This is a genomic window from Luteibacter sp. CQ10, from assembly GCF_040900725.1.
GTDB lineage: Bacteria > Pseudomonadota > Gammaproteobacteria > Xanthomonadales > Rhodanobacteraceae > Luteibacter.
The window spans coordinates 1-56,073 of the sequence record NZ_JAEUYM010000007.1 but is presented as its reverse complement, the minus strand read 5'-3'; the positions used below and the strand labels follow the sequence as shown (position 1 = coordinate 56,073).

The 56,073-nt window shown below is 66.3% G+C and carries 50 protein-coding genes, 1 tRNA gene and 1 pseudogene (1 of these 52 only partly in view); 20 read left to right on the top strand and 32 right to left on the bottom strand.

Annotated elements, in window-relative coordinates:
• On the bottom strand, window positions 1-689 hold the 5' portion of the coding sequence (locus JNG39_RS20380) for a methylated-DNA--[protein]-cysteine S-methyltransferase (RefSeq protein ID WP_368313789.1). Its footprint begins 187 nt before the window's first position; 689 of the gene's 876 nt are visible here — the first part of the coding sequence; it begins with the start codon at window positions 687-689; its stop codon lies off the left edge, out of view.
• A gap of 71 nt (window positions 690-760) precedes the next feature.
• Window positions 761-1,030, bottom strand: coding sequence for a hypothetical protein (locus JNG39_RS20375; protein WP_368313788.1), 270 nt, complete (start codon window positions 1,028-1,030; stop codon window positions 761-763).
• A 76-nt stretch (window positions 1,031-1,106) separates the two neighbouring features.
• On the opposite strand from JNG39_RS20375, the gene JNG39_RS20370 reads away from it, so the two are divergent.
• Window positions 1,107-1,445, top strand: coding sequence for a Rieske (2Fe-2S) protein (locus tag JNG39_RS20370; RefSeq protein ID WP_368313787.1), 339 nt, complete (start codon window positions 1,107-1,109; stop codon window positions 1,443-1,445).
• A 129-nt stretch (window positions 1,446-1,574) separates the two neighbouring features.
• On the opposite strand, the gene JNG39_RS20365 is transcribed toward JNG39_RS20370, so the two are convergent.
• The 5 genes from JNG39_RS20365 to JNG39_RS20345 form a co-directional block, all read right to left on the bottom strand.
• Entirely contained in the window at window positions 1,575-3,392 is a 1,818-nt protein-coding gene (locus tag JNG39_RS20365) for an SLC13 family permease (protein ID WP_368313855.1), read from the bottom strand.
• 154 nt (window positions 3,393-3,546) lie between these two features.
• Window positions 3,547-4,260: a tRNA (guanosine(46)-N7)-methyltransferase TrmB gene (gene trmB, locus JNG39_RS20360; RefSeq protein ID WP_368313786.1), complete on the bottom strand. Its 714-nt coding sequence runs from the start codon at window positions 4,258-4,260 to the stop codon at window positions 3,547-3,549.
• Between the two features lie 5 nt (window positions 4,261-4,265).
• Window positions 4,266-5,066, bottom strand: coding sequence for a thiazole synthase (locus JNG39_RS20355; RefSeq protein WP_368313785.1), 801 nt, complete (start codon window positions 5,064-5,066; stop codon window positions 4,266-4,268).
• Between the two features lie 12 nt (window positions 5,067-5,078).
• Complete coding sequence (thiS, locus tag JNG39_RS20350; protein WP_166950840.1) at window positions 5,079-5,279, bottom strand: sulfur carrier protein ThiS; 201 nt, start codon at window positions 5,277-5,279, stop codon at window positions 5,079-5,081.
• Between the two features lie 97 nt (window positions 5,280-5,376).
• Window positions 5,377-5,832 carry a hypothetical protein gene (locus JNG39_RS20345; RefSeq protein ID WP_368313784.1) on the bottom strand — a complete coding sequence of 152 codons (456 nt, stop codon included), beginning with the start codon at window positions 5,830-5,832 and terminating at the stop codon, window positions 5,377-5,379.
• Between the two features lie 237 nt (window positions 5,833-6,069).
• Here JNG39_RS20345 and JNG39_RS20340 point away from each other — a divergent pair.
• Window positions 6,070-6,143 (top strand) — tRNA-Gly (locus JNG39_RS20340).
• Between the two features lie 131 nt (window positions 6,144-6,274).
• Here the strand turns inward: JNG39_RS20340 and JNG39_RS20335 are convergent.
• From JNG39_RS20335 to JNG39_RS20315, 5 genes are all read right to left on the bottom strand, one after another.
• On the bottom strand, window positions 6,275-8,071 hold the full coding sequence (locus tag JNG39_RS20335) for an XVIPCD domain-containing protein (protein WP_368313783.1): 1,797 nt from the start codon (window positions 8,069-8,071) through the stop codon (window positions 6,275-6,277).
• Window positions 8,072-8,085: 14 nt separating this feature from the next.
• Complete coding sequence (locus JNG39_RS20330) at window positions 8,086-8,592, bottom strand: hypothetical protein (RefSeq protein WP_368313782.1); 507 nt, start codon at window positions 8,590-8,592, stop codon at window positions 8,086-8,088.
• A 400-nt stretch (window positions 8,593-8,992) separates the two neighbouring features.
• Window positions 8,993-10,450, bottom strand: a complete 1,458-nt coding sequence (locus tag JNG39_RS20325) for a hypothetical protein (protein WP_368313781.1) — start codon at window positions 10,448-10,450, stop codon at window positions 8,993-8,995.
• A 4-nt stretch (window positions 10,451-10,454) separates the two neighbouring features.
• Entirely contained in the window at window positions 10,455-10,757 is a 303-nt protein-coding gene (locus JNG39_RS20320) for a hypothetical protein (RefSeq protein ID WP_368313780.1), read from the bottom strand.
• Window positions 10,758-11,222: 465 nt separating this feature from the next.
• The gene (locus tag JNG39_RS20315) at window positions 11,223-11,654 is read right to left on the bottom strand and encodes a winged helix-turn-helix transcriptional regulator (protein ID WP_368313779.1); all 432 of its coding nucleotides are present in this window, start codon (window positions 11,652-11,654) and stop codon (window positions 11,223-11,225) included.
• 96 nt (window positions 11,655-11,750) lie between these two features.
• On the opposite strand from JNG39_RS20315, the gene JNG39_RS20310 reads away from it, so the two are divergent.
• On the top strand, window positions 11,751-12,692 hold the full coding sequence (locus JNG39_RS20310; protein ID WP_368313778.1) for an aromatic alcohol reductase: 942 nt from the start codon (window positions 11,751-11,753) through the stop codon (window positions 12,690-12,692).
• Window positions 12,693-12,856: 164 nt separating this feature from the next.
• On the opposite strand, the gene JNG39_RS20305 is transcribed toward JNG39_RS20310, so the two are convergent.
• From JNG39_RS20305 to JNG39_RS20295, 3 genes are all read right to left on the bottom strand, one after another.
• A complete protein-coding gene (locus JNG39_RS20305) occupies window positions 12,857-13,249 on the bottom strand; it encodes a hypothetical protein (RefSeq protein ID WP_368313777.1) in 393 nt (130 codons plus the stop codon).
• A gap of 365 nt (window positions 13,250-13,614) precedes the next feature.
• On the bottom strand, window positions 13,615-14,289 hold the full coding sequence (locus JNG39_RS20300) for a cysteine hydrolase (protein WP_368313776.1): 675 nt from the start codon (window positions 14,287-14,289) through the stop codon (window positions 13,615-13,617).
• 31 nt (window positions 14,290-14,320) lie between these two features.
• Complete coding sequence (locus tag JNG39_RS20295) at window positions 14,321-15,073, bottom strand: SDR family oxidoreductase (RefSeq protein WP_368313775.1); 753 nt, start codon at window positions 15,071-15,073, stop codon at window positions 14,321-14,323.
• Between the two features lie 123 nt (window positions 15,074-15,196).
• Between JNG39_RS20295 and JNG39_RS20290 the strand changes: the two genes are divergently transcribed.
• Entirely contained in the window at window positions 15,197-16,096 is a 900-nt protein-coding gene (locus JNG39_RS20290; RefSeq protein WP_368313774.1) for a LysR family transcriptional regulator, read from the top strand.
• Window positions 16,097-16,369: 273 nt separating this feature from the next.
• Here JNG39_RS20290 and JNG39_RS20285 read toward each other — a convergent pair.
• Together JNG39_RS20285 and JNG39_RS20280 are read right to left on the bottom strand one after the other, a co-directional pair.
• Window positions 16,370-16,507, bottom strand: a pseudogene (locus JNG39_RS20285) (zinc-binding alcohol dehydrogenase family protein); the annotation flags it as partial.
• Between the two features lie 82 nt (window positions 16,508-16,589).
• On the bottom strand, window positions 16,590-17,795 hold the full coding sequence (locus tag JNG39_RS20280) for a DUF418 domain-containing protein (protein WP_368313773.1): 1,206 nt from the start codon (window positions 17,793-17,795) through the stop codon (window positions 16,590-16,592).
• 272 nt (window positions 17,796-18,067) lie between these two features.
• Here JNG39_RS20280 and JNG39_RS20275 point away from each other — a divergent pair, with 272 nt between their 5' ends.
• Entirely contained in the window at window positions 18,068-18,496 is a 429-nt protein-coding gene (locus JNG39_RS20275; protein WP_368313772.1) for a MarR family winged helix-turn-helix transcriptional regulator, read from the top strand.
• Here JNG39_RS20275 and JNG39_RS20270 read toward each other — a convergent pair.
• A complete protein-coding gene (locus tag JNG39_RS20270; RefSeq protein ID WP_368313771.1) occupies window positions 18,493-18,906 on the bottom strand; it encodes an ester cyclase in 414 nt (137 codons plus the stop codon). The genes JNG39_RS20275 and JNG39_RS20270 overlap by 4 nt on opposite strands.
• Before the next feature lie 199 nt (window positions 18,907-19,105).
• Here JNG39_RS20270 and JNG39_RS20265 point away from each other — a divergent pair, with 199 nt between their 5' ends.
• The 3 genes from JNG39_RS20265 (at window position 19,106) to JNG39_RS20255 (ending at window position 23,661) form a co-directional block, all read left to right on the top strand.
• Window positions 19,106-19,855 (top strand): EAL domain-containing protein, encoded by a 750-nt coding sequence (locus tag JNG39_RS20265; RefSeq protein WP_368313770.1) that lies wholly within the window; start codon window positions 19,106-19,108, stop codon window positions 19,853-19,855.
• A gap of 478 nt (window positions 19,856-20,333) precedes the next feature.
• Window positions 20,334-23,204, top strand: coding sequence for a TonB-dependent receptor (locus tag JNG39_RS20260; RefSeq protein ID WP_368313769.1), 2,871 nt, complete (start codon window positions 20,334-20,336; stop codon window positions 23,202-23,204).
• Between the two features lie 118 nt (window positions 23,205-23,322).
• The gene (locus tag JNG39_RS20255) at window positions 23,323-23,661 is read left to right on the top strand and encodes a hypothetical protein (protein WP_368313768.1); all 339 of its coding nucleotides are present in this window, start codon (window positions 23,323-23,325) and stop codon (window positions 23,659-23,661) included.
• 61 nt (window positions 23,662-23,722) lie between these two features.
• Here JNG39_RS20255 and JNG39_RS20250 read toward each other — a convergent pair whose 3' ends face one another.
• The gene (locus tag JNG39_RS20250; RefSeq protein WP_368313767.1) at window positions 23,723-26,974 is read right to left on the bottom strand and encodes a protease pro-enzyme activation domain-containing protein; all 3,252 of its coding nucleotides are present in this window, start codon (window positions 26,972-26,974) and stop codon (window positions 23,723-23,725) included.
• A 219-nt stretch (window positions 26,975-27,193) separates the two neighbouring features.
• On the opposite strand from JNG39_RS20250, the gene JNG39_RS20245 reads away from it, so the two are divergent.
• Window positions 27,194-28,618: a sensor histidine kinase gene (locus JNG39_RS20245; RefSeq protein WP_368313766.1), complete on the top strand. Its 1,425-nt coding sequence runs from the start codon at window positions 27,194-27,196 to the stop codon at window positions 28,616-28,618.
• Here the strand turns inward: JNG39_RS20245 and JNG39_RS20240 are convergent.
• From JNG39_RS20240 to JNG39_RS20225, 4 genes are all read right to left on the bottom strand, one after another.
• Window positions 28,600-29,313, bottom strand: coding sequence for a response regulator transcription factor (locus JNG39_RS20240; RefSeq protein WP_368313765.1), 714 nt, complete (start codon window positions 29,311-29,313; stop codon window positions 28,600-28,602). The genes JNG39_RS20245 and JNG39_RS20240 overlap by 19 nt on opposite strands.
• 122 nt (window positions 29,314-29,435) lie before the next feature.
• Window positions 29,436-30,842: a helix-turn-helix domain-containing protein gene (locus tag JNG39_RS20235; protein ID WP_368313764.1), complete on the bottom strand. Its 1,407-nt coding sequence runs from the start codon at window positions 30,840-30,842 to the stop codon at window positions 29,436-29,438.
• Window positions 30,843-30,891: 49 nt separating this feature from the next.
• Window positions 30,892-31,746: a lysostaphin resistance A-like protein gene (locus tag JNG39_RS20230; protein ID WP_368313763.1), complete on the bottom strand. Its 855-nt coding sequence runs from the start codon at window positions 31,744-31,746 to the stop codon at window positions 30,892-30,894.
• Between the two features lie 67 nt (window positions 31,747-31,813).
• Window positions 31,814-32,368, bottom strand: a complete 555-nt coding sequence (locus JNG39_RS20225; RefSeq protein WP_368313762.1) for a hypothetical protein — start codon at window positions 32,366-32,368, stop codon at window positions 31,814-31,816.
• A gap of 119 nt (window positions 32,369-32,487) precedes the next feature.
• On the opposite strand from JNG39_RS20225, the gene JNG39_RS20220 reads away from it, so the two are divergent.
• Window positions 32,488-33,072 carry a TetR/AcrR family transcriptional regulator gene (locus tag JNG39_RS20220; protein WP_368313761.1) on the top strand — a complete coding sequence of 195 codons (585 nt, stop codon included), beginning with the start codon at window positions 32,488-32,490 and terminating at the stop codon, window positions 33,070-33,072.
• On the opposite strand, the gene JNG39_RS20215 is transcribed toward JNG39_RS20220, so the two are convergent.
• Window positions 33,064-33,750 (bottom strand): ankyrin repeat domain-containing protein, encoded by a 687-nt coding sequence (locus JNG39_RS20215; RefSeq protein ID WP_368313760.1) that lies wholly within the window; start codon window positions 33,748-33,750, stop codon window positions 33,064-33,066. The genes JNG39_RS20220 and JNG39_RS20215 overlap by 9 nt on opposite strands.
• Window positions 33,751-33,790: 40 nt before the next feature.
• Window positions 33,791-35,296 carry a catalase gene (locus tag JNG39_RS20210; protein ID WP_368313854.1) on the bottom strand — a complete coding sequence of 502 codons (1,506 nt, stop codon included), beginning with the start codon at window positions 35,294-35,296 and terminating at the stop codon, window positions 33,791-33,793.
• Between the two features lie 214 nt (window positions 35,297-35,510).
• Here JNG39_RS20210 and JNG39_RS20205 point away from each other — a divergent pair, with 214 nt between their 5' ends.
• A complete protein-coding gene (locus tag JNG39_RS20205) occupies window positions 35,511-36,464 on the top strand; it encodes a D-2-hydroxyacid dehydrogenase family protein (RefSeq protein WP_368313759.1) in 954 nt (317 codons plus the stop codon).
• Between the two features lie 179 nt (window positions 36,465-36,643).
• On the opposite strand, the gene katG is transcribed toward JNG39_RS20205, so the two are convergent.
• From katG to JNG39_RS20190, 3 genes are all read right to left on the bottom strand, one after another.
• A complete protein-coding gene (gene katG, locus JNG39_RS20200) occupies window positions 36,644-38,950 on the bottom strand; it encodes a catalase/peroxidase HPI (RefSeq protein WP_368313758.1) in 2,307 nt (768 codons plus the stop codon).
• A 192-nt stretch (window positions 38,951-39,142) separates the two neighbouring features.
• Window positions 39,143-39,637 (bottom strand): YkgB family protein, encoded by a 495-nt coding sequence (locus tag JNG39_RS20195; RefSeq protein WP_368313757.1) that lies wholly within the window; start codon window positions 39,635-39,637, stop codon window positions 39,143-39,145.
• Window positions 39,638-39,667: 30 nt separating this feature from the next.
• Window positions 39,668-40,207 carry a carboxymuconolactone decarboxylase family protein gene (locus JNG39_RS20190; protein ID WP_368313756.1) on the bottom strand — a complete coding sequence of 180 codons (540 nt, stop codon included), beginning with the start codon at window positions 40,205-40,207 and terminating at the stop codon, window positions 39,668-39,670.
• Window positions 40,208-40,317: 110 nt separating this feature from the next.
• Here JNG39_RS20190 and JNG39_RS20185 point away from each other — a divergent pair, with 110 nt between their 5' ends.
• On the top strand, window positions 40,318-41,271 hold the full coding sequence (locus tag JNG39_RS20185; RefSeq protein ID WP_368313755.1) for a cupin domain-containing protein: 954 nt from the start codon (window positions 40,318-40,320) through the stop codon (window positions 41,269-41,271).
• 54 nt (window positions 41,272-41,325) lie between these two features.
• On the opposite strand, the gene JNG39_RS20180 is transcribed toward JNG39_RS20185, so the two are convergent.
• Window positions 41,326-42,888, bottom strand: coding sequence for an SGNH/GDSL hydrolase family protein (locus JNG39_RS20180; RefSeq protein ID WP_368313754.1), 1,563 nt, complete (start codon window positions 42,886-42,888; stop codon window positions 41,326-41,328).
• A gap of 201 nt (window positions 42,889-43,089) precedes the next feature.
• Between JNG39_RS20180 and JNG39_RS20175 the strand changes: the two genes are divergently transcribed.
• The 8 genes from JNG39_RS20175 (at window position 43,090) to JNG39_RS20140 (ending at window position 53,147) form a co-directional block, all read left to right on the top strand.
• Entirely contained in the window at window positions 43,090-44,397 is a 1,308-nt protein-coding gene (locus JNG39_RS20175) for an MFS transporter (RefSeq protein ID WP_368313753.1), read from the top strand.
• 120 nt (window positions 44,398-44,517) lie between these two features.
• A complete protein-coding gene (locus tag JNG39_RS20170) occupies window positions 44,518-44,967 on the top strand; it encodes an ATP-dependent zinc protease (protein WP_368313752.1) in 450 nt (149 codons plus the stop codon).
• Window positions 44,964-45,899 (top strand): 30S ribosomal protein S6--L-glutamate ligase, encoded by a 936-nt coding sequence (gene rimK / locus JNG39_RS20165; protein ID WP_368313751.1) that lies wholly within the window; start codon window positions 44,964-44,966, stop codon window positions 45,897-45,899. The genes JNG39_RS20170 and rimK overlap by 4 nt, the downstream gene beginning before the upstream one ends.
• Window positions 45,900-46,095: 196 nt before the next feature.
• The gene (locus tag JNG39_RS20160; protein WP_144917062.1) at window positions 46,096-46,782 is read left to right on the top strand and encodes a response regulator transcription factor; all 687 of its coding nucleotides are present in this window, start codon (window positions 46,096-46,098) and stop codon (window positions 46,780-46,782) included.
• Entirely contained in the window at window positions 46,766-48,049 is a 1,284-nt protein-coding gene (locus tag JNG39_RS20155; protein WP_368313750.1) for a sensor histidine kinase, read from the top strand. Before JNG39_RS20160 ends, JNG39_RS20155 begins: the two co-directional genes overlap by 17 nt.
• 298 nt (window positions 48,050-48,347) lie before the next feature.
• Window positions 48,348-50,651 (top strand): TonB-dependent receptor, encoded by a 2,304-nt coding sequence (locus JNG39_RS20150; protein WP_368313853.1) that lies wholly within the window; start codon window positions 48,348-48,350, stop codon window positions 50,649-50,651.
• The gene (locus JNG39_RS20145) at window positions 50,651-52,258 is read left to right on the top strand and encodes an esterase-like activity of phytase family protein (RefSeq protein ID WP_368313749.1); all 1,608 of its coding nucleotides are present in this window, start codon (window positions 50,651-50,653) and stop codon (window positions 52,256-52,258) included. Before JNG39_RS20150 ends, JNG39_RS20145 begins: the two co-directional genes overlap by 1 nt.
• 13 nt (window positions 52,259-52,271) lie before the next feature.
• Window positions 52,272-53,147 (top strand): hypothetical protein, encoded by an 876-nt coding sequence (locus tag JNG39_RS20140; RefSeq protein ID WP_368313748.1) that lies wholly within the window; start codon window positions 52,272-52,274, stop codon window positions 53,145-53,147.
• 103 nt (window positions 53,148-53,250) lie between these two features.
• Here JNG39_RS20140 and JNG39_RS20135 read toward each other — a convergent pair whose 3' ends face one another.
• The 3 genes from JNG39_RS20135 to metF all read right to left on the bottom strand — a co-directional run bounded on the left by JNG39_RS20135 (window position 53,251) and on the right by metF (window position 55,655).
• Window positions 53,251-54,168: a branched-chain amino acid transaminase gene (locus JNG39_RS20135; protein ID WP_368313747.1), complete on the bottom strand. Its 918-nt coding sequence runs from the start codon at window positions 54,166-54,168 to the stop codon at window positions 53,251-53,253.
• 99 nt (window positions 54,169-54,267) lie between these two features.
• Window positions 54,268-54,750 carry a DUF4124 domain-containing protein gene (locus JNG39_RS20130; RefSeq protein WP_368313746.1) on the bottom strand — a complete coding sequence of 161 codons (483 nt, stop codon included), beginning with the start codon at window positions 54,748-54,750 and terminating at the stop codon, window positions 54,268-54,270.
• 77 nt (window positions 54,751-54,827) lie between these two features.
• Window positions 54,828-55,655, bottom strand: coding sequence for a methylenetetrahydrofolate reductase [NAD(P)H] (metF, locus tag JNG39_RS20125; protein WP_368313745.1), 828 nt, complete (start codon window positions 55,653-55,655; stop codon window positions 54,828-54,830).
• Window positions 55,656-56,073 lie beyond the last annotated feature (418 nt).

Sequence of the window (56,073 nt, the reverse complement as noted above, 5' to 3'; positions counted from 1 at the left end):
GCGGCCAGTTCGCCATAGCTGAGCGTCTCGCCGCGCGGAATGCGGGTAAGGGCGTCCCACACCCGCCACTGGAAGGCGGTGGCCGCCACGTCGAGCGGCGGCATGTCGGGCGCGTCGCCGCCTGCCCAGCCCAGCTCGTGCGCCACGCGCGCGATCACGGCATCGAGCCATTCCTCGCGTCCCGCATCGACCCGTTCGCGCTCGGCCAGCGGAAACTCGGCGACGAGTCGATCCTCCAGTTCGGCGTCGTCCCGGCCCAGGGTCACCGAGCAGATCCCGCGTGCCGTGGTGGCGACGAGCAGGCGGCCCAGCGGGGTATCGGTGGTGGTGTAGCGGATGGACGCCCCTGCGCCCCCGGCGCGATAGCTCGCCGGCGTCATGCCCAGGCGGCGGTCGCTTTCCTCGTACACGCGGCTGCCCGACCCGAAACCGGCTTCGTAGACCGCGTCGGTGACCGCCGCGCCGCCGCGCAGGGCGTCACGCAACTGGCCGAAGCGATGGACGCGGGCGTACTCAGCGGGGCTCACGCCATAGCGCCGACGGAAAGCGCGCTGCAGGTGGGTGGGGCTCAGGCCCGCGATGTCGGCGAGGCTGGCGAGATCGCGCGGCCCGTCGGTCCGGTCCAGGGCGGCACGGACACGTTCCAGGGCGTCGTCGGCGTCGGGGCGCATGGCGAGGGCGGGGGTCATGAGCGGCCTCCTTGGGTTGGGAGGCCAGTGTCCGACGGCGGCCACCGGGCCGCCATCCGCTTCTTGCGCCGTCAGTGGTGAACCGGGCGGCCGGTCCGGATCACGGTGAACTCACCTTCCAGCACGTCTGGCCGGTGCGGCGCGGCCGTTGCCGCGCGCGGCGCGCGGGCCAGCTTCCACTGGCGCACCACGAGGAACGCGATGCTACCCGCGGCGAGCACGCCCAACACGACCACCCCGAACACCAGCAGCACGCCGAGCAGGGCCAGGCCGGCCAGGACGGAGAGGGCGCGCATCAGCGGGTTGCGCGAGCGGCGGAGGGGTGGGAAGACGAAGGTCATGGGTTAAAAATCCGTATGGCACAATGACATGCGTGCCCCCATACCTTGGGGCATCCCCTCCCCACAGACAAGTGCCATGACGCCTACCGCCCTCTCCTCCCTGTGCCGCCTCGACGACATCCCCGACGGCAACGCCATCGACGTGGAAGCGGTCGTCGCCGGCGAGACGGAATCCCTGCTGGTCTATCGCAAGGGCGGCGAGGCGCGGGCCTACCTCAACGTGTGTCCCCACGCGGGCCGCCGGCTCGATTACGCGCCCGGCAAGTTCCTCGTGCGCAACGGCAACATCATCTGCGCCGCCCATGGGGCCACCTTCACGGCCGACGACGGGCTGTGCCAGACAGGGCCGTGCAAGGGGCAGAGCCTGCGGGACGTTCCGGTGGTGGTGATCGACGGCACCGTCCACCTGGTATGAGAAAATTCGCCGCCACGCTCCGCGGGGTTCGCCGATACGATCGGCTCCCACCCCTTCGGTAGCGACCTCTCCTACCGACGGGATGGGAGCCGATCGTATCGGCGAAGGGCGCGCGACGGCGTCCGTCGGTCACCGATACATCAGGTTGATCGTCACCAGCGTGATCACCAGCACCAGCACCGTCAACGGCAACCCCACCCGCAGGAAATCCTTCGCCCGGTAGCCACCGGGACCGGCCACCATCATCAGGGCCGGATGTCCCGAAGGAAGCAAGAACGTGTTCGACGACGATACCGCCACGATCAGCGCATAAGCCGACGGGTTGCCGCCCGTACTTACCGCCACGCTGATCGCGATGGGCACCATCATCACGGTGGCGCCGACGTTGGACATCACCTGCGAGAACAGTAGCGTGAGTACGGCGATGGAGAGCTGCAGCGTCCATTGCGGCGCATGGCCGAGGATGGCGAGTACTTCCTGGGCGATCCACGAGGCCGTGCCGGTGGAGTCCATCGACCAGCCCAGCGGGATGAGGCAGGCGGTGACGAAGATGGTCTTCCAGTTGATCGCCTTGTAGGCCTCGTCCATGTTGAGCACGCCGGTGAGCAGCATGCCCACCGCGCCGGTCATCATCGCCACGGAAAGATCGAGGTGGGTGAACAGGGCCAGGCACTTGGCCAGCACGAAGAAGCCCACTGCCTGCCAGATCTTGCCGGGACGCTGTTCTTCCTTGGGAATGTCGGTGACCACGACGATGTCGCGGTCTTCCTCGGCCAGCATCAGGTCGCGCCACTTGCTGTGCAGCACCAGCGTGTCGCCGGCGCGCAGCGTGATCGCGCGCACGTCCTCCCGGAAGACGTCGTCGCCGCGATTCACGGCCAGCACCGAGATGCCGAAGCGCTTGCGCAGGCGCAGCTCGCCCACCGTCTGCTTGATGAAGCGCGAGCTGGGCGGCACCACCGCCTCGGAAATACCCGCACGCGTGGTGTTGAACTGCTCGCCCAGCTCGCGCATGCGCATCGACACGCGGCAGAGCTGGTTGTTGGCGAAGGTGTTGATGGCGTCGCGCGGGGCCAGCACGCCCAGCACGGTACCCACCCAGATCATCTGGTCGGACGGCGGCGCCACGCGGCTTTCGTTGCCGGTCTTCATGGCCAGGATCAGCGGCGCGCCGTGCAGTTGTTCCACTTCACCGATGCTCATGCCCACCAGCGGGCTCTCGGCGGTGACGGTGAGCTCGGCGGTCTCGCCCGCGATGCCGTAGGTGTCGGCGAAGTAGCTCTCGGTGCGGCCGGGGGTGACCTTCAGGCGGTCGTCGTCGCGCTCGGGCAGCAGCTTGCGGGTGAATGCCCAGAAGAAGCCCACGCCCACCACCGCCAGGACCAGGCCCACCGGCGTGACGCTGAAGAGCCCGAACTTGGGAATGGTGTGCGCGCCCGGCGGCAGGTTGCTGTTGGCGCTGGCGATGAGGTCGTTGAGCACGATCAGCGGCGAGTTCGCGATGAGCGTGGTGTTGGTCGCCGTGAGGATGCAGAAGGCCATCGGCAGCAGCAGGCGCGACAGCGGCACGCCGGTGCGTGCCGACAGGCGGCTGGTGACCGGGATCATCAGCGCGGCCAGGGCCTGGCTGGGGATCACGGCGCTGAACAGGCTGGTGACGCTGTTCACCACCACGCCCAGGCGCGATTCCATGCCGCGCGCCATGCGCATCACGAACGAGGCGGTGAGGTTGAGCACGCCGGCGCGGTCCAGGCCGGCGCCCATGATCATGATGGCGATGATCGCGATGACGGCGTTGCCGGCGAAGCCGTTGAACACCTGGTCGCCGGGAATGAGCCCGGTGAGGCCGATGGTGACCACCACCAGGAGGGCGACGAGATCGGCCCGGATCCACTCCAGAACGAGCATGAGCATGGTGAAGCCCACCAGGCCCAGCACGAGGATCATTTCAGGAGTGAGCGTCAGCACTAGCCGGCTATCCGATCCGGTCGGTTGAACGGGCGGTGGCGGAAAGTTCGCCACGCAGCGGTTAATGCGGGACGAGTATACGCGTCGGGGGTGGCTCGGGGCTGAAGGCGCGGGCCTTCAGCCGCGGAAGGCATCACACTTGCGTGGTGCCGTGCCACTCGTAGAGGAAATCCCACACGCCGTGACCCAGGCGCATGCCGCGGCGTTCGAAGTGGGTTTCCACGCGCCATGCGGGGCGTTCGGCCGATTGGCCCGGCCCCACGCGATTGCGCCAGCCGGGGGCGGCTTCCATGGTCTCGCGCATGTGCTCGGCGTAGGCCTCCCAGTCGGTGGCCAGGTGAAGCAGGCCGCCCGGCGCCATGCGCGAGGCGAGCAGCGCCACGAAGGCCGGCTGCACGAGGCGGCGCTTGTTGTGGCGCTTCTTGTGCCAGGGATCGGGAAACCAGATGCGCACCTCGGCGAGGCTGCCGGGGGCGATCTCGTGTTCGAGCACTTCCACGGCATCGTGCTTGTAGATACGCACGTTGGTCGCGTCGCGAGCGGCCAGCGCGTTCATCAGGCGCCCCACGCCGGGGCCGTGCACTTCCACGCCGACGTAGTCGCGGGCGAGGTCGTTTTCCGAGGCCCAGGCCAGCGCCTCGCCGTTGCCGAAGCCGATTTCCAGCACGCGCGGCGCGGCGCGGCCGAAAGTGGCGTCGAGGTCGCGCACCTGGCCCGTGTAGTCGAGGCCGAATCGTGCCCAGTGGTCGTCGAACGCGCGCTGCTGGGCGGGTGTCATGCGGCCCTCGCGCAACACGAAGCTGCGGATGCGGCGCTGGAACGGGGTGGTTTCGTCGTCGTGCGTCATGCGGCTCAACCGACCAGGCCGTCCACGGGGCTCGAGGCCGAGGCGAAGCGCTTGCGCGGGATGCGGCCGGCGCGGAATGCCGCGCGGCCCGCCTCCACGGCGAGCTTCATCGCGTGGGCCATGAGCACGGGGTCTTTCGCGCCGGCGATGGCGGTGTTCATCAGCACGCCGTCGCAGCCCAGTTCCATCGCGATCGAGGCGTCCGACGCCGTGCCCACGCCGGCGTCGACGATGACCGGCACCTTGGCGTTCTCGACGATCTCGAGCAGGTTGTAGCGGTTCTGGATGCCCAGGCCCGAGCCGATCGGCGCGGCCAGCGGCATGATCGCGGCGCAGCCGACGTCTTCCAGGCGGCGGGCGAGGATGGGGTCGTCGGAGGTGTAGACCATCACATCAAAGCCGTCGGCCACGAGTTTTTCGGCCGCGACGAGGGTCTGCACCACGTCGGGGTAGAGCGTGCGCTCATCGCCCAGCACCTCGAGCTTCACGAGGTTGTGGCCGTCCAGCAGTTCGCGGGCGAGGCGGCAGGTGCGCACCGCGTCGTCGGCGGTGTAGCAGCCGGCGGTGTTGGGCAGCAGGGTGAAGCGGCTCGGCGGCAGGGCGTCGAGCAAATTGGGCTGGCTCGCATCCTGGCCGATGTTCACGCGGCGGATGGCGAGGGTGACGATCTGCGCGCCCGCCGCCTCGGTGGCGCGGCGGGTCTCGTCGAAATCCTTGTACTTGCCAGTGCCGGTGAGCAGGCGAGAGTGGAACGTGCGGCCGGCGACGGTCAGCAGGTCGTCGCCGGCGGGGGAGAAGTGGTTCATGCGAAGGATTCCTTAGCCGCCGCCGATGGCGTGGACGATTTCCACCTTGTCGCCGTCGGCGAGCAGGTGCGTCGCGTGCTCGCTGCGCGGCACGATGTCGAGGTTCACCTCCACCGCGACCCGCTTGCCGGCGTAACCGGCCGATTCGAGCAGGGACGTGACGGATGTGCCGGGCGCGCACTCGCGCGCTTCGCCGTTGAGGGTGATGTGCATCCGCCGATTGTAGCCGCCGACCGTCGCTCCTGCGTACGCAGGAGCCCAGCGCGGTGCATCCGGTTTCCGCAATGCGCCTCCTACGGCTCCAGGCCCCTCAACGCCCCCACCGGCCACTACCGCCCGGCGCGCCGACGACTGGCGGAGCCACGGGCCGGGGGTTCCCGCCACCGTGCCATCCGCCACCGTGGTCGTGCCGATCCGGTGCACGAGGCGGGGGTGCCACACCCATCTTCACGCCACCGGCGGGCGGCCCGAAACGCGTGCCGTCATTGAGCCGCACGGTCGTGGCGGTGCCCTGGGGCGGCGGCGGGCGGCCGTGGTCATGGTCCGGCCGACCATGATCGTGACCGCGATTACCCCACCCATACCCTGGCGGGTAGCCGCCGTAATAACCGCCGTAGTAGCCCGAATCCACCGGCACGTCGTTCGCCACCGGCTGCGGTGGCGGGGCCGCCCGGTCGTCGATGTAGAAGTGCGACGGCTGGGGCAGCGTCGCCGTACTGACCGTCTCGCGCCGCACCGGCACCGACGGACCCGAGATATAACTCACACCCGGCTTGGGCATATCCGCCGTGGACACGCTGCGCGATTGCGCGGCCGCAAGGCCCGAAATCCCTAACCCGACGACGATGGAAAGCGACAGCACCCTGCGCATGAGGCAGCCCTCGAGGAATCCCGGCCCGATTATGCGCCGGCCCCCGACAGGGAGGGTGAGCGTTGGCGGCCACGTTCAGTCCCCCGCCACCTTTCGCCCGCTGCCGGTGTCGTATTACCATCGACGCCCGACGCGGGTGTAGCTCAATGGTAGAGCTGTAGCTTCCCAAGCTACTGACGAGGGTTCGATTCCCTTCACCCGCTCCACTCAGTGCCACCAGCGCGCTAAGTGCCTTCTCTGCAACGTATTCCTTGGCTTCTTCAGCGGACCTGAGCGACCTCCCACGAGGTACGTCTAAGGTATCGAAGGGACGCCCGCGCCCCTTGATGTGACGGTGCTACATCCCATGACCGCCATGGCTCATGACTGGACCTTGGGATTGGGCCTGTTGCTGCGTCACTTGCTGGCTCTGTACCTGCTGTTGGGCCTGTGCCTGCTCGAACTGCTGCATGGCCTGCGGCCACTTGGCGCCGCTTTGCTCCATCGGCGTCATCGCTTCCGCCGTGGGAACACTCGTTCGCAGGTCAAACAAATGGTCCGTGCGCCCTGGCGGTGTCTGCACCGACCAAAGCCGCTGTCCATCGGTAGAGAGCGCCACCTGGTCGATCCGTTGCAAGCCGTCCGCACGGGCTTGCACGGCGGCGGCCGAGGCGAGCTGGTCGGTGTGCGCATCGGGCGTGCGGCCCAAGCTCTGGTCCAGCGCCACAACCTGACCGCGGGCTTGCTGAAACAGAGCGTGGTCTGGGTGCGCCGGGTCGTCCAGCCGCTGAGGCGCCACGGGCACATGCTGGTATTGGCGTGGTCCATCCGCGGTGTGGTCGAACGCGTGTGGTGTGGCCGGCTGGGTGCTGCTGTCCAAATACGGAATGGATTGCTTGGACGGCGCAAGATTGAGCCCGGCCTTTTCCATCATGTCTTCGTAGAGCCCAGCGTGGGCCATGTTGAGCTGAATCTGCGGTGCGGCCCCCTTGCCATGCGTGGCCGCACGTTCTTCCGCGCCAATGGTCGCGATAGCCCAGCCCGCGTAGTAGTTGGGGTAGTCCTCGACCCCGTTATGGCCCAGCGCCATGGCGTTTCGCGTGTCGCCAGGCAGCATGTGCGCCGCAGTCGGCCGGTCAAAATAGTTGTGACCCATTGCGGCAACATTCGCCGGCGTGTGGGGCATGCTGAAGTCGGGATTGAGCTGCACATTGCCATGAGGCGCAAAATTGCCATTCCGCCGCTCAATGAAATCTGCGGCGCGGCTGGGAGCGGCCGCGTCTAGGCTCGCAAGAGTCGCCTGGCCTCTATCGTGTTGCACGCGGCTTTGTAGCGCATTCCACCCGGCAATCTGCGCGCTGGCCTCGTCATTGCGTCCCGATTGGATATGCCGTTCGACCAAGGCGGTGTAATCGTGCACAGGTCCAGGCGTGGCTGCCAAGCTGCGCACATCGTTGACGAAGGTGGCCCGCGCTTGCGCGGCGGCCTGTGCGTTGAAGCCATGCTGGACCTCGTGCCCGATGACAAAGGTCAAATCGTGTTTGTCGTAGGTGCCGGTGGTGTGCGGGCCACGCGTGGTCAGTGACTCGCTGACGAGGTTCATGGCATGGCCCGGCGCGTTGAAGCTGCCCCCAACACCGGCGCCTGGCGAGGTGAACTCAAATGATTCGAGAATGCGGTGTGAGGTGTCCTGCGGGTCGGCAGTAGTAGCCGCGCGCTGTATTTCGCTGGCCAAAACCGGCGAGCCGTTGAGCGTGCCTTGCAAGTTGTTGAGCATATCCGCGGTGACGAGGTGCATCGCGCCCGCACTATCCACGTAACTCTTGGTCCCAAAATCAACCACCATCGCCTGCACACGCAACACGGCGTGCAAGTCTGCACTGGGCGGTGTACCCGCAGACCCGAATGCCGAGGAGGGCAGGGCGACGATGCGCGACGCAGCGTCGTAGTTACCGATGGGCGCGTTGGGCGTGCCTGGAGGCGTGGGTGCAAATCCGTGCAGCGCTCCGGAGGCGGCGACGCCGTCCAGACGCTGAGTCAAGTCTGGGTCCGAAGAGAGCGCAGCTTGCAACGCGCTCACGTCGGCGGGCGTGACGCCGGGTTGGTGTGCGAACTGCTGTACCGCGGCGTCGAGGGCAGGGTGGGGCGTGGCCATGGTCAATCCTTCGGTCAGTGGCCGCCCGTGGCGAGCAGGGACAGGACGCACTGGGCCGAGCCACTGGTGGCGATATCCCGGGGCGTCAGGGTCAAGACGATGTCGTGCTTGGCGAACTCGATGGCCAACACGCTGCCGATTTCCGAAGGCACCGCCCGTTCAACCCACCCGTGCGCCGTCAGGTCGGCGCGCAGCTGGTCTAGTGGCAGGGCGCACGCCGGGGCCGGGTCGGCGGCCCGGTCGTCGTTGTAGAACCAAAAGCCAAAGACACGCCCTTGGGAAGCTCGTGCGTCGGCTTGCTGGACGCCATAGGTCCAGCCTCCGCCGAGGCTTCCGCTGCGATATGCCGTCCACTCCTCCCCGTTGCTCAGGTCAGGCGTCAGGGTCACCCCCATGCGTTGTCCGACCTGGGCGGCTGAAAAATCGCTCGACGATTGAACCTCGGACAGAAAGCGAAGCACACGGTCGGCGGCATCGCGGGCGCCCGCCAGCACGGCCGGGCTTGAGGCGGCAGAAGTCATTGGGTTGTCCAGGCTGGGGGTTGCGTTCGTCGAAGGGTGTGGGCGTGGCGACGGTGTCTGGCGGGCCGGGGCGGTACAGGCCACCAGAATGGTGGCTAGCACGCTGGCTAGGGCAGCAGCGGGGCGCATCATCGGGGCATCATCCGTGGCTCCTTGGGATTGGTCGCTTACGGCCGACCGTACCATCTTAGCGAACTGTCAGCACGTATTCGTACGGCATGGTGAACGCCTTCACTACATGCCTTTGGTGAAGGTCAATTTTTCGTGGCGAAACCACTGCAGGGGTTGGGGCTGGTTCGCCGAATTTCTCTACTTTTGAATGGCTCGAAAGGCAGGGATCGGTCAATGTCCTGAAGCAGATCAATCGGACTGCCACAAGTGCGATGGGCATCCTTCGTTGTCACGCAAATTGGGAATCCACGCTTGCCGACGCCGCATGCGTCGCCAACACTTGGTCGATGCCACACATGGCGAAAATGCGTTGCCATACGTCGATGCTTGCCGGTTTGAAGGTGTCGTACAGCGTTTCGCGGCAGAGGAGTCGGATCGACTGGGCGAACTGTACCTGTTTTTTCCAACGCGCCACAGAGAGACGCCATGCTTGGCCGCTGACCAAGAGCGACGAAACAGCCTTGCGAAGGCGAACCATGTCAACGCCGTGGGTTTCGAGGGAGGTGCGTTGAGACATCACACGCACGCGCTTGCTGTGCACTGATGGGTCTTGATTGAGGACAGTTACCTCGCGTAGCGCCGCAATTGCCAGGATGAGCCACGCCACGGTCTTAGTCGCCATCAAGTCGTCCGCCAAATTATCGTTGACGGTATCGCCAGTAAATTCATGCAAGCGACAACTGGCGACGATGGCTTCGGCCTGCGCGTCGATCGTCGATGCCAAGCCTACGCCGAGCTTGCGCCTGGAGCCAGTGAGCACATGTCGAAGGGCATGATTCGCCATCGCGAGATGATCAATACCTGCCGGACTCTGAAACTGGCGGATGAGTTCGCCGATCGATGCGTGACCACTCTCAGCGAGCACTTGCAGTAGATCGCCTTGAAGGCCGGCGCTTTCGTTCGTCAGAAGATCTATGCCAAGCTCGACCCACAGGAAGCGGTTGAGTGCGATGTGAAGCAGCAAGCGTGAGAACAACGACCCGTTGCGCTCATCAGCATGCGATTCAAGGTGGCGCCACGGCAATGCAGCGATAGATGCCTGTATGCGTCGCTGTCGGTCGGTAGCACTCACTGCTGCGAGATACTTCCTGGTGTAAAGCCAATGCTTCAGCACCACCACGCCTTGGGTTTCGTTGACCGTGCGATAGATGTCGTCTTGACACACCCGCAGCGCGTACCAACCCGCCGGGCCCATGGCAGGCACGAGCTCAGTTACGCCATCTGCCCACTCAACTTCAGATGTATTGGTCAGATGCAATAACCAAGGGTATTTATCCCGATCCGACCGTGGAATGCAGTCATGAACGGTCTTCACGAGCAGGTTGTGCGCGGCCATCGGTCCATCTGGCTCGTCCATGGTCGCCCGGTTTGGGAGGCGGGAGACCAATCGTTGAGCCTCGGCGGCGCCGCCGCCGCGCATCTCCGGTGGAAACGTCGCTTGTGAGCTGCTGAGCCACTTCGGGTTGTGCGTCGACATAAGGCAGTGCACCTTGCCGAAGAGTCGAAGCTCCTCCGCAGTTGCGTCGACTGGCGCCCCCTCTGGCAAGGAGAGGATCTCCCGGATGGTCGATCGTACGGTGCCATCGCAGGGAAGCTCAATCGAACGAGATGAGCGAGAGCCGCCCTGTGCAAGGCGAATGGCCTTGTCCAGAGCGGCTTCCTGGCTCCTGTAATCGTGGGCGGGCATCGCCTCAACCCGGCACGAGGGTCGAGGCAACGAGGCCGCGACGCTTTGCGGAGAGACGCTCACGGGCCATCTGAGGGACGCGCTCGCCCGCTTCGGTGCTGCGCAGCGAGATGACGATCGCACCGGCGAGAATGAGGCCCTCGCTCAGGGTCTCGACGCGGCCCGCATCGACATAGGCTTTCGCAACCTCGGTCACGACCTCGACTTCGTCGTTCTCGGTCAATGCGCGGGCCAGGTGCCACGCCTGTTGGCCCTGGCGCACGGTGATTTTGGTTTCATGGAGGTACGGCAACGTGGGTTTGCTCATTGGAATGCCCCTGGATTGATCGACCTTGAAATGGGTCGAGTTGGTGACCCCGTGGATGGGGTGACTCCACTGTGCCCCCGAGGCCACCAGCCCGGTAGCCTCCAAAACCCCGCGAAATGATTCGGTTCAGCAAATGTGACCGAGATGCCGAGTCAGCGCCGTTAATCCAATATATTCAGAGACATAGCGTATTTATCGATGGGCAATGGCCGCTCCGACCTGGGCCGATCGCGGGAGCGCCCGTGCTCCGATAGGCAAGTGCCTTTCCAGAACTGAGGCCTCTCATGGTGGCCTTTCAGAAGTTGCGTTCTTGGTATCGTGCTGCCCAACCCCTTGTCGGGCCTCATAACCGAGTCAACCAAGGGGGCAGCAGAGGAGCCTAGGTGTTCACCCGCTCCACTCAGCGCCGCGGCCGCGCTAAATGCCCTTGTGCTTCGATTAGCGAAGCCGGCGCGTGATCCGTCTCTAGTCCGCGGACATTTGCCACGACGGCCCGTTGCCGTCCCGGCCGTCGAAGGCGCGTCTCGCTTCGCGGATGGCCTCGACGTTCTCGACCACCCAGGTCCAGATGGGCGACATTCGGATCCGTAGTCCCATGCCCATCGGCGTCAGCTCGTACTCCACACGGGGCGATATCTCACCAAAGTCGCGCCGGACGACCAGACCGTCCCGCTCCATGGCGCGCAGCGTCTTGGTCAGCATGCGCTGGGTCACGCCGGTCATCTGCCGTCGCAGTTCCGCATGGCGCATCGTGCCGTTCACGCCGAGAGCGTGAAGGATGTCCAGGGCCCAGCGGCTGCCCGCGTGGGCAAGCACCTCACGCCTGATGCCGTCCTCGTCTTGCCCCAGCGCCTGGCAAACGATTTCCGCGTGATAGAGGGTGTCGTCGTCGGTCATGTCCCTCTCCTGGTATCACGCGTGTGCCTTCTTACGGGGGATGGCAAATCGTGGAAGCATTTGCGCATCTTACAAGCATAGATCTTCGTCATCCCCATGACCGTCATCAAACAACTTCCATCCCAGTCCATTCTCGTTCTCGGCGCCGGTGAGTTGGGCCTGCCGGTATTGCGCAACCTCGTGAAGGTGGCCAAGCGTGCCCCGGGGTCGAGCATCAGCGTCCTGCTCAGGGATTCGACCATCCACACCACCGACCCTGTAAAGAAAAAGGACATCGACGAACTGCGAGGCCTTGGCGTGCAGATGGTCGCCGCCGACCTGGTCAACGATTCGATCGATGAGCTGGCGGCCGTGTTCGCGCGGTTCGATACCGTCATCGGATGCGCCGGCATGGTTGCAGGGCGGGAAACCCCCATGAAACTGGCCAGGGCGGCGCTGAATTCCGGCGTGAAACGCTATTTCCCGTGGCAGTTCGGCGTGGACTACGAGGCGATTGGCCGGGGCAGTCCGCAGGACCTGTTCGACGCCCAACTCGACGTGCGCGAGTTGCTGCGTTCCCAGGACAAAACCGAATGGGTCATCATTTCAACGGGCATGTTCACCCCTTTCCTCTTCGAACCCGTGTTCGAGGTGGTCGATTTCGAGCATGACACGGTCAATGCGCTCGGCAGCCTTGAGACCAGTGTGACCCTCACCACCCCCGACGACATCGGTGTGCTCACGGCGGACATCGTCTTTTTCGAGCCCCGCTTCCGAAACGACGTCGTCTACCTCTCCGGTGACACGATCACCTACGGGGAAGTGGCCGGCATCCTGGAACGCGTGCTGGGCCGTCCATTCAAGCAAAATATTTGGACAGTGCCCTACCTCCTGGACGAGCTGAAGACGGATCCCACCCACCACATCAAGCAATACCGTGCGGTGTTCGCCCAGGGGCGCGGGGTGTCCTGGCCCAAGGCCGTGACGTTCAACGCGCAGCACTCCATTCCTGTCACCACTGCGGAAGCATGGGCGTGCGAACACCTCGCGGGTAAATGAGTTCCGGCGGCGGGCCTGTCCGGTCGCGTATGGGACCTCGCCTTGGAAGCGAAAGTCATGCGCCGTCCAGGCTGTATTGGGACGCTTTGCTAAGTGGCGAAGGTATCGCTTCGGATATCGCTGCCCGCAAGCCGATGAAGTCGCTCAATCGACTGACCAGCCGATCAATGCGTTTGCGTCAGCCTGGAGCGCAACGCCTTTGCCAAAGCCTTTCCCAGATAAAAGCGATCGCTACGGCAGATATTGAAGCCCGTGACCGTTAACGGTGACATCCCCCGATAGGTGACGGAGAGGTCTTGTTTGCACTTCTCTGTGCCGTCGAAGCGGACGGCGGCCTGGCCACTTCCTCCACCGATCAGGAGTCCACCGAGGTCAAGGGCATGCCAGCGATGCGTCCCTGCGGCGGTGGCCTCGATGGACGTCACTGTCCGATCCGAGTCATTGATGAAGGTCACGAAGTGCGTTGCCGCCTGTGCGGAACGGGTGAGTAGCACGCCCAGAAACATGACGGTCAGTGAGCATGTGAGGCGGCGGCGTGTGCCGTGGTGCTGGTCCATTGGGCATCTCACCATGTGGCGTCACGCTCGCGCGTGACGAGTTCGCCCGACAACCCGGCTCCGTTGAACAGGAATCGTCGGCGGCAGACCTGCACGCTATGGGGTTTGGCTGGCGATACTCAGGCGCAAGGCTGGCCTCCCGACGACGATTCATGTCGGGTTTCATGCGCATGAAGCTCTGAGCACTAGAGCCGGCAGTCCCGCGCAGTCGTCCTCGCATGAAGATCGAGGCGCACCGCGACCCGCGCGGCCGTGGCTCGGGCCTGAGCTCCGGCCAGCCCACCGGCCGGTACTGAGCTCGCACCGCCGTGCTCCGATTCGACGATGTCGGCGGCGAGAAGAAGGCTCCTCGCCGCCACGCCGGATCAATTCTTTTCTGCGATGAACTGCCGGGTCGTCACGGCCCGTCCATAGAACGGCACGATGTCGGCCAGGAACGAGACCTGTTGCTGCCTGGAAAACGCCGCGGAGGCATCGTAAATCACGTTGGTGTTGTAGCCCAGGTCATGGCCCTGGCGAAGCGTGGACTCCACGCACAGATGCAGGGCATACCCCATCAGGTAAATGTCCTCGATGTGGTTGTTGCGCAGATAGCTGTCGAGCGACGTGCCGGCGAAGGCACTGCTTCCCGTGCGCTCGCGAATCACGTACTCGTCGGGCATGGGCTCGAATCCGTGAAAGATATTCGCCTGCTCGCCGAGGAACGACCTGTACTTCGGCATGGCCGCACGAAGACCATATTTGGCCTGTCCCAGCACCTTGTAGGAAGGCTCGAGCGTCATGGTCACGTAGATGACTTCCATGTGCCGACGACGCGCTTCGGCCAGCACGCTCTTGGCGTTGGTCACGGAACGGTCGAACTGCTCGCGGTCCTTGAACTGGCCATTGATGCCACCGGTCGGAGCCATCCAGTCGTTCTGGAACTCGATGAGGATGAGGGCGGATTTCCTGGGCGAGACCGTCTCGGCCTGGGCCGTGCCTGCCAGGGAAGCCACCAGAAGCAACGCGGCGGCGGCCGCGCGATAAAGAAACGAAGTCATGCGAAAGATGCCTGGGAAGAAGGGAAGGGGCTCAGCCGTTCAACGTGCGACCGCCGTCGACGGTCAGCTCCGAGCCGATCGTCCAGCACGATTCGTCCGACGCGAGATACACCACCGCTTTGGCTACCTCCTCGGGCGTGCCGAACCGGCCGGCCGGGATGGTGGCCAGGATGTCCTGGTTGACCTGCGCGCGATACGCGTCCGGAATGCCGAGCTTGTCGTAAAGCGGTGTTTCGACCGGGCCCGGGCTCACGGCGTTGACGCGAATCCCGCGATCCAGCAGTTCGCTCGAGAGCGTCTTGGCCATGTTGAGGAAAGCGGCCTTGGTAGCCGCGTAGACGGACGAGCGTGCCGCGCCCACATGGGCGTTGATGGATGTGTTGAGCACCACGGAAGCCGGGTTGGTAAATACCGGCAGCAAGGCCTGCATCAGGAAGTACGGTCCCTTGACGTTGACGGCGAAGGAGCGGTCGAACATGTCCTCCGTCCAGTCTTCCATCGGCACCCACACGGACACGCCGGCGTTGAGGAACGCGATATCGAGCTGGCCGAAATGGTCCTGGACCGTGCGCGCGAGCGCCTGCTGGGCGGACACGCTCGCCGAATCGGCGCCCACCACCAGGACCTCGCCGCCCAGGACGGTGCGTGCTTCGGCCAGGGTGGCGGGATTGACGCCCGTGACGATCACGCGGGCGCCTTCGGCGAGGAATTGCTTCGCGGTTTCGAGGCCGATACCGCTCGTACCGCCGGTGATGAGGGCGCGTTTACCTTCTAAACGGGACATGCTCTTGCTCCGGATGGGCCGGCCGACATGGCGCGGGTGGGAGAAAGCATGGATCCATGCGTTGACAACGATAAGCCCGCATGTATGGATATCATCCATGTTCCAGATGCATAGGTGGATCGGATGGATCGCATCCTGCTAATGACCTCGTTTGCCCGAGCCGTTGAAACCGGCAGCTTCTCGGCGGCGGCGCGGGACCTGGGCATCGGGCAACCTCGGGTCAGCCGGGACATCGCCGCGCTCGAAGACCATCTCCAGACGCGGCTGCTGCATCGATCCACCCGGAAACTGACCCTGACGCCCGAAGGCGAGCGGTATTACGCGGACGCGCGGCGCATCCTCGACGCGGTGGGTGAGGCCGAGTCGTCCCTGCTCAAACCCGCCGAGGCGACCGGCTTGCTGCGCGTCGCCTGTCCCACGGCATTGGCGCACGCTTTCGTCTTGCCTCACGTGCCCGATTTTCTCGCCAGGCACCCGGCGGTGTCGCTGGATCTTCAGATCAGCGACCGGTATGCCGGCTTGGTGGACGAGGGCGTCGAGTTGGCCATTCGCATCGGGCACCTCGAAGACAGCGCGTTACGCGCGCGGCGGGTGGCGCTGTTCAAGCGGGTATGCGTCGCCAGCCGGGAGTATCTCGCCGTCCATGGCGTGCCTGAAACGCCGGACGATCTGCGGGCGCACGAATGCGTCGTGTACACGCTGCTGACCTCGGGCAGCACCTGGCGGTTCAAGGATGCCGAGGTGACGGTGTCGGGGCGGCTGCGGGTCAGTTCGCCCGAAGCGGTCCGCGATGCGGTCACCGCCGGGGTGGGCGTGGGCTATGGACCCCAATGGTTGTTCGCCGACGGACTGCAGGACGGTCGCCTGGTGTTGCTGCTGCGCGACCACGAGGCGCCTCCCGTTCCCATCCAGATGCTCTATGTCGCCAACCGGCTGCTGCCGAAGCGTGCCCTCGTCTTCATGGATTATTTCGCCGCGGCGTTTGCCCGGGTTGCCGGGCTCAATGGCGGCCTTGATGGGTAAGTGATGAGTTCGACACACGGTGTTGGCTCTGGGCAGCGACAACGGCTTCCCCAGACCGACGGAACGGATCGAGTACGTCGGAGCGGTCATCCGTGCACGCCGTGGCCTGTCCCGTCATCAAAGCCCTTTGAGCGACGCGATGAACGAGGCGAGGAGCAAGAGCATCCCCGCCACCGTCACGAGCTTTTGTGTCAGGGAGGTGGGCCGGATCCTGCCCGTCCGATACCCATCGAACACGTCCCTGAGCGGCATGCGGGGCGAAGGTCCAGGCTCGTGGTGCGCGCCGAGGTCGCTCACCCACGTCGCGGTTTCCGGCCGTGATGCGGTGCCGATCACGGTCAGGCCCGTCAACCAACGCGCCAGTTGCACCAGGATCGAACCGCCGCCGCCGGCCGCGCCGATCACGAGCAGCGTGGTGCCGGACGGCGTCTCGTCCCCCGGGATGCTCAGGCGGCCCATCTCGAATGCGGGGAACAAGCGGGCGCGTGTGCGATCACGCCAATGGAGTCGCGAGCGCTTCTCGGCGTCGTACGAACGGCGAACGATGCGCATACGTGACCCATCGCCAGACCCACTCGAGTGGACCCATCTCGAAACGGTTCAGCCACCAGGTCGACCAAGCCAATTGCAGCGCCCAGATGCCGACGACGATCGCCCACAGCGCCGGTCGATCCACCTGGCCCATCAGTGCGCCCCGTCCGCCATAGAAAATGCTGGTCATGATCAGGGACTGGGTGAGGTAGTTGGTGAAGGCCATGCGACCCGCCGCGGCAAAGGGCGTCAGCCACCGGCTCGGTCCGCGGCGCAGCGCGAGGATCAGCAGGGCAACGTACCCCAGGGCGGCAAGCGGCGACAGGAGGTCGCTCAGGAAGGTGTCGTAGCGGGTCGGCATCGAGCGCACGTCAGCGTGCCAGGTCAGCGGGGCTAGCGCCATCAAGGCGGCGATGCCCGCCGACGCCACGACGACGTACGTTCGGCGCGTAAGGGCGCCGGTGAAGAAGCGCGCCTTGAACAAGCCGAGGCCGATCATCATGAGGGCGATGGTGCGTGGCAGGAGTCGCCAGAGGTTTTGAAGCTGGTGCACGTAGGTGCGGGTGTTCAACGCATAGGCGCCTCCGGCGGATGCCGTTGCCTCCGCGATCTCCGCGGAGACGATCGGCGATGCGTGCGGGTGCGACCGCGTTCCGTGATCGGTCGACGCGACGGGTGCGGCCATGGCATGCACCGGCGGTGCGTCGGGCCATGCGTGGCAAGCGGTCACCAGCATGATCGTCGTTCCTACGCTCAACAGCACCTTCGGCCCCAAGGACCGGAGCGCGAACATCACCACGCCGGCGCACGCATAGGTACTCAGGATGTCGCCCCACCAGATCCCGAAACCGTGGATCGCGGCGAAGACGAACAAGGCCGCCAGGCGGCGCGCGAGGTTGATGCCCTTGCGCCGGTCGGACAGGTTGCCGCCGACGAGAAACAGCGAGATACCGAAGAGCATCGAGAAGATGGCGACGAATTTCTCGTGGAAGAGCCAATCCATCAGCCAATACGACAAGGCGGTGGGGCCATCGTTGCCGAACATCCAGGCGTCCGGCCTCAGGGATGCGTGAATCGGGGCGGCAAAGCCGTCGGCATTCACCGCGAGGACGCCGAGGATGGCGACTCCCCGGATGACGTCGAGGGACGGTATGCGCGCTTTCGTCATGGAGGGCGTATTCAAACCGAGTCGTCCGGGCCAGCGAGGAGGTCGTCAGCGACAGCAAGCACCATGCCAGTGCCGTCGGGCGCGGTCCGGCGCGTCCGGTGCCTTGGACCCTGCATGTCCCCGGACGCCGGGAGATGTCCGCGGACACACGGCGGCGATGCCGTCACGCGATGGTGTCGCTCGGCGAATCTTGCGATCCTACGGAGCCGACGCCGCACCTGCCGAGCCCCGACACCATGCCCCGTTCTAGCCATCCCCAGGACGATGCCGAAGTGAAGCAACTGGCCGAAGCGCTTCGGGCGGCCGTCAGTGCCTTCGTCCGCCATGTTCGCGAGAGCGGCGCGGACGTGCGGACGGCGCAGTGGGACACGCTCGATTTCCTCGAGTCCCATGGTGCCCAGAGCATCGCCCATCTCGCGCGGCGACGCGGGGTCAAGCACCAGAGCATGCGGCTGGTCACGGCCCAGCTGGAGGCCGACGGGTTGATCGAGCGTGTCGAGGAAAGCCCCGACCTGCGCGGCTACCTGCTGGCGATCAGCGCGAAAGGACGGAAGCATCTGCGCGATGCCCGGTCCGCGCGCGCGGACCGCATCGCGCATTTGTTGGCGACACGCCTTCCTCGCGACGACTTCGGCGATCTGAAGCGCGCGATCGACATCCTGGACCGGCTGGCGCGCGAAGACGTCGCCGATGCGGGCTAACGCGCGCGCAAGGCTGCCAGGACGGCCGGCAGCGTGTTGATGCCCCAGTGCTCGACGTAACGCCCGTCCTCGACACGGACGATGTCGATGACGTCGATCGCGATGGGAGCCTGCGTCGCCGGTACGCCCAGAAGCGGACCGGTATGGAGCCCGGTGATGCGTTTGCGCGAGGTCACCTTGTCGCCTTCGCCGACCTGATCGAGCACCTCGACCTCCAGGTCGGACAACGCCGGATGCAGCACCTTCTCGAACGTGTTCCACATGCTCTCCGGCCCGGCTGGCGTGCCGGGAGGCGCGGAGTGGTTCACGAAGTCGGGCGACATCAGCTCGTCGAAGGCGGCGCGGTCCAGGTTCTGGATCACCTCGGCATTGAAGCGGCGTACTACGGCTTTGGGCGTGTCAGGATTCATTGTTCGGGCCTCGCTGGGTTATGACGTGTCACAGGTCCATGAGGCGCCCAACTATACAGTAAAACCTGTATAGTTGGGCGCTTTCGTTCCCGTGCCTTTCCGGAGATGTCCTCTTCACGCGAGCCTAGGCACCGTGGCGCCGTGGATGACCTCTTCGGCAAAGTGGACTTCGCCGCCATCACTTCTTGGGGAGTCGAGGATGGAAGTAAGCGCCACTTGCGAAGCGTGTCGAGGCAGCGATGACGTCGGTGCCGGACTTGTCATGGCCTTCCAGCCCATCGTCGACCTCAAGCACGAGAGCATCTACGCCCACGAGGCACTCGTCCGGGGGATGCATGGCGAGGGGGCGGCGGACATCCTGGGTGGCGTCGACGCCGCCGGTCGCTACGCGTTCGACCAGGCCTGCCGCGTGCGTGCCATCGAGTGCGCGAGCCAAGTCGGCCTGCCGGCCATGCTCTCGATCAACTTCCTGCCCAATGCGGTCTACGAGCCGGCGCATTGCCTTCGAGCGACCCTGGCGGCGGCGGAGCGCGCTTCATGGCCGTTGTCCCGGATCATCTTCGAAGTAACGGAGCACGAGGAAATCACCGACCACCGGCACCTGCTCGCCATCCTCGAAGCCTACAAGGCGCGAGGATTCAAGACAGCCATCGATGACTTCGGCGCAGGGTACGCGGGCCTGAACCTGCTTGCGGATTTCCAGCCCGACCTCCTGAAGCTGGACATCGGTCTCGTGCGTAACGTGCACCGCGACAACGTCCGGCGGCGCCTCGTCGCGCATACCGTCCGGATGTGCGAAGACATCGGCGTCGAAGTGATCGCCGAAGGCGTGGAAGAAGCGGACGAAGCGAGGGCGCTGTTCGACCTGGGCATCCGGCTGCAGCAGGGATTCCTCTTCGCCCGGCCGACACTTCCTCCCTTGTCCGACGCCGTCTTCCCGATGCGTTGACGGGCGCAGCGAACGAGCTGTCGCACGCGCTATTCCCCAGCGAACGAAAGCGTGCAGAAAGGAAGCGGGCTCGCAAGATCCCGTCAGGCGTCGAGCGAACCTGCGAACTGCTTGCATGTTGAAGTAGCGATCAATTAAGTCAACGACTTATGGTCATGAGGCGTGCTGCAACGCGGCTTGCCACGATTTAAATGCGCTCCGTAATCTGCACGTAACCGTCGCATGGCGGTCTTTTCATCGGGGGTAATGCAGGACATCAGTTCCACCGCGGTATGCGATCGCCGGGAGGGCATCGGTTACGCGGAGCAGAGTGCCGCTGCATAACGGGCGACGACCGGTCGCCCCTCATTTTCAAAAAAACATCCAAGCCGCCCCATGACCCGACGCGACCGCCCCGGGCCGTCGTCGCGTGCCCGTGTGGTTCACCGCGCACCGCGTCGCGGAAGCGGAAGCCGTTCATTTCTTCGAGGAACAAAGCATGCATTCGATCCATCTACGTCGCGGCATCCTGGCCGGTGCGCTGGCCATGGCGTTGTTTTCCCCCACGTCGTTCGCGCAGGATGCCAAGCCCGCGGACGCGAAGGATGCCACCGCGCTGGACAAGGTCGTCGTCACGGGCTCACGCATTCCGCGCTCGGAGATCGAGGGTTCGGCCCCGGTGGTGATGGTCACCGCCGAGCAGATCAAGGCGCAGGGTTTCACCACGCTGGTCGAGTTCCTCAACAGCCTGCCGCAGGTCGCCACGCCGGACTTCAGCGACCGCATTTCCACGTGGGGCAACACGGCGGTGAACGCCCGCCCGATCAACCTGCGCAACCTCGGCCCCGACCATAGCCTGCTGCTGATCGACGGCCATCGCGTCGCCGACTATCCGCAGCCCAGCGCGGGGCAGAGCACGTTCCAGAACTACAACAACCTGCCCATCGGCATGATCGACCACATCGAGGTGCTCGCCACCGGCGCGTCGTCGATCTACGGTTCGGATGCCGTCGCCGGCGTCATCAACGTGGTGCTCAAGAAACGCTACGAAGGCGACCACATCCAGATCACCGGCGGCGGTGCCACGCGTGGCGGGCGCAACTACGGCGACGTCAATTTCCTCGGTGGCCGCTCGGGCGAGAACTGGCACGTCATCTACAACTACGAACACACCAACCGCAGCCCGTTGTGGGGTAGCGATCGCCGCTATACCGATTCCGAAGCGGACGCCGGCTACGGGGCATGGAGTCCCAGCGCACGGATGTTCGGCTTCCCGACGTCCGACGGCCTGGCGCTCACCAACGCCGACGGCAACTACGTCGCGCCGCCCGCCGGCGCCTGCGGACAGTTCGGCAACACCTTCTCCGCGTACGACCACAAGACGGTCGGTACGGTCGGCCGCCAGGTCGATCCCACCAACGTCACCAGCCGGGGCGTTTCCTGCACGCAGAACGCTCTATTCGAGAACTGGGTGCTGAGTCCGGGCCTGCGTGCCGACAACGCCTATGTCGCCGGCGAATACGACTTCTCGAACTCGCTTCAGGCGTACGCCTCGGTCGGCCTGTGGACCAACACCGGCACGACGAACACGCAGCTGCCGTTCCTCTATGCGATGCCCGGCCTGCCGACCGGCTTCTACGACCGGACCTCCGGCCAGGTGATCAATTCGTACATTCGCCAGCTCACGCCACAGGAGATGGGTACCTTCGGCAACACGCACGATCGCGAGGCGAACTGGGACGTCCACGTCGGCCTGAAGGGCACCGTCTTCGACGACAAGTTCAATTGGGACCTGAACCTCGGCACGAACCGGTACATCGTGCATGAGCATTACACCGGCCTGAACGAACAGGGCATGTTCGATTACTTTTTCGGCCCGCAGCTGGGCCCGACGACGGTCGGCGGCGAAGCGCTGCCGACGTATGCGCTGAACACCCAGCGTTTCTACAGCCCCATCTCGCCGTCGGATTACCGCAGCTTCGCCGTCGGCGGCGTCAACAGCGCGGAAACCTGGATGGACCAGGCCGAGTTCAACCTCAACGGCGACCTGTTCGATACCTGGGCCGGTCCGGTCGGCTTCGCCGGCGTGGTCGAGGCCAACCACCAGGGCTTCAAGCTCTCGCCGGACCCGCGCGGCAACACCACGTCGTTCGGCGATCCGTTCCAGAATTACATCACCGGCGGCGGCACGCGTAACCGCTTGTCCACCGCCACGGAGTTCCGCGTGCCGTTGGCATCGACGCTGACGTGGACGCTATCCGGCCGCCTGGACAAGTACCGCGACGACAGCCAAGCCGATATCGCGCGCACGTGGGGTACCGGCATCGAATGGCGGCCGCTCGAAGGACTGCTGCTGCGCGGGACCTACGGCACCAACTTCCACGCGCCCGATCTGCAGGCCATCTACCTGAAGGATTCGCAGCAGACGCAGGGCGACTATGCCGATCCGCTGGAGTGCATCCGTACCGGCGATCGCGCCTGCCAGAACTTCCAGCATCCCACCTCGTTCACGCAGTTCTCCGGCGGCAGCCGCAACCTGCTCAACGAAACCGGGCACTCCTGGACCTACGGCTTCGTCTGGGACATTCCGCACGTCGATAACCTGGCGTTGTCGGTCGACTACTGGCACATGGGCATCAACAACGCCATCAAGTGGATCGATCTCGGCACCGCACTCAACGACGAGGCCGGCTGCCTCACGGGCACCACGCCGAGCGGCGCACCGTACATCGCGCATACCCTGGGATCGCCTTACTGCGCCGAGGCCATCGGCAACGTCAAGCGCGATGCGCAGGGCAACATCACCAGCGTGACGGTGGGGCCGATCAACGAGGCATCGCTCTATGTCAGCGGCATCGATGCGAAGGTGACCTACGCGCTGCGCACCCTCTCCATGGGCAGTTTCAACTTCGAGCTCAACTACACCAACAACCTGAGCTTCAAGGAGCGCGACCTCACCTCCGATCCGCTGCTGAACACGCGCTACAAGTATCCCGCCACGCGCATCAACGGCACGGCGCACTGGCACCAGGGGCCGTGGGACATCACGCTGCACGGCGAGCGCATCGGCCAGATCCGCGCGAACAACTACGATGGCTGCGAAGTGCTGCCCAACGGCATCCAGCCGTCCGTGGGCGACGCGGATTGCTCCATCTACAAGGGACACGTCGCGCCGTGGATCACCTGGAGCACGGGCGCGAGCTACGCGATCAACGACGACGTGAAGCTGGGCGTGAACGTATCGAACATCTTCAACCGGGTCGGGCGGATTCCCTATTACGCCGGTGGTTTCGAGTTCATCCCCACCCAGCAGGGCGACGATTACACCGGCCGCGAGGTGTTCATGTCGCTGGATTGGAAGATCGACTGACCGGGAACCGCGGCAGCTGAACGGATCGCTGCCGCATGTTCCTGCGACGTCAACACCGCGGGTGCCGGATCGTTTCCGGCCCTGCGTACGTCACCACACACAGAGGACACATCGACCCATGAACGTCATTCCGAAGTTTGCCCTCCTCGGCCTGGTCGCCGGCGCGGCGCTGGTATCGGCCCCCGCGTTCGCACAGTCGGCCGTGCCGGGCCATCCGCGCGTCAACGAGGTCAACGGCCGGCTGGACAATCAGCAGAACCGCATCGACCAGGGCGTCGCGAACGGCACGATGACCCAGAAGCAGGCGGCGCGCGACGAGACGCACGACGCGAACATCGCCCGTCGCGAGAGCGCGGATGAGGCCAGGCATGGCGGTCACCTGACCAAGGCCGAGCAGAACCGGCTCAACCGGTCGGAAAATCGCGACAGCCGGCACATCTACCGGCAGAAGCACTGAACCCGGTCGCGGAACGAGCGGGCGGGTGCCGCCCGCTCGTTCCGGCCGAAGCGCATGGCGCTTAGTGCGTACCGGCGATCGACGCGGTGGCGACAGTGCCTGCCGGCGGCGCGGCGTCGACGACGCCCTGGAGCCGGTTCATCTGCACCTGGAAGTTGGCCGGTACCTTGAATGCGACGCCCGCGCCGTCGGCGACGTGCTGTGACACGAAGCCGCCGCCGGTGCCCTGCCACAGGTAGGCATCGCCTTTCGCGTTGGTCCAGAACAGGTCGGCCAGGCCGTCGCCGTCGAAATCCTCGATGGTGGCGAGGGTGTAGCCGTCCGGCACGGTCATGGTCTTCTGGCTCGACACGGTCGTGCCGTCCATCGTCCACCACCGCAGCTTGCCCGTGGAGGCGTTGAACCAGACCAGATCCGTCTTGCCGCTGCCCGCGATTTCACCGGCGCCCACGAGGTCGAACCCGGCGGGTGCCGCATCGCCGTCGGTCTTTGTGAAGCTTCCGCGGCCGTCGTTGATCCAGTACTGCACCGCCCGCTTGGGCCCGGTCCAGACGATGTCGAGGATGCCGTCGCCGTTGAGGTCCGCGAGATACGGCGTGAAACCGGCGGGAGCGTTGACCGTCTTGCCCACGCCCTGCTGGCAGTCCAGGCCGTCCAGACGGCCGAACTTGATGCCGCCCGTGCAGGCGATGTTCCAGAACGAGAGCTTGCCGGTGGTGGAGTTGATCCAGACTTCCTGCGACGTGCCCGAATCGTCGACCCGGCCCGCGCCGACCATGCTCCACCCCGCCTTGTACGGGAAGGTGAAATCGATCCAGCCATAGCTGTAGATCGCGAGATTCAACTCATGGGTGGTGGGATTGTCGGCTTCCATCACCGTCTGGCCGGTCAGCACGCCGTCGAAGATGTCATAGGGCATGGCCTTGACCTGGTCGCCCGGCTTGAAGCCGTCGATCCAGAAGTCGCCCTGCTGGCCCGGGGTCCAGGTGTCGCTGGACAACACGGTGCTGCCGTTCATCTGCACGAGGGTCGTCTTGCCGGTCTTCGGCGCGATCAGCAGCAACGTGCTCTTGCCGTCGAGGACGTGATTCAGGCCCACGCCGGGATTGCCGCTGTCGCGGTTCGAGAGCAGGTCCCAGGTGCGCGGAATGCGCTTGCCGCGTGCCTGTCTCGCGGCGATCGCGTGGGTGAGGTTAGTGACGTCCACCGAGCCCAGGCCGGTCGCGTAGTCGTAGCCCTTGCCGGCTTTCCACGCCGTGACCAGCGAGGCACGGCCGCCGTCGCTGACCACGCCGAAGCTGTCGCCCTTCTTGACGAAGCAGTCGCCCGTGCCCGCGAAGCAGGGCACGTCGATGTCGCCGACGGCGACGTCATGGAACACGCAGGACGCATCCGTGGCCTTGCACCCGGCCGCGGGCGTGGCCACCGTGCCGTACTGCACGCGTGCCAGTTCGTACAGCGACGGCCCGACGTTGCCCAGTCGATCGGCGGCGGCCTGGTTCACCAGGGCCTGCACGCCGGCCATGGCCGGCGCGGCGAACGACGTGCCGCCCGCGCTGTTGTAGATCGAGTTCTCCGGGTCGAGGTAGTTGCACGGCGTGCCGCCCTGGTCGGCGTCGGACATGCAGAAGATCAGCGCGTGCCCGTAAATGCCGTTGGCGGCGAAGAGCGAAACGTCGGGAATCGCGCGGGTCACGTTCTGGTCGATGCCCGCGATGCCCTGCTGCCAGCTCGGCTGGTTGTACAGGTAGCTCGGGCCGCCGCTGCCGCCGGCGGTGTTGAGGAAGCCCTGGCCTTTGGCGGAGTTGCAGGCCTTGTTCGGGTTCGTGTAGCCGAGGATCGTATCCAGCTGGGCGCTGGCGCAGGAGTCGTTCCAGGTCTGCTCGGGGATGTAGCCGATGGCGCTGGCGCCGAGTGATCCGTTGCCGGACAGCCAGTACTTGCGCGTCTTGCCGTAGTCGTCGAAGTCGGTGCCGCCCACGGCCACGTTGTAGGGTGTGCTGCCGAGGCCGTTCACGGCGATGCCGAAGGTGGACGCGGACTGGTTCTGGTCGCAGCCGGCCACGCCGGCGTCGCCGGTGGAGACGAACACCGTGGTGCCTTCGGCGGCGGCCGTCGACCACAGCACGGTCGCTTCGTCGCTGTCGCCCACGGCGGCGCTCACCAGTTCGCACTCGCCGTAGCTCAGGCTCATGATCGGCGGCGGCGTGGCCTGTTCGAGCAGGTTCTGCGCGGCGAGGAAGGCACCGAAGTCGGCGCCGCTGTCCTGGCACGAGGCCAGGGTCACGTCGGCATCGGGCGCGGCAGCGCCGGCCCACTCGGCATCGAGCGCGGCTTCGCCCTCGTCGCCGTTGGTGCCGGGATCGGCGCAGCTCGTGTCGCCGTCGAAGGCCGCCGGGTGCACCTGGGTGAAGCGTCCCGCCGCGTCCTTCGGCATGAACACCTGGCGGAAGGTGGCGACGTCGGCGTCCTGCACGTTGGTGCGTTCGAGCACCACCACGTTCTGGCCGGCGCCGCGCACCGGCGTGTCTTCGTTCCACAGCGGATTGACGTCATAGACGGTCGCGAAATCCGCCGGGGCCAGGTCGAACATCGTCTCGCCCTGGTACACGAAGTTGAAGTCGCTCGAGGGCGCGCCCGCCGCCACCCACTCACCCTTGGCGTTGCGCTTCACGGGTCTTGCGTTCTTGACCTGGGGCTTGGGGAAGAAGTCGGTCAGCGATGCCACGCCGCGGACCACAGGAACCAGGTCGGTCGGCAGCTTCTGTTCGACGGCGTTGGCGAAATGCACCTTGCCGTCGGCGCGGTATCGATGCATCGACGTGCCGAAGGCCTGCTGCACGGCGCCCACCGAACCGGTGAAACGGATCAGCATGCCGTCGGCGGACACGCTCTTCACGCCGAGGCCCTGCGATCCGAGCCACTGCTTCACGGCCGCAATATCTTTCGCATTCGGGCCGAACCGCTCGCCCACCTGGCGCGCGCTCAGCCAGTGGTGGAAGTTGGGCGAGGAGGGATTGCTCAGCGAGGCCAGGTAAGCGTCGAAGCGTTTCTGCTGGTCGTCACCGCGCTTGAGCACCAGGGTCATCGAGGGAATGGTCTCGGTGGTTCCCATCGCGCCGGCATCGATGCTGGTGGCGACCCTGGCGGGCACGCTCCCCTGGAGCGTGGTGAATTGGCGGGTATTCACCGCCTTGGTGAGCAATGGCGTGGTGGTGGTGCTGCCGACGGTATCGACGGCGGCGTGGGCGTGACCGGTGGCGACGAGCATCGCCGCCCCGGCCAGCCAAGGCCTGAACATGGTTGGTGACATAGAACCCCCGAAGGAAAGTGCCCGATTTGCCCTCACGTGGTGCGGCTGCCCAGCCCGTGACGAACTGCCCCTTCGGCATGCCATCCGCGACGAAACACCGTGCGGACGGACGAGACTAGCTTTACATCGTCGGCAAAGTCACACACGCTCGTCTTTCCGGTTTCTCACCGGCTTCTCACCGCCGCCGGGACGCGGCGCGTCGATCGAGGAAAACGCACGATGATGTCCCGCCTCCGCCGTTGGCTTGACGACACGCCGATCGACGATCCCGTCGATCGGCGCAATGCGGTGTTCATGCAACTGCTGCTGATGTTCGAAGGCCTGCGGATACCGGCGACCAAGCTCTACCTGTTCGGCCTGCACGGTGCCTACCTGCAGGCGCAGTTCTTCAGCAAGGCGCGCGTGGGTGCATCGGCGGCCCTCGCCGTCGACATCGGCACCGACCTCGCCATGACCGTCTCGGCCTGGCTCGGCCTGTGGCTCATTCGCGGCGGGCGGTTCCCCCTGGCCGTGGCGCAGTTCGTCGGCACCATGCTCGCGTCGGGCGCGCTGGCTTACGCGGCCTTCGGCTACCGCGCCACCGACGGCAACCTGACGCTGATCATGATCCTCGCCCTGAGCGGACTCATGCTCGGACGCAAGGCGTTATGGACGACCTATGCCGCCGAGGCGCTGATCCTCGCCGTGAGCGTGGCACCCCTCACCGCCGCCGATCCCGGTCACGCGCGGGGATTCCTGTCCGCGTTCTACGACGCGTTGCCGATGCGGGCACTCACCAGCTACCTGCTGATCGCCCTGATCGTCGACCGTGCCATCGATGCCTTGCGCCAGAGCCTTGGCGAATCGGAGCGACAACGGCGGCAACTGGCCCTGGAGATCGCCGAGCGCGAACGCACGCGCGAGCAGCTTCTGCATGCGCAGAAGATGGATGCGGTCGGCAAGCTCGCCAGCGGCGTCGCGCACGACGTCAACAACGTCTTCGACATCATCCTGGGCTTTTCCACCGAACGCGACCGCCTGCCCGACGACGAGCGGCTGCAAGGCGACATGCGCGCGGTGGCCGATGCGCTCGAAGGCATCGAACTGGCCGCGCGTCGCGGCACGGCGGTGTGCCGGAAACTGCTCAATTTCAGCCGGCGCGACGTGGCTTCCGTCGAAGTATTCGACGTGGTATCCGCCGTGCGCGAGCTGCGGCCGCTGGCTCGTCAATCCTTGCCCGCGCACTGCCAGTTGCACCTGGCGCTGCCGCACGAACCACGTTGGATCCTCTTCGACCGCAGCCAGTTCGAACTGGCGATCATCAATCTGGTGACCAACGCGCGCGACGCGATGCCCGACGGCGGCCGCTGCGACATCGTGCTGGAGGATCGCGACGGCGGCGTGGTATTAACCGTGCGCGACACCGGCATCGGCATGGCCGACGCCGTTCGCGCGCGGATCTTCGATCCGTTCTTCACCACCAAGCCGGCCGACCGCGGCACCGGCCTGGGCCTGAGCGTCGTCCACGACCTGGTGATCCGGGCCGGTGGCCGGACGACGGTCGACAGCGAGCCCGGCAGGGGAACGGCGATTCGCGTGACCTTGCCTTGCGTCGATGCGCCCGAGGAAACGATCGTTCCGGCGGATCAAGTCGTCAGCACGTAGCCGGTGCCATGGACGGCGTTCAGGGGCAGCGGTTCGCCGAGCGTGGCGAGCACCTTGCGACGCAGGCGATGCACCATGGAATCGAGCCGGTGCGGATCGAAGGCGTCGACGTCGTCGGTGAGCACGGCGATCAGGGATTCGCGCGGTAGCACTTCGTTCGCGTGCTGGAGCAGCGATTCGAGCAGGCGGCGTTCGCCCTTGGTGAGCATCACCTGGCCGCCCGCGGGCGAGCGGAGAAACCATTCGTCCGGGCTGAGTTCCCAGCGGCCGGCGGGTGTTTTCGTCGTCGGCCGCAGCCGGCGGGCAACGCTGTGCAGGGTGGCGACCAGCACGTCGATCTCGACGGGCTTCGCCAGGTAGGCGTCCGCGCCTTCGAAAAGACCGCGCACGCGATCGACGCTGTCGCCTCGGCCGGTGAGGATGACGATGCCCGCCTCGGGGAAGCTTCCGCGAAGCGAGCGTGCCAGCGTGAAGCCGTCACCGTCGGGCAGGCCGATATCCAGCACGAACAGGTCCGGCGTGCGTTGCCCCAGCAGTGCATGCAATCCCGCCGCGCTGCCGGTGGCCCTGACGTGGAAGCCGAACTGGGTCAGCCTGGGCAGCAGGATGCGATCGCGCAGGAGGTCGTCGTCTTCCAGCAGCACCAGTTGCAGGCCATGCGCGGGCGCGGCGGGATCGGGTGGGTAGGTCGTCACTCGCGCAAGCCTCGCTTACTTCGCGCCGACGGCCAGATTGCCTTCGCGCCGCGCCAAAATCCATGGGTGGCGCGCGAGCGGGTCAGGCGAGGTCGTCCATGACACGTAGCTCGACGACGTGGTCATAGCGACGCCCACAGGTGCAGGCTGGCCAGGCTTCGCCACGGCGCGTAAGGCGTCATGAGCCGCGCGGTGGCGATGGCGTCCGGGCGTTCCGCCAAGTCGTACATGCGCTCCAGCGCCGTCGCGAGGCCGGAATCGCCCACCGGCGCGGCGTCCGCGAAGCCGATGCGCATCATCACGTAGCGCGCGGTCCACGTGCCGATGCCATGGAGCGCCGTGAGGCGTCGTTCCGCTTCCACCGCCGAGCCCTCGGCCAGCGCTTCGACGGCGAGCTTGCCCTCGGCGATGGTCCGCGCCGTCTCGATGAGATACCGGGCCTTGGCGCGGGAGAAGCGGCGCCGGGTCAGGTCGTCCGGATCGATGCGGGCGACGGCCTCCGGCGTGGGGTGCACGATCATGTCTCCCACGCGCTCGCCCGCGAGCAGGATCAGTTCGCGGCGAAGGCTGCCCGCGAAGCTGAGGTTGATCTGCTGCCCGATGATCGCCCAGCACAGGGCGTCGAAGGCGCGCGGCACCAGCGGAACGCGCAGGCCGCGTCGCGCGGACACCAGGTCGGGATGGGCGGCTTCGAACGCACGGATGTCGTTGCGCAGGCCGAGCACCTTGAGGACGTCGCGATGCAGGATGGCGACGCTGGCGATGCCAAGCCGCCGCGGCGACGTCACGTTGACGTTCGCGAGACGGCCTTCGAAACGTATGTCCACGATCGCCGGGCCGTCCGGCGTATCCAGGGCTTTCCAGACGCGCGACGCGTCACTGCGTTCGGCCAGTCCTTCGACGTCGCGGCCCTGGTAGGCGAGCACGGCGTCTTTCCGGTAATCGGCGGGCAGGCGAATCGAAAAGCCGGGCCGCGTGCCGAGCTGCCGGTAGTCGTCCGGCGTCATGCCCATCAGCAGGCCGAACGTCCGCTCGAAAGGCTTGGTGCCCGGGAAGCCCGCGGCGTGGCCCGCGTCGCGTGACGTGGTGCCGAGTTCCAGCAGTTGCCGTGCCGCGAACGCCACCCGCTTGCGCTCGAGCCATTCCCCGGCGGTGGCATGCGCGTGATCGCCCAGCACCACGGCCAGCGCGTCGTCCGTCACGCCGACGGCCTCCGCGAGGGCGGCCGGTGACGAAACGCTGGCCGGCTCGGCTTCCAGCCGTTCGCTCAGCGCCTGGAAAAGGTCCAGGCCGTCGCCGCGCTCCGCATGCAGGCGGTGCGGTTTGCACAGCTTGCATGGTTTGAGTCCCGCTGCCCTGGCCTGCGCTTCGGAAGCGAACGCGGTCAGGTCCGCCTTGCGGCCCTTGGCCAGTACACAGGAAGGCAGGTGGTAGACGTAGGGATCGGCCGTGCCCAGGAGAAGCACGCCATCCAGCGCGCCACGTCGTGCGGTGCGTCGGTCCCAGTCGAGCAGGCGGATCGTCGTCATCCGGGCATGCTAGCCGGAAGGCCGTGCGGACGCATGCGCCGTACCGAGATCACGACGCCGGGATCGGTCGCCCTCGTTGGTGGAGCGCGAGCGAGACCGCCACCATCGTCAAGACGATGGCCATGCCGGCACCGAACTCGGTGGTGACGTAAGGCGCCCGTCCGTCCGTGGCGGTCATCGGATCGAGCACGGTCTGCACGATGGTGTTATGGCTGGCGTGCAGGACGACGCACGGCCAGAGGCTTCCCGACGCCATGCGCAGCCAGGTCATGACGAACGACATGCCGATCGCCATGACGGTGAAGCATGCGACCGCGTAGGCCGGCGTCGTCCCCGCGTTGTAGTCGGCACCGAGAAGGCTCGGGTAATGCCATACGGACCACAGCGCGCCGCTGGCGAGGCTCGTGCCCGTGAAGCCGAGGCGCTCGTAGAGGCGTGGCACCAGGAATCCACGCCAGCCGATTTCCTCGCCGAGGGCCCAGGCCATGCCGCTGATGACGATGAAGACCATGGTCGTCGGAATGCCGAAGAACGCGGCGAACGCGGTCGCGTGGCTGGTCACCTGGAAGTCGTGCGCCAGCTTCCCGGCGTAGGCGCTCCACTGGAATGCATCCGGTATCAGCATCCATGCGATCGCGTAAACCGGAATCGCGTAGAGGAAGGGGATGACGTAGCCCCAGCCGATGTAGCGGAGCCGGGGCCACGTCCAGCCGAGCGATCGCACGTCCCGCTTGCGGGTGACGCAGGTCGCCAGTGCCGCGGCGCCGGGGCACCACATCAGCATCCGCGACATCATCGGCGGTTGGGTGCCCAGGTGCACGATGAACGCGGAGACCGGCGCGCTGAAGGCGATCAGCCAGACGATGAACCAGGCGATATCGCCTCCAGGGAACGGCTTGCGCATAAGGGTCATCGGCTGTGTCATGGAAGTGATGACGGATAGCACGCGATGTCGGGAGCGTCCATCCGACTCACGACACGGCCGGCACTTTGCGGAAGGTCAGCCACAGCGCCGAAGCCAGGAAGTAGAAGCCGCCGAAAGCCGCATACGGTGCGAGCTCGACCACGCCCGGCACGGTGTCGCCGAGGGAGCGTGCGATGAAGATCACGCCGGCCAGTGCGGACTGCGCGCCGCTGATGATCATGAAGGCCTGTCCGCCCAGCTTGCGGCGACGGATGCCGACGGCGAGCTGGAAGAGGCCGGCGAGCAGGGCCCAGGCGCCGAACACGGCCAGTCCGCCCGCGTTGCCCCTCTGGACGAAGGCCACGGTCACGCAGATGGCGGTGAGGGTGCTGACGATGGCGTTGAGGCGCTGGCCGGGATTCACCGCGAGGCCGCCGTTTCGCCGGGCGTCGATGATGTTCGCCAGGGCGTCCCAGGCCGGATAGATGAAAAGCAGCACGCCCGCCGCGAGCGGCGACTTGGCCGCCAGGAGCGCGACCAGGACGACCCAGGTGGAGGCCGCGGCCGCGCGGAGGAAATAGAACTGGCGCAGGGCCAGGCGGTTCTCGAGGGAGCTGTTCATGGAAAGGAGTCCGAATCGAAGGTGATGCAAACCTACTAGTAGGTAGGCACTTAGTCAACTACTTTCGTTCATGAGGGGAGAGGTCTCGAAATCTACCTTCCAGATGGTAGACTGAAGGCATGACTACTCAGCAGCGACTCATCGATTCGGCCCGCCGTTTCATCCAGACGCGTGGCTACAACGGTTTCAGCTACGCCGACGTCGCCGAAGAGGTGAACGTGCGCAAGGCGAGCATCCATCACCACTTTCCGTCGAAGTCCGACCTGGCCAGCGCGGTGGTGGAGGAGTCGCGGGCGATCATCGTCCAGCAGATCAACTTCCTCGCCGAGGGCAGCTTCAATCCGGAAGAGCAGTTGCGGATGTACACGGGCTATTGGGAAAAGTGCATCGCCGACGCGTCCGCCCCGTTCTGCGTGGCGGGCATGCTCGCGGCGGAACTGCCCACCTTGCCCGACGATCTCGCCGAGCATGTGCGCGCGCATTTCCGCGATCTGTCGCACTGGCTCGAAACCGTGCTGGCCAAGGGCGCGCAGCTCGGGCTGTTCGAGCTGCAGGCCTCCGCGCGGCTCGAAGCCGAGTCGTTCATGTCGATGGTCTACGGCGCCATGCTGGCCGCGCGCGCCTACGGCGATCCGAAGGTGTTCGCGGACATCGTGGAGAACGGGCTGAAGAAGCTCATCCGGGCGCCCGCGCCCTCAAGGTAGGTCGGCGATCTCGCTTCGGTGGGGACGCGCGGGCAGGGAGCGGCCCTCGACGATCCGGTGCAGGGCCTGCATGGCCACGTCGTTGCCCTGTTTTTCGGCCACGCGGTAAGGCGTATCGCCCTGGCGGTCGCGATGCGCCGGATCGGCACCTCGCTGCAGCAGCGGCTGCAGCATCTGCAGCCTGCCGAACATCACGGCGAACGACAGCGCGGTCTCGCCCGCGTTGTTGGCCTGGTCGACGGGACAGTGAGTGGAAAGGAGTCGCGCCGCGATGTCCAACTGGCCCTTGTACAGGGCGCCCATGAGCGCGGTGTTGCCGTTGCGGTCGCCGAGGCATGCGTTCGCGCCGCGCGCCAGGAGATGGTCGAGCGCGGCGGGCTGGTCGTCGTAGGCGGCCAGGATCGTCGCCGTGTAGCCGGCAGGCGTCTTGGCGTCGATGGGATATCCCGCGTCCAGCAGCGCGTCGAGGATGTCGATGCGCCCGGCGCGCGCCGCGTCGAACCAGGCATCGTCGTAGCGGTGCGCGTCGACCCGCTGGGTGGCGGCGATGGCCGACGGCTCCACGCCGCGCACGGCGAGGCGAAGGCGCGGCGACATGAACCACGTGCCCGCGGCCGCCAGCACGACGAGCGTGGGCAGCCAGCACCGAGGGGATCGAAGGAGGCGGAGAATCGTCATGGTGTCGGCACCCGGCGTGGCGCCGGGTGCCGTGGCTCCTTCAGTCCTGAAGCGTGTCGGACAAGGTCTTCACCTTGGCGAGGTCCGCATGCACCGCCTTCGCCAGGCGCTCGCCGTACTCGTGGTCCGCGCGGTAGAAATACGACAGCATGCGGTAGAGGTTGTCCTGCGTGCGCACCTTCGCAAGATCGTCGCCCAGTGCCGTGACCAGGAACGTCCTGTCCTGCGCCGAGAGGCTGCGGTAATACTCGCCCGCCTGGAAGAAATCGCGCGGCTTGCTCGTCTTCTGCTGCTGCGTCGTGCCGGCCAGCGGCGTGCGGACGCTCTTGGCCGACGGATCTTCCGACACCTCGGCGATGCCGGACGGCTCGTAGTTGGTCTCGCCCTTGCGTCCGCTCGCGTTCATCGCGCCGTCCTGGTCCTCGTTGCGGACGGGCACCGCGGGACGGTTGATGGGCAGGCTGTTGTAGTTCGCGCCGAGCCGGTACATCTGCGTGTCGGCGTAGGCGAACAGGCGGCCCTGGAGCATGCGGTCTTCCGACGGTTCGATGCCCGGCACGAGGCGCGACGGCGCGAAGGCGGATTCCTCGGTGCTTTCGAAGTAGTTGTCGGGCACGCGGTCCAGAGTCATGGTGCCGATCTTGCGCTCGGGTACGCCGGTCCAGACCTTGGTGTCGTCCAGGCCGTCGAAATCGAACTTCGTCAGTTCCTCAGGCGTCAGCACCTGCACGTAGAGATCCCATTTCGGATCATCGCCCTTGCGGATCGCACCGTAGAGATCGTTGGTCATCAGGTTCCAGTCCTTGCCGATGGACGGTCCGATCTCGGCCGGCTTGAAGCCATGGATGCCCTGCTGGCTCTTCCAGTGGAACTTGACGTAGTGCACGTCGCCCTTCGCGTTGACGAACTTGAAGGCATGCACGGCGAAGCCGTCCATGTGCCGGTAGGAATCCGGCATGCCTTCCACCGTGTAGAGGTGGGTGAGCATGTTGGTGGCTTCGGGCGTATGCGCGAAGAAGTCGAAGGCCAGCTCCGGATCCTGCACGCCGGTAACCGCGCTGGGCTTGTTCGCGTGCACGAAATCCGGGAACTTGATGGCGTCGCGGATGAAGAAGATCGGCCAGTTGATGCCGACCATGTCCCAGTTGCCGTCCTGCGTGTAGAACTTGATGGCGAAGCCGCGCGGGTCGCGGGCCTGCTCGGGCGAACCGCGATAACCCATCACCGTGGAGAAGCGAACGAACACCGGCGTGGTGGTGCCTGGGGCGAATACCTTCGCGCGGGTGAGCTCGGAGATATCCGCGCTGGGCGTGAAGCTGCCGAAGGCGCCGGTGCCGCGCGCATGCACCACGCGCTCGGGAATGCGCTCACGGTCGAAACGTTGCAGTTTCTCGATCAGATGCGAGTCCTGCAGCAGCACAGGGCCCGCCGGGCCGGCGGTCTGCGAATTCTGGTTGTCGCCCACCGGTGCACCGCCGTCGGTGGTCAGATGGGTTTGCTGCGCATGGGCCGCGCCGACGAGCGTACATGCCAGCGCGAACGCCAGCGTTCCGATGGATAGCTTCTTCAAGGGTTGATCCTGCCTGTCGCACCTCGCTGGTGCCGCCGGCGATCATGCGTGGCATGATGCAATTCATCCAATCGTTCGTTGCTATCGAGGCGATAGATCGAACGAATGTGTCGAGCATCACGCTATGCATGTGCGGCATCGTTCGCGGCGAGACGCGATATGATCGATCCTTCCCCGATGGAGCCAGCGCATGCCCGGTCCAATGCTTCCCAAGGTCGCCATTCTCGACGATTACCAGGGCGTCGCCCTGCGCATGGCGGACTGGTCCGTTCTCGATGGACGAGCGGAGGTGGTGGCGTTCGACGATCACCTCGATCGTGTCGACGACATCGTCGAGCGTCTGCGGCCTTTCGAGGTGGTGTGCGTCATGCGCGAGCGCACGCCGCTCACGCGAGACGTGATCGACCGCCTGCCGAACCTGAAACTCATCGCGTCGACGGGACGGGCCAACGCGTCCATCGATACGGCCGCCTCCGCCGAGCGCGGCATCGAGGTCACGCACACCGACTATTCATCCACGCCGACCATCGAGCTGACCTGGGCGCTGATCCTGGCGATGGCGCGCAACCTCGCCATCGAAAACCGTTCGTTGCGCGATGGCGGCTGGCAGGTGGGCCTGGGCACCGAACTGGCGGGCAAGACACTCGGCCTGCTGGGCCTGGGCCATATCGGTTCGGCGGTGGGCGTCATCGCGCAGGCGTTCCGGATGGACGTGATCGCCTGGAGCCAGAACCTCACCGCCGAGCGCGCGGCGGAGAAAGGCGTGCGGCTCGTCGACAAGGACACGCTGTTCGGCGAATCGGACATCCTGTCGATCCACGTGCGCCTGAGCGATCGCACGCAGGGGCTGGTGGGCGAGCCGGAACTGGCCCGCATGAAGCCGACCAGCCGCCTGGTGAATACGTCGCGCGGGCCGATCGTCGATAACGGGGCCTTGCTTGCCGCGCTTCGTGAGGGGCGCATCGCGGGCGCCGCCCTCGACGTGTTCGATACGGAACCCCTGCCGCTTGCCGACCCCCTGCGGTCGCTGGACAACGTGCTTGCCACGCCGCATATCGGCTACGTCACCGCCGAGATGTACCGCACGTTCTATGGCGATGCGTTGCGGCACATCGTGGCGTGGATCGAAGCGCGTCGTGGGTAAACAGCCGAAAGGACGGTGGGGCGATGCTGGGCGCAGGGCGCTGGGTTCCTGCGTGCGCAGGAACGACGTGAGTGGGTAGATACTTGACGGTCAATCGTGTGGCTCGTCGCCGTACCGTTGATCGAGCGAACTCGTGACATCGAAAACTCCCTTCGGCGTCCGCCGAAGGGAGCGATCGATCAGGCCGCCTTGCGTTCCGCGGCCGACGCTTTCTTCTTGCGCAAATCGTAACGATCCAGGTTCATCACCTTCGCCCAGGCATCGACGAAATCGTCGATGAACTTTTTCTCGGCGTCCGCGCTGGCGTAGACCTCGGCAAGCGCACGCAGCACCGAGTTCGAGCCGAAGACGAGATCGACGCGGCTCGCGGTCCAGCGTGGTTTGCCGGTGCCGCGCTCACTGCCGTTGAACGATTCGGCGGCGGCCGACGAGGGCTTCCACTCCGTGCCCATGTCGAGCAGGTTGCGGAAGAAGTCGTTGCTCAGCGTACCGGGGCGATCGGTGAGCACGCCGAGTTGGCTGCCGTCGGCGTTCGCGCCGAGCACGCGCAGGCCACCCACCAGCACCGTCATCTCGGGCGCCGTAAGCGTCAGCTTCTGCGCCTTGTCGATGAGCAGCGCTTCGGCCGGTACGGCATAACGCTCCTTGACGAAGTTGCGGAAGCCATCGGCGACCGGTTCCAGCGGCGCGAACGACTCGACGTCGGTCTGCTCCTGCGTGGCATCGGTGCGGCCGGGGGAGAACGGCACGGTCACGTCATGGCCGGCGGCCTTGGCGGCCTTTTCGATGGCGGCACCGCCCGCCAGCACGATCAGGTCGGCCAGCGACACCGGCTTGCCGAAGTCCTTGCGGACGCCTTCGAGGGTATCGAGCACCTTCTTCAGCTGGTCGGGGCGGTTGACCTTCCAGTCTTTCTGCGGCGCCAGGCGAATGCGCGCGCCGTTACCGCCGCCACGCTTGTCGCCGCCGCGGAAGGTGGACGCCGAGGCCCAGGCCGTCGACACCAGGTCGGACACGCTAAGACCCGACGCGAGCACCTTGTCCTTGAGCGCCTTGATGTCGGATTCGGCGAGCGGCGGTTGGCTGGCCTCGGGCACCGGGTCCTGCCAGATCAGCACTTCGTCGGGCACTTCCGGGCCGAGGTAGCGCGAGCGCGGTCCCATGTCGCGGTGGGTGAGCTTGAACCAGGCGCGCGCGAACGCATCGGCGAACTGTTCGGGATGCTCCAGGAACCGGCGCGAGATCTTCTCGTAGGCGGGGTCCATGCGCAGCGACAGGTCGGTGGTGAGCATGGTGGGCCGCTTGTTGGGGCCGCCATGCGCATCGGGCACGCTGTCGTCGGCGTTCTTCGCCACCCATTGGTTCGCGCCCGCGGGGCTCTTTTCCAGTTCCCATTCGTACTTGAACAGGTTCTCGAAGAAGAGGTTGGTCCACTTCGTGGGCTGCTGCGTCCAGGTGACTTCCAGGCCGCTGGTGATCGTGTCGCGGCCCTTGCCGCTGCCGTAACTGTTGCGCCAGCCCAGGCCCTGTTCGGCCAGTTCGGCGCCTTCGGGTTCGGTCGCCACGTTGTCGGACGGGCCGGCGCCATGGGTCTTGCCGAAGGTATGGCCGCCGGCGATCAGGGCGACGGTCTCTTCGTCGTTCATCGCCATGCGGCCGAAGGTGACGCGAATGTCGTGCGCCGCGGCGACGGGATCCGGGTTGCCGTCGGGGCCTTCCGGATTGACGTAGATCAGGCCCATCTGCACGGCCGCGAGCGGGTTCTCGAGGTTCCGACCGCCGTCGGTGCGGCTGTGCTCGTGACCATGGAGTTCGGCGTCGGCGGTCACCACGCCCTCGTCGCCCGGCTTGGGCTTGGGTGCCTCTTCGGCATCCTTGGTCTGGGCCGCCTGCTTGCCGTAGCGGATGTCGCCGCCCAGCCAGGTCGTTTCGTTGCCCCAGTAGACGTCCTGGTCGGGTTCCCAGGTGTCTTCGCGCCCGCCGCCGAAGCCGAAGGTCTTGAAGCCCATGCTCTCCAGCGCGACGTTGCCGGTGAGGATGAGCAGGTCGGCCCAGGAGAGGGCGCGGCCGTACTTCTGCTTCACCGGCCAGAGCAGGCGGCGTGCTTTGTCGAGGCTCACGTTGTCGGGCCAGCTGTTCAGGGGCGCGAAACGTTGCTGGCCGCGTCCGCCGCCGCCGCGTCCGTCCTCGATGCGGTAGGTGCCGGCGCTATGCCAGGCCATGCGGACGAAGAGCGGGCCATAGTGCCCGAAATCGGCGGGCCACCAGTCCTGCGAATCGGTCATGACCTTCTCGAGGTCTTTCTTTACCGCGGCCAGGTCGAGCTTCTCGAACGCCTCGGCATAATCGAAATCGGCGTCCATGGGATTGGATCGCGACGAATGCTGGTTCAGCAGATCGACGCGCAGCCGCTTGGGCCACCAGTCGCTATTGGCCGTGCCGCCACCGGCGGTGTGGTTGAACGGGCACTTGGACTCGCTGGACATCTGCGCTTCTCCTCTGGCTGGCGTAGCGGTTCGGGCTAAGGACCGAATGACGCACTGTCACCCGATCTTATGACTTGGATGGATCATCGTGAAAATTGATTGATCCTATGATGACAAGAGGCCAGGTCTATCACGAAAAGGCCGCCTCCAGGGCGGCCTTTTCTTCCAAGGCTTGTTTCGAGGGTGAAGGATTCAGCGGGCGGGTTCGACGCCGAGCACCCGGGCCAGATCCTGCTTGAGCAGGTAAAGCGACACGGACAGCAGCACGAGATCTTTCAGCAGGAAGGCCGTGTTGATCGTCATGGCCGGAAAGCCCCCGGCATCGCCCAGCCACGCGTCGGGAACAAACGGCATGACCGTCAGCGTGGCGATGAAGGTGGCCGTCGATCCCAGGGCGCCGATCACGCCGAGCTTCTTGTTCCAGAAGCCCAGCAGCAACAGCGTGCCGTAGGTCCACTCCGAGGTGCCGAGGAAGATGGACGTTCCCCGGATGCCGAGCGTCGGAATCGTCCAGGAGATGAGCGGGCCGTTCGTGATGATCGGCAGCAGCCCTTCGATCTCGGCGGTGAACCATTTGTCGTAGCCGAACCACGCGAAGATGATCACCATCGCCGCGCGCAGCAGGTGGTAGTCGATGTCGTTGCGGAGGAAACGGCTGCGGGCAAGGGCGTTGGCGATAGCGTTCATGGCTGGGTTCCTTGGATCAGGTTGGGCGCGTCACTGCACGGCCGGAAAGTCGACGTCGGTGTCGTTGATGCGGTTGAACGTGTTGGTGAACACGGTGAGCGCGATGGCGAACGCGATGGCGACCACCTGCTTGTCGCCGTATCCCGCGGCGCGGATCTCGGCGAGGGTCTCCGCCGGCACGGTGCCGCTTTCGCGCAGAGTGGCGAGCACGAAGCGGACGAGACTGTCGCGCTTGTCGTCACCCGTCGGCTGCAGGGTGCGAATGGCGCGGGTATCGTCGGCCGACAGGCCGGCCATCTTGCCGAGCATGTCGTGCGCGGCCACGCAGTAGTCGCACCCGGTCTGCGCACTCACCGCCAGCTTGATGGTTTCCAGATCCTTGCGGCCGAGCCCGGCAACGGCGAGGGCCCCTTCGGCGTCCAGGTAGGCGGAGAGTACGCCGGGCGAAAGATGGCCCAGGGCGGCGAAGAGGTTGGGGACCTGGCCGCCGGCGGCCTTGCGGACCTTGGCGTAGACCTCGGCGGTGGCGCCGGTGGCGGTATCGACGGCGGGAATGGCGATGCGGTTCATGGCGTGACTCCTTGCGTAGTGGGAATGACGCCAGTTTGCGGGCCCGGGGTGATCTCGACGAGTCCAGGAATTCTCAATAAGATGCTCAAAAGGATCATGAGGTGACTTCCATGGTGTCAAACGTCGATTGGCTGAGCCGCCTGCTCGCGATCGTTTCGGTCCGTGGCTGGCTGGAGATCCGCTGCGCCTACGGCGCGCCCTGGAACGTCACCTACACCGACTCGGCGGCGGGCGAGATGCCCTATCACGTGCTGCTGCGCGGCCACGCCGTGCTCGACGACCCGGTCACCCGGCAAACCACGCCCTTGCAGGCGGGCGACATCGTGCTGTTTCCTCACGGCTCCGCCCACGTGCTGCGCGACGTGAGTGGCGACGCGCCCGCGAGGACGCACGAGCGCCGCCTGCTCAACGAGCTGGTGCTCAGCGAAAACGATGGGCAAGGCGAGCGCTTCGACATGCTTTGCGGCCGCTTCGCCATCGACGCGCCGCATGATCGGTGGATGCGGCACTACCTGCCGTCCACGCTCGTGGTGCGCGCCGGTATGCACGGCACCTCGCCGGCGGCGGATCACCTGGCGGGCCTCGTGGACCTCATGCGCACCGAATCCGCCGACGAGCGCCTCGGCGGCTACGCCATGCTCAACGCGCTCTCGTCGGCGTTGTTCGCGCTGGTGCTTCGCGTGTCGGGTGAATCGGACGAGCCGCCACCGGGATTGCTGGCCCTGGCCGGTCACCCACGGCTGGCGCCGGCGATCGCGGCGATGCTCGCCGATCCGGCCCGCGCATGGACGCTGCCCGAATTGTCAGGGTTGTGCAGCATGTCGCGCGCGACGTTCATGCGGCATTTCCAGGATGGGCTGGGGCGTTCCTCCGCCGAATTCCTCCAGGACGTCCGCATGAGCCTGGCCGTCAACGAACTACGCCGTCCGGGCCTCGCGACGGAAGTCGTCGCCGACAGGGTCGGCTACCGTTCGGTGGCCGCGTTCCGTCGCGTGTTCACGCAGTGGATGGGCATGACGCCCGGGGAGTGGCGACGCTCGATCGGAGTGGGTGGCTCGCGGTAACCCTCATCGCGAGCCGTGTTCGCTATTCGTGCGCGCCGGTGACTTCGGAAGGTCTTACTGTCCGGCCGTGCCCGTATTCCAGATCGGCCCGTTGTCGTCGTAGATCACCATGTTGCCGTCGCCCTGCACGAAAAGCCGCGCGTTGGCGTGGCCGCCCGAATTGGACTGCCAGATCGTCGTGCCCAGCGAACTGTAGAGCACGAGGTTGCCGTCGTTCTCCAGGCGCAGCTCGCCCGCGCCCATGTCGTACGTCCACGGGATCCAGATCGAGGTGTTGGCCGCGTCGTACAGCACGAGGTTGCTGTCCCGCTGCAGGTCGAGATGATGGCCGCCGTCGCAGGAGACCACGCTCTGCCCCGGGGTGATGCCTTCGCCCGCGCCGAGGCTGCCGCAGCCGGCGGGCGTGGCGATCGCGGGCAGGCTCGGCGGCGTGAACAGGGCGAGGTTCACGGCGTTGGCGATGGCCTGGTGGCCGGCGTCGTTCGGGTGCAGGTGGTCGCCGGAGTCGTAGGCGGGCAGGTAGCGCGTGGGGTGCTGCGGGTCGTGTACGGCGAGGTCCTGGTCCACGACGCCGTCGCAGCCGCTGTCGGCGCCGCGAATGAAGGCGTTGACGGCGGCGCGCACGTTTTCGCCCGCGGTGGACCACGTCGACCAGCCCTCGTAAGGCGTGAGCGTGGAGCACAGGAACTTGAAGCCGCGCGCGTGGGCGCGGTCGATCAGCGCCGCTTCGGCGGCGATGAGCGCGTCGGCGGTCGGCAGGGGCGTGGCGCCGAGGTCGTTGATCGGATCGTCGGAGAAGATCACCCAGCGCGCGCCGGACTGATCGAGCGCGTCGTGGTCGAAGCGGTTCGGGGCGCTCACGCCCGCGCCGTCGGCGAGCAGGCGGTTGCCGGAAATGCCTTCGTCGATCACGCCCACGTTCTTGCCCGCGGCGGCCAGCCGCGCGGCGAGATCGTTGGGCCAGCGACGGTTGGCGTTGAACGACGAACCGTCGCCGTTGGTGATCGAGGCGCCCAGCGTCACGACGGCGCCCTGCGGATTCGGGCCCTGCACGTCCACGTTGGAGAGGAACACGTCGTTCTGGTCGGCGAAAGCGGGGATATCGCCCTGTCCGGCCACGTCGCCGTTGGCGAGGTAGAGCGTCTGGCCGCTGAAGTCGTGGCCGGTGATGCGGCCCGGGGTCGGCTGCGGCACGTAGAAGCTGACGGTGAGGTCGGACAGGGCCGGCACCGTCATGTCGATGCCGTCGCTGGTGGCTTCCTGGCCGGGCGCGAGGGTGATGGTCGCCTGGTTGCCGAACGTCACGACGTGATCGGTGTCGCTGCGGGAGGACGATCCGCCCGCGCTCTGCGCGATGTGCACGTCGCTCAGCGTGACGGGCTGGTCGCCATAGCGATTGGACACGCGGATGCGCGCCGACGTGCCGCCGATGCTCGTGTGAACGATATGGCGCACGGTGAGGCCGCCGAAGTCGCGCGTGCCGATGTCCTTGGCGGCGACGCCCCAGGTGCCGACCCATGGCGCGAGCGTGGAGGCGGCGTGGGCGCCGCCGGCGGCGAGAAGCGCCGTGCCGAGCAGGAGCGCGAGCGGGCGGTGGCGCAGGAACGTGCGTGTCATCGCGGCTATCCTTCGTGGGAGGGGCGGCCAGTGTTTCCGGTCGCCGGGTCGCGGTTTTGTACGAATCCGCCGCGACACGCCATTCTGCGGAGCAGGTCACATCACCCTTGTCCGGGAAAGATTTCATGCAAGACTGTGGCGCGCATGTTTCGTACAACGTCCGGCTTGCATGCCGTACCTCCAAAGGCCACCGATAGCCGCATGAGCGCCATCACCGATAACCGCCTCGCCGACCATCGCCCCCTGGGCCGCGGCGATGCCAAGACCCTGGTTCTTTCCGCCCTCGGCGGGGCCCTCGAGTTCTACGACTTCGTGATCTTCGCGTACTTCGCGAAGGTACTGGGCCACCTGTTCTTCCCGCCCGGCACCTCGGACTTCCTGGCCCAGTTGCAGGCCTTCGGCATTTTCGCGGTGGGTTACCTCGCGCGGCCGCTGGGCGGCGTCGTGATGGCGCACTTCGGCGATCGCGTCGGTCGCAAGCGGATGTTCACCCTGAGCGTGTTCCTCATGGCGGTGCCGACGCTGCTCATCGGCCTGCTGCCCACCTACGCGAGCATCGGCCTCATGGCGCCGGTGCTGCTCACCCTGCTGCGCGTGGTGCAGGGCATCGCCATCGGCGGCGAGATCCCGGGCGCCTGGGTGTTCGTGGCCGAGCACGTGCCGCCGCGTCGCGTCGGCCTGGCCTGCGCGAGCCTCACCTCCGGTCTCACGGCGGGCATCCTCATCGGTTCGCTGGTGGCCGCGGGCCTGAGCAGTCACCTCTCCGAGGCGCAGATGCTCGACCATGGCTGGCGCATCGCCTTCCTCGTCGGTGGCGTGTTCGGCTTCTTCGCCGTGTACCTGCGCCGCTGGTTGAGCGAAACGCCCGTGTTCGCCCGCATGCGGGAGCGTCGCGAGATCACCGCCGAACTGCCCGCGTGGGTGGTGGTGCGCGATCACCTGCCGGGCGTGCTGTTGTCGATGGTGGTCACCTGGGTACTCACGGCCGCCATCGTGGTGGTGATCCTCATGACGCCGACCCTGATGCAGACGACCTTCCACGTGGAGCAGTCGCGCGCCTTCACCGCCGGCAGCATCGCCGCGCTGGCGCTGTGCTTCGGCTGCTTCGGCGGCGGCTTGCTGGTGGATGCGGTGGGACGGGCCAAGGCCATGCTGGTCGGTTCCATCGGCCTGGCCGCGTCGACGTACGCGCTGTACCTCGACCTTCGCGACGGCGGCGGGCACCTGTTCGTCCTCTACGCGCTGGCCGGGTTCTTCTCGGGCGTGGCCGGCGTGGTGCCAGCCGTGCTGGTCACCACCTTCCCGCCGGCCATCCGTTTCTCCGGCATTTCGCTGTCGTACAACGTGGCCTACGCGATCTGCGGTGCGGCCACGCCCGTCGTGGTGGGCCTGCTCGCCAAGGGGCAGGGGAGCCTGGGCCCGGCGCATTACGTCGGGCTGGTATCGCTCGTGGGCGTCGCTTCGGGTTGTTACATGCTGGTGAGCCGCCGACCGGTTTACGACCGCTAATTCACCGGCGTTTCACCGGTGTGACGGCGGTGGGCCGGGGCCCCTCGCGGCGCGGTTGCGTCGGGTCCCGGGCTTGGGCATCCTTGCGCCGTCTTTCCCCACCCGCTCGCTCCAGACCCCATGACTGACGTCATCACCCTCGGCTGGCGCGAACGGCTCGCTCTGCCGTCGCTCGGCATCCCCGTCCTCAAGGCCAAGCTCGACACGGGCGCGCGCTCGTCGTCGCTGCACGTCGAGTGGCTGGAGGCGGACGAGCGCGACGACGGCACGTGGCTTCGCTTCCAGGTGCGCACCACGCGCAGGGGCGGCGTCTCCGAGCCGTGCGAGGCCCGGGCCACCGGTCGGCGAACGGTGACCGATTCGGGCGGTCACAGCACCGAGCGATGGTTCATCCAGGCCGACATCGAACTGGCCGGCCAGCGTTTCGTCGCCGAGGTGAACCTGACCGATCGCCGCCACATGCTCTTCCCCCTTCTGCTCGGCCGGACGGCGCTCCATGGGCGTTTCCAGGTCGATCCCTCGCTTTCCTACTCGCAGACGCCACGACGCGCCTCTCGGGAATCCACATGAAAATCGCCATCCTGTCGCGCAACGCAAGGCTGTACTCCACGCAGCGGCTGGTGGAGGCGGCGCGCCGGCGCAAGCACACCGTGCGCGTGCTCGATCCGCTGCGTTGCTACATGAGCATCGCGCCGCAGTCGTTCGCCATCCATTTCAAGGGCAAGCCGCTGGGGCCGGTGGATTGCGTGATCCCGCGCATCGGCGCCTCGAGCACCTTCTACGGCACCGCCGTGCTGCGCCAGCTCGAGCTGATGGGCGTCTACACGCCGAATCCCTCCGACGCGGTGCTGCGTGCCCGCGACAAGTTGCGTTGCCTGCAACTGCTCGCCGCTCGCGGTATCGACATGCCGCTGACCGCCTTCGGCGACAACCCGGACGACACCACCGACCTGCTCGCCATGCTCGGCGAGCCGCCGCACATCATCAAGCTCAACGAAGGCACCCAGGGCGCCGGCGTGGTGCTGGCCGAGAAGCGCTCGGCCTCCAAGAGCGTGATCGAGGCTTTCCGCGGCCTCTATGCCAACTTCCTCGTTCAGGAATTCATCCGCGAGGCCAACGGCAGCGACCTGCGCTGCTTCGTGGTGGGCGGCGAGGTGGTGGCTTCCATGCAGCGATCCTCGGCTCCCGGCGAGTTCCGCGCCAACCTGCACCGGGGCGGCACGGCCGAGGCGGTGGAGCTGTCGGCCGACGAGCGTCGCGTGGCCATCGAGGCGGCCTCGGCCCTGGGCCTGGAAGTGGCGGGCGTCGACCTGCTGCGCTCCGGTCGCGGTCCGCTGCTGCTTGAGGTGAACGCCTCCCCGGGGCTGGAAGGCATCGAAGCGAGCACCGGCGTGGACGTGGCGGGAGCCATCATCGCCCACTGCGAGCGCCGCCTGGCTGAACGCCCGGTTACGCCCAAGGCCCGCAAGGCCAAGTCTCCCAAGGGATTAACGGCGATTTAAACGCCGGTCCCCTATAAAGGACCCACTGTGATTCCGCTCAGCGGGGTGACGGTATCGGGGCAGTAGTTCTTTCGGCCCGGGCGGTCATCCCGCCCGGGCCTTTCTTTTGCTCCCTGTCCGGCTCACGCGTTCCCCGTTAAGCTTCGGGTCGCGATACTTGTTAAGACTCATAAGCGACCGCTCAACGGAGTGCCGAATGCGCGTTCTGGTCATCGAAGACAACAGCGACATCGCGACCAACATCGGGGATTACCTCGAGGATCGCGGTCACGTGGTCGATTTCGCCGGCGACGGGGTCACGGGCCTGCACCTGGCCGTGGTCCACGATTTCGACGTGATCGTGCTCGACCTCACCCTGCCGGGCATGGACGGCCTCGACGTGGCGAAGAAACTCCGCCACGAGGCCCACAAGCAGACCCCGGTGCTCATGCTCACCGCGCGCGACTCGCTCGACCACAAGCTCACCGGCTTCGAGTCCGGCGCCGACGACTACATGACCAAGCCCTTCGCGCTGCAGGAACTCGCCGCGCGCCTGGAAGTGCTGGCCCGTCGCGGCAAGGGCCCGCAGAGCCGCGTGCTCAAGGTCGGCGGCCTCACGTACAACCTCGACACCCTCACGGTCACCCGCGAGGGCAAGAGCATCCAGCTCAACCCCATCGGCCTGAAGCTGCTTCAGGCGCTCATGGAGGCGAGCCCGTCGGTCGTCACCCGGCAAGACCTCGAACAGCGCGTGTGGGGCGAAGAGCTGCCCGACTCCGATTCGCTGCGCGTGCATATCCATGGCCTGCGCGCCGCCATCGACAAGCCCTTCGACAAACCCCTGATCCATACGCGTCACGGTATCGGATACCGCATGGTCGACCCGGATGCGGTCCCGACGTAAGCTCCGTTTCCGCCTCGTCGTCACCTTCACGCTGTTCGGCATCGGGCTGAGCGCGCTTTTCGCCTATGCGGCCATCAACATCCGCTCGCGGGTCGAAGAGCAGCTGATCAACTCCGCCCTCCAGGACGAAGTCGACGCTCTCAACGAAAAGGTGCGCACGCATCCGCAGGAGGCGCCGCAGTTCGACATCCTGAAGGCGGCCACCTTCAGCGACCGCACGCTCTACCGGGCGCCGCTGGCGTGGCAGCCCCTCGACTCGGGCGTGCACGACATCTACGAGACCGACCGCGAGGGCAAAAGCCGCCATTACAAGGTGGCGGTGCGGCACGAGGGCGGCATCATCAGCTTCCTGCAGTTCGACGTGTCGCGCGACGAACTGGGCAAGCGGCAGTTGCTCACCAGCGTCATCGCGGCGGTGTTCCTTTTCGGTCTGTTTTCCATCGTGCTCGGCGTGTGGCTGTCCTCGCGGGTGCTGCGTCCGGTGACCGATCTCGCCCGGCGCCTGCGCGACTTCCGCCGCATGGGCAAGGCCGAACCGCTGGCCCCGCACTTCGCCGACGACGAGGTGGGCGAGCTGGCGGTGGCGCTCGACGAATACGCCATGCGGCTCACCTCGGTGGTGGAGCGCGACCGCGAGTTCAATTCCGACGTGAGCCACGAGCTGCGCACGCCGCTGGCGGTGATCGCCAGCACCACGGAGCTGTTGCAAGGCTCGCCCGACCTCACCGACAAGCTGCGCGAGCGCCTGAAGCGCATCGAGCGGGCGTCGCGCCAGGCCACGGAACTGATCGAGGCCTTGCTGCTGCTGTCGCGCGCGGAGCGTCGCGGCCCCACGCGTGGCGAAACCACCGACGTGGCCAAGGTCGCGTCCGACGTCATCGAGAGCCAGCGTCCGCAGATGGGCGGCAAACCGATCGAGATCGAACTGATCTCCGATGGCACCGTCACGGTCAATGCCCCTGCTTCGGTGCTTTCCGTGGCGCTCACCAACCTCATCGGCAACGCCATCAAGTACACGATGGAAGGCAAGGTCACGGTACGCGTGCTCGATGGCCGCGTGGACGTGCTCGACACCGGCCCCGGCATCAAGCCGGAAGATGCCGAGAAGCTGTTCCAGCGCGGCATCCGTGGCGAAAGCGCCACGGGCGGCGGCGCGGGCCTGGGCCTGGCCATCGTGCGGCGCCTGTGCGAGCTGTACGACTGGGACGTGTCGCTGCGGCCGCGTCCGGAGATGGCCGGCGCCATTTCCACCATCGATTTCCGCTAGGCCATTCGCCGATACGTTCGGCTCCCACCCCTTCGGTAGCCGGCTTTCGGCCGAAGGGGGTGGGAGCCGATCGTATCGGCGAAACCAGGTCGCGACGGCATGCATGTCATCGCGATGCGTGGGTACGTCCACGCGCCTGTCATCTCCACTGTCATGAAGCTTTCATTTGGACGGCCGACCATGCGGCGTTTCCGGAACGCGTGATGGGTGGACTCAGGGGAGGCCCGCCGCCATGCGTTCATGAACGTAAGGACGCCTTTCCGTGTTCAAGCCCACCGTTCTGGCCATCGCCCTCGGCATGGCCCTCGCGCCGTCCGCCCACGCGACCGATACCGACACCCATCCCGCCGATACCGCCGCCGCCAAGCGCGACAAGGCCCAGGATCTCGATGCCGTCTCGGTGATCGGCACCGGCGAGACCCGCCAGGTGCAGCGCCTGCGCACCACCGACCAGAAGGTGCTCCCGCCGGGTACCAGCCTGCAGAAGGTGCTCAACCTGCTGCCGGGCGTGAACGCGCAGTCCGTGGATGCCCTGGGCACCAACGAGCAGTCGATGACGCTGAGCCTTCGCGGCTTCAGCGGCACGCGCCTGGGTTACACGCTGGACGGCATGCCGCTCGGCGACAGCGCCTACAACAACTACAACGGCCTCTCGATCAACCGCGCCCTGATCTCCGAGAACTTCGGCGGCGCCGAGCTCTCCGAGGGCATCGGCAACCTCGGCACGCCGTCCACGAGCAACCTCGGCGGCACCGTCGCCTACACGTCCAACGATCCGTTGAAGACGATGGGCGGGCGGGTAACGCAGACCGTGGGCAGCGACGACAACCGCCGCACCTATGCCCGCTTCGACACCGGTACGTACAACGGCTTCTCGATGTACCTCTCGGGCGCGCGCACCACGTCGGGCCTGTTCAACGACCAGCAGGCCTATGGCAAGTCGACCACGAAGCAGTTCAACGGCAAGGCCGTCTGGGATGCCGACTGGGCGCGCATCACCGCGTTCGCCGATACCTCGCGCACCTCGCAGGCCGACTATTTCTACCTGTCGAAGGACGAGCTCCGTCGCGGCCTGGGCTGGGACTGGGGCGGTTACGCGCCGGATTGGAACAAGGCGCTGTCGCGCGCCTACTGCAATACGGGCACCTTCAACGCGAAGCTCTGCGACAAGAGCGGTCCCGACCAGGACGCCGATGGCGCGTTCACCGCGGGGCAGATCCTGCGTAGCGACGATCTGTACTACCTCGCCGGCGATTTCTTTCCCAGTGACACCGTGACGATCCACGCGCAGGTCTACCATCACGAAGACGCGGGCGAGGGCCACAACTGGAACAGCGGTACGTACTCGTACCCGGGCACGCCGCAGCAACTGCCGCTCATCTTCCGCAACACGCTCTACACCATCAACCGCACGGGTGCGCTGTTGTCGGCCGGTTGGGACATCGACAACCAGCATATCGAAGGCGGCCTCTGGTACGAGCACAACATCTCCAGCGCCTCGCGGTACAGCAGCTACGTGACCGGCCCGCGCGACCTCAGCGGTCCCATCGACACGCAGCCGGACCTCGGTGTGTTCGACCAGCGCACGGTATGGAACACGCGCCAGGCCTATGTGCAGGACACGATTCGTTTCCTCGACGATCGCCTCACCGTGGACGTGGGCGTGAAGAGCCCGCACGTCACGTCGCAGGCCCAGGCGCTGCCCGGCGATGCCGTGAAGCCGATTCCCGCCAACTCGAACAACCAGTTCGCCAGCGGCAAGCTCAGCGCCAGCAAGGCGCTGCTGCCGCAGTTCGGCGTGCGCTACCGGATCGACGACGCGCAGGAAGTGTTCACCAGCTTCGCCAAGAACATCGCCATGTTTCAGGGTGGCTTCAAGCTCGGACCTCAGGCCGTCAGCCAGGCGATCTGGGATTCGCAGGCCTCGCTCAAACCGGAGAAGTCGCGCAGCCTCGAAGCCGGTTACCGTATCGAGACCGGCGACATCGCCGCGTCGGCGGCCGTCTATAACGTGCGCTTCGACAATCGACTGCTCCAGTACAACCCTTGCGATTCGCGCCAGCCCGTGGGCCCGACCTGCGGCAATCGCTTCTACAACGTGGGCGGTGTCAATAGCCACGGCGTGGAGCTCACCTTCGTGTGGACGCCGATCGAGAGCATCCGCTGGTACAACTCGGCTTCGTACAACCGCTCCACCTACGCCAGCGACTACGTGCAGGCCGGCGTGGTGCAGCACACCAAGGGCAAGATCCAGACCGATACGCCGACGAAGCTCTTCTCGACGCAGATCGACTGGACCCAGGGCGCATGGTTCGCTTCGCTGCGCGGCAAGTACACCGGCAAGCGTTTCTACACCTACACCAACGACCAGGGGTTCGGCGGCTTCACGACGTGGGATCTCTCGGCGGGTTACGACTTCGGCGCATTCTCGGTGGCGAAGGACGTCCGCCTCACGTTCAACGTGACCAACCTCGGCGACAAGCGCTACGCCAGCAACTTCGACTCCAGCGCGTTCGTCCCTAGCGATCCGAAGGGCACGGCCTATGCATTCCATGCGTCGGCGCCGCGCCAGTACTTCGCGAACCTGGACGTGCGCTTCTGATGCGCGTGCACCTCGTGGGACTGATCGCCACGTGCCTGATCGGAAGCGTCGCGGCGGAGTCCCTCGAGGTGCGCAAGCCGGACATCGCCACCGCGCCGTTGCCGCGGAGCATCGAGGACGGTGGCGTGACCTACGTCGACCAAGGCCTTGTGGCCGCCGGCTCGCTGCCGGCGGGGACGGTGGACTTCCTGGGCGACACGTTGGGCTCGTTCTCGTCGTTGCAGATCGAGCCGGGGACGTGGAGGCGAGAGGGCGATACGTATACGGGTGTGTTGTGGACGTTGCCCGATCGTGGGCGAAACGATCCGGAGCATGGTCTTTTCTACGACTATCGCGGACGGATGCATCGCTTTCGTATCACCGTGGCGCTTCCGCGATCGGGATTCGCCGACGCGGTCGGCTCCCACCCCTCCGGTAGCAAGGCTGCCAGGGACGCGAAGGCGTCGCTACCGAAGGGGTGGGAGCCGATCGTATCGGCGAACCCGGCACGCAGCGTCGGGACGGTGACGATCATGCCGTACGGCGGAAAAACACTCAAAGACTTCAACGGCAAGGCCTTCACCGGCGCCGAACCCGCCAAGGGCATCCTCACCGAACACGGCATCGTTCTTCCGGCCCCGGCCAAGGGCATCGGTGCCGGCAAGATTTCCCTCGACGCCGAATCCCTCCAGTTCACCCGCGATGGCGGTTTCTACGTCGGCGACGAATACGCCGCCAACGTCTACCGCTTCGATCGCTCCGGCAAACTCACCGGCATCATCGTGCCGCCGAAAGCCATCCGTCCGCTCGACAAGGACGGCAAGCCCGACTTCACCTCCCTGAAACCACCCGCCACCGGCCGCCGCAACAACCAGGGCGTGGAAGGCATGGCCCTCTCGCCCGACGGCACGCGCCTCTTCGTGGCGTTGCAGAGCGCGCTCGTGCAGGACAGCCTGCCCGGCGACGCGTCGGGCCGCACGCTGACCCGCGTGCTCGTCTACGACGTGAGCCACGACGACACGCCCTCGACGCCGATCGGCCATTACGTGGTCGAGCTGCCTTCCTACACCGCGAGCGGCGATGGCGGCACACCGGACAAGACAGCCGCCCAGAGCGAAATCCGCGTACTCGACGACCATCGTTTCCTCATGCTGGCGCGCGACGGCGCCGGCTGGGGTGCGGAAGGTGGCAAGCCCATCGTATTCAAGCAGGTGATGCTGGTGGACATCGACGGCGCCACCAACCTGGCCGGCACGCCTTACGAGACCGATACCCGTTCCGTGCTCGAGGGAAAGCACCTGCGGGACGACATCCATGCCGCATCGTCGAAGCCCTTCGTCAACCTGCTCGACCCCGACGATCTGGCCCGCGCGGGACTCGGCCTGACGGTGGGCGAGGGCAGGGCGCAGATTTCCGAGAAATGGGAGGCGATGGACCTCGTGCCCGCCCTCGACGCCGCGCACCCGGACGACGTCTTCCTGCTGGTCGGCAACGACAACGACTTCATCGCAAAGCATTGCGTCATGGATGGACAGCGCTGCGATTCACCGATCGACAACGACAACCGCGTACTCGTCTACCGGCTCACCCTGCCGGGATTCCGTTCCACCACCGCTCCCAACCACTGAAGGTGCCAAGCGCATGATGAAACGTACGTTGCTTTCGCTGCTCACCGCGTCGCTGCTGCTCGGCGCCGCGACCGCCCAGGCCAACTCGCCGGCCTATGTCGACAGCAAGGAATACAAGGCCCTGCTCGATCCCTCGCGCTTCGCGAGCAACCCCTCGTCGGCCGCCGCCACGCTGCTGCACGACCTCGGTACGCGGCTCACGGCGCTGAAGTTCGACAAGACGCTGACCGGCAACTTCAGCGCGGGCGATCGCGACACGCTCACCTATATCGACACGCCGCACACTTGCCAGCTGATGGCACGCGGCTATTCGGTGCGCACGCGCGCCGGCGACCACAACGACATCCAGTTCAAGTTCCGCCATCCCGACGAAGAGCTCTCGTACTGGACTGACGTCACCGGCGCGGGCAAGAACCAGAAAACCAAGCTCGAAACCGACGTGACCCCGGGCAACCTCGTGCTGGCGCATTCGACCAGCCAGGACGCGACGACCACGCCGGCCACCGTGGCCGACCTCATCAAGCAGTTCCCCGGCGCGTCGACGCTGTCGGATATCTCCAGCGCCTCGCTGTCGAAGGTGGCGGGCGTCACCGTGACGCAGCAGGAATACGACGGTCCCGAGTCCGATATCGGCCAGTCGGTGGCGGAGTTCACGCTCACCCTGTGGTACGTCGACGGCGCCACCACGCCGGCGCTCGCCGAGCTGTCGTTCCGTGTCGAAGCCGACGACGACAAGTACTTCACCACGCCGGTGCTGCAACGCTCGCAGGTGCTCAACCAGGCCCTGGGTTCCATCGGCAACGGCTGGAACCTGGCCAACGACGGCGGCAAGACGAGCTGGCTGTACGCGTACCGTTCGTCGAGCTATCCGAACGGGTTCTGCCAGTAAGGGTATCGCTTCGTAGGTTCGCGGATACGATCCGCTCCCACCCCTTCGGTAGCTACGCGGCTACCGAAGGGGTGGGAGCCGACCGTGTCGGCGAAGGGCGTGCTCAGACCGGCTCGAGCCAGCCCCAGCGATCCACCGTCTTGCCGGTGAACAACCCGAAGAACAGCTCCTGCAGACGACGCGTCACCGGACCCGCCTTGCCGGTGCCGATGGTCTTGCCGTCCACCGAGCGGATCGGGGTGACCTCGGCAGCCGTGCCGCACATGAGGATTTCGTCGGCGAGGTAGAGGTATTCGCGCGGCAGGTCGCGCTCGATCACTTCGATGCCTTCTTCGCGGGCCAGCGTGATGAGCGTGTGGCGCGTGATGCCGGTGAGGATCGAGGCACTGGCCGGCGTGGTGTGCAGGGCGCCGTCGAACACGAGGAACAGGTTCTCGCCCGCGCCTTCGCTCAACAGGCCCGTGGAAGCCAGCGCGATGCCTTCGCCGAAGCCGAGGCGGCGCGCCTCGCGGGCGATGAGCTGGCCCGAGAGATAATTGCCGCCGGCCTTGGCGCCGGCCGGGATGGTGTTGGGGGCGAAACGCTGCCAGCTCGACACGCAGGCGTCGATGCCGTTTTCCAGCGCCTCGGGGCCGAGATAGGGGCCCATGTGCCACGCGGCCACGGCCGTGCTGATGGGGCACTCGGCCGAGAGGCCGAAACCGCCGAGGTCGCGGAACGACACCGGGCGCAGGTAGGCGGCCTTTAGGCCGTTCTTCTTCACCACCTCACGGCAGGCCTCGGCCAGCTCGTCGATGGAGTAGCCGATGTCCATGTCGTAGATCTTCGCCGACAGGTACAGGCGCTTGAGGTGGTCGGTGAGGCGGAAGATCGCCGCGCCGTCAGGCGTCTCATAGCTGCGGATGCCCTCGAAGACCGAGGAGCCGTAATGCAGGGCGTGCGCCATCACGTGGACGGTGGCATCGCGCCAGTGCTTGATCTGGCCGTTCTGCCAGATCCATTCGGGGTAGTTCTGCGACATGGGGGAGGGCTCCACAAAAGACCGCCCATGATAACGGTTGCCCCGACCCGTCACATGGCGCGACGCGTCAGAACGGGGCCGGATGGAGGCGGCGGGCGGTCAGGCCGGAGGCCGCAGCCAGAGGCAGCCCGATTCGCGGGTGACACCGAAATGGGCCTGTTGCGTCTGGCCGGTGCGGCCGGTGACCACCTCGAGGCCCGCGCTTTCGTCGCCTTGCAGCGAAAGCAGGGGCTGCTTCACCAGGGCGCCGAGGCGCTGGATGCTGTCCACGGCGCCGTTGCTGCCGTAGCCGCTCCACAGCACGAGCGCGCCCACGCGGTTGGCGTCGTGCGTGGCGAAGGCGCGCGCCAGGCCCTCACGCAGCTCGCCGAGGTCTTTGGCGCAGAGCATGCCGGTGGTGGGCGCACCGGGTGCCGCCGTGGTCGACGTCGGCGGCGGCGCGATGGAGGTGGCTCCGACGGCCGAGCAGGGCTGGTCGCTGTAGACCGGGCTGCCGTCCGTGCCGACACATCGGTGGATGACGTTCTGGGCCAGGGCGGGGAGCGGCGCGAGAAGCAGGAGGAAGAGAATGGCGCGTTTCAAGCGGTGGCACGGAAGCTAAGGGAGCGAAGCGCCATCATCCGGGTAAATCCGCGTTCGCGAGGTGATGGCGCGCACAGTCAGGAGGCGAGGCGCTCCAGCACCGAGATCGTCGCCCGGGCGCGGTTGATCGTATAGAAGTGCAGGCCGGGGGCGCCGCCGTCGAGCAGGCGGCGGCAAAGCTCGGCCACCACGTCGGCGCCGAGTTCGCGGATGGAGGCCGCGTCGTCGCCGTGGGCCTGCATGCGCTTGACGATCCAGCGGGGGATTTCGGCGCCGCACTGGTCGGAGAAGCGGCGCAACTGGCTGAAGTTGGCGATCGGCATGATGCCCGGCACGATCGGCAGGTCCACGCCGAGCCTGGTCACGTCGTCGACGAAGCGGAAATAGGCGTCGGGATTGAAGAAGTACTGGGTGATGGCGCCGTTGGCGCCCGCGTCGCACTTGGCCTTGAAGTGGCGCAGGTCGGCGAGCGCGTTCTCCGCCTGGGGATGGGTTTCCGGGTAGGCGGCCACTTCGATGTGGAAGTGGTCGCCGCTGTGCTCGCGGATGTAGGCCACCAGCTCCGCCGCGTAGCGGAAGTCGCCCGGCGTGGCCATGCCCGAGGGCAGGTCGCCGCGCAGCGCCACGATGCGGCGGCAGCCGCGCTCGCGGTATTCGTCGAGCAGGGCCCGGATCTCGGCCTTGGTGCCGCCCATGCAGGAGAGATGGGGCGCCACCGACAGCCCGTGCTCGTTGCGCAGCCGCTTCACCGTCTCGCCCGTGTAGCTCAGCGTGGAGCCGCCCGCGCCGAAGGTGACCGAGACGTAGTCCGGCGCATGGGCCTTGAGCCGCTCGGCGGCCTTGTCGAGCTGGTCGCGCTGTTCGTCGGTCTTGGGCGGGAAGAACTCGAAGCTGATGGCGGGCATGCGGTCATCTCGGCGTGGTTGGACAAAGTATATATCTTTCCATCCAGATGGAAAGATGGCTAATCCTCACCGTCATTCCTGCGCACGCAGGAATCCAGCGCCTCGGTTATCGGTTATCGCGTCGCCCTGGCATCGGTTCATTCGCTACCGCGAATGCGTGTACCCACGCGCCTTCGGCGCGAAGAGCGGTGCGGACCGAGGCACTCGCCCCGACCGCGCGCCCTGTCGGCCGCACGTCGCCCGTCCCCTTTGGGGCACGGACCTCTACGCGGGATTCTTCGACTCGACATCCTGTCTCGGCGAAGAACGCCGGTCATCCTGACCGTCGCCCCTGCGGGGTATCTTCCGCTCCGAGGTCCTCGGGCGCCTAACGCGGCCGACAGGGCGCGCGGCCGGGGCTCTTTCGGCGGTGCGGTGT

Bases quoted from the DNA above. Each gene is read 5' to 3' on its own strand.
- JNG39_RS20375 (WP_368313788.1), bottom strand. From the start codon at position 1,030: ATGACCTTCGTCTTCCCACCCCTCCGCCGCTCGCGCAACCCGCTGATG.
- JNG39_RS20370 (WP_368313787.1), top strand. From the start codon at position 1,107: ATGACGCCTACCGCCCTCTCCTCCCTGTGCCGCCTCGACGACATCCCC.
- JNG39_RS20365 (WP_368313855.1), bottom strand. From the start codon at position 3,392: ATGATCCTCGTGCTGGGCCTGGTGGGCTTCACCATGCTCATGCTCGTT.
- trmB (WP_368313786.1), bottom strand. From the start codon at position 4,260: ATGACGCACGACGACGAAACCACCCCGTTCCAGCGCCGCATCCGCAGC.
- JNG39_RS20355 (WP_368313785.1), bottom strand. From the start codon at position 5,066: ATGAACCACTTCTCCCCCGCCGGCGACGACCTGCTGACCGTCGCCGGC.
- thiS (WP_166950840.1), bottom strand. From the start codon at position 5,279: ATGCACATCACCCTCAACGGCGAAGCGCGCGAGTGCGCGCCCGGCACA.
- JNG39_RS20335 (WP_368313783.1), bottom strand. From the start codon at position 8,071: ATGGCCACGCCCCACCCTGCCCTCGACGCCGCGGTACAGCAGTTCGCA.
- JNG39_RS20330 (WP_368313782.1), bottom strand. From the start codon at position 8,592: ATGACTTCTGCCGCCTCAAGCCCGGCCGTGCTGGCGGGCGCCCGCGAT.
- JNG39_RS20325 (WP_368313781.1), bottom strand. From the start codon at position 10,450: ATGCCCGCCCACGATTACAGGAGCCAGGAAGCCGCTCTGGACAAGGCC.
- JNG39_RS20320 (WP_368313780.1), bottom strand. From the start codon at position 10,757: ATGAGCAAACCCACGTTGCCGTACCTCCATGAAACCAAAATCACCGTG.
- JNG39_RS20315 (WP_368313779.1), bottom strand. From the start codon at position 11,654: ATGACCGACGACGACACCCTCTATCACGCGGAAATCGTTTGCCAGGCG.
- JNG39_RS20310 (WP_368313778.1), top strand. From the start codon at position 11,751: ATGACCGTCATCAAACAACTTCCATCCCAGTCCATTCTCGTTCTCGGC.
- JNG39_RS20305 (WP_368313777.1), bottom strand. From the start codon at position 13,249: ATGGACCAGCACCACGGCACACGCCGCCGCCTCACATGCTCACTGACC.
- JNG39_RS20300 (WP_368313776.1), bottom strand. From the start codon at position 14,289: ATGACTTCGTTTCTTTATCGCGCGGCCGCCGCCGCGTTGCTTCTGGTG.
- JNG39_RS20295 (WP_368313775.1), bottom strand. From the start codon at position 15,073: ATGTCCCGTTTAGAAGGTAAACGCGCCCTCATCACCGGCGGTACGAGC.
- JNG39_RS20290 (WP_368313774.1), top strand. From the start codon at position 15,197: ATGGATCGCATCCTGCTAATGACCTCGTTTGCCCGAGCCGTTGAAACC.
- JNG39_RS20280 (WP_368313773.1), bottom strand. From the start codon at position 17,795: ATGACGAAAGCGCGCATACCGTCCCTCGACGTCATCCGGGGAGTCGCC.
- JNG39_RS20270 (WP_368313771.1), bottom strand. From the start codon at position 18,906: ATGAATCCTGACACGCCCAAAGCCGTAGTACGCCGCTTCAATGCCGAG.
- JNG39_RS20265 (WP_368313770.1), top strand. From the start codon at position 19,106: ATGGAAGTAAGCGCCACTTGCGAAGCGTGTCGAGGCAGCGATGACGTC.
- JNG39_RS20260 (WP_368313769.1), top strand. From the start codon at position 20,334: ATGCATTCGATCCATCTACGTCGCGGCATCCTGGCCGGTGCGCTGGCC.
- JNG39_RS20255 (WP_368313768.1), top strand. From the start codon at position 23,323: ATGAACGTCATTCCGAAGTTTGCCCTCCTCGGCCTGGTCGCCGGCGCG.
- JNG39_RS20250 (WP_368313767.1), bottom strand. From the start codon at position 26,974: ATGTCACCAACCATGTTCAGGCCTTGGCTGGCCGGGGCGGCGATGCTC.
- JNG39_RS20245 (WP_368313766.1), top strand. From the start codon at position 27,194: ATGATGTCCCGCCTCCGCCGTTGGCTTGACGACACGCCGATCGACGAT.
- JNG39_RS20235 (WP_368313764.1), bottom strand. From the start codon at position 30,842: ATGACGACGATCCGCCTGCTCGACTGGGACCGACGCACCGCACGACGT.
- JNG39_RS20230 (WP_368313763.1), bottom strand. From the start codon at position 31,746: ATGCGCAAGCCGTTCCCTGGAGGCGATATCGCCTGGTTCATCGTCTGG.
- JNG39_RS20225 (WP_368313762.1), bottom strand. From the start codon at position 32,368: ATGAACAGCTCCCTCGAGAACCGCCTGGCCCTGCGCCAGTTCTATTTC.
- JNG39_RS20220 (WP_368313761.1), top strand. From the start codon at position 32,488: ATGACTACTCAGCAGCGACTCATCGATTCGGCCCGCCGTTTCATCCAG.
- JNG39_RS20215 (WP_368313760.1), bottom strand. From the start codon at position 33,750: ATGACGATTCTCCGCCTCCTTCGATCCCCTCGGTGCTGGCTGCCCACG.
- JNG39_RS20205 (WP_368313759.1), top strand. From the start codon at position 35,511: ATGCCCGGTCCAATGCTTCCCAAGGTCGCCATTCTCGACGATTACCAG.
- katG (WP_368313758.1), bottom strand. From the start codon at position 38,950: ATGTCCAGCGAGTCCAAGTGCCCGTTCAACCACACCGCCGGTGGCGGC.
- JNG39_RS20195 (WP_368313757.1), bottom strand. From the start codon at position 39,637: ATGAACGCTATCGCCAACGCCCTTGCCCGCAGCCGTTTCCTCCGCAAC.
- JNG39_RS20190 (WP_368313756.1), bottom strand. From the start codon at position 40,207: ATGAACCGCATCGCCATTCCCGCCGTCGATACCGCCACCGGCGCCACC.
- JNG39_RS20185 (WP_368313755.1), top strand. From the start codon at position 40,318: ATGGTGTCAAACGTCGATTGGCTGAGCCGCCTGCTCGCGATCGTTTCG.
- JNG39_RS20180 (WP_368313754.1), bottom strand. From the start codon at position 42,888: ATGACACGCACGTTCCTGCGCCACCGCCCGCTCGCGCTCCTGCTCGGC.
- JNG39_RS20175 (WP_368313753.1), top strand. From the start codon at position 43,090: ATGAGCGCCATCACCGATAACCGCCTCGCCGACCATCGCCCCCTGGGC.
- JNG39_RS20170 (WP_368313752.1), top strand. From the start codon at position 44,518: ATGACTGACGTCATCACCCTCGGCTGGCGCGAACGGCTCGCTCTGCCG.
- rimK (WP_368313751.1), top strand. From the start codon at position 44,964: ATGAAAATCGCCATCCTGTCGCGCAACGCAAGGCTGTACTCCACGCAG.
- JNG39_RS20160 (WP_144917062.1), top strand. From the start codon at position 46,096: ATGCGCGTTCTGGTCATCGAAGACAACAGCGACATCGCGACCAACATC.
- JNG39_RS20155 (WP_368313750.1), top strand. From the start codon at position 46,766: ATGCGGTCCCGACGTAAGCTCCGTTTCCGCCTCGTCGTCACCTTCACG.
- JNG39_RS20150 (WP_368313853.1), top strand. From the start codon at position 48,348: ATGGCCCTCGCGCCGTCCGCCCACGCGACCGATACCGACACCCATCCC.
- JNG39_RS20145 (WP_368313749.1), top strand. From the start codon at position 50,651: ATGCGCGTGCACCTCGTGGGACTGATCGCCACGTGCCTGATCGGAAGC.
- JNG39_RS20140 (WP_368313748.1), top strand. From the start codon at position 52,272: ATGATGAAACGTACGTTGCTTTCGCTGCTCACCGCGTCGCTGCTGCTC.
- JNG39_RS20135 (WP_368313747.1), bottom strand. From the start codon at position 54,168: ATGTCGCAGAACTACCCCGAATGGATCTGGCAGAACGGCCAGATCAAG.
- metF (WP_368313745.1), bottom strand. From the start codon at position 55,655: ATGCCCGCCATCAGCTTCGAGTTCTTCCCGCCCAAGACCGACGAACAG.